The following is a 57,671-nucleotide window of genomic DNA, read 5'->3' as shown; positions in this document are numbered from 1 at the left end:
AAGAAATATTACAAGCTGCAAAAGAAAATTGTAACAGCTTTCCAAACATTTCATTCATCCACGGTGATGCACATAATATCCCATGTTCTAATGAAACATTCGACATAGTTATTTCACGCGCAGTTATTCATCATTTACAAGACATCCCTACATTTTTACGTGAAGCTTCTCGTATATTAAAGAAAAACGGTGTACTTATTTTACAAGATCGAACGATTGAAGATTGTACAATTCCAGGAAGTCCCGAACACATTCGTGGATATTTTTTCTCTCTATTTCCAAAACTCATTGAAATAGAGTCAAAAAGACGACCAAAAACCAACACGATACAGAAAGAATTACAACAACATTCTCTTCACGTACTTCCAACACAAACACAATGGGAAGTACGAAAAATACATGAATCTGTAGAAGCACTGCTACAAGATTTATCTCCTCGAACAGGTCGATCCATTCTATACGAGTTAACAGATGATGAACTTTCTCAACTTCTACAACATATCCAGACCGCATTACAAAACATCTCTCCTATTATTGAAAGAGATCGGTGGACAATTTGGAGCGCCATGAAATTGTAAGGAAGGAAGCCTCACAAAATAATGTGAGGCTCCCTTTCTTTCATAATCTAATTTTGCAACACTCTTGATATCCTCCACTTCTGGCCTGTGCACTTCCACACTTCGGACATACTAAATATCTAGACTGATTTGTCAACAAACTACCTTTTTGAAAGAGTAAAACTTCTGCTTGTTTAAATGAACGCGAATAATATAACCACATAAAACCAATTATAGCAATAATGCCAAATAATACTCCCATCGCAAGCATTTCAGTCACCTCTTTTGGTTTGTTCTTTCCAGCAAGTGGATTGTTGTATTATTCTCTGTAAATTCAAACAATACCTTCTTTACTCCTATAAATATCAACTTTCTCTATAAATTTTACAATTCTCCGCAAATTTTTACCCCCGTTTTACAATTCGTCATTCCCTTTACAACAACGAATATCCCTTTCAATATTTCCGTATATAAATATACCTTTCAAAAAATATATTGACTTTCAAAAAAAAAAATGCAACAATACTGTCAGAATACTTGAATAAAAATTCATTGACGAGAACGAGTACGTTATAGAACTGTTCCCCAGAGAGTTGGCGATTTGCTGAAAGCCAACGTTCAGTGCGTAACCGAAAATCATCTCCGAGAAGTAGAACCGAATGTTACAGTAAGTTCTTACCGGCTGTCCCCCGTTACAAGGAACACGTATCATGTTGTACGTTGCAAAGCCGTATACATATAGATTTATTTCTACATGTGTAAATTAGGGTGGTATCGCGGGTAAATATAACTCGTCCCTTTCTTTAGGGACGAGTTTTTTGTGTTCTTACAAATGCATTTAAAAAAGGAGGAAAAACAATGAACACTGTATCAAAAAAACATATTTTTTTCACGGGTCTTATGCTATTTTCTTTATTTTTTGGGGCAGGTAATTTAATTTTCCCTCCCATGCTTGGGCAAAACGCAGGCGAAAACTTTTGGCCTGCAATGATTGGATTTTTACTAACAGGAGTCGGTTTACCATTATTAACTGTTATCGCAATTTCTCTATCAGGAAATGGAATGCAGCAGCTTGCAAGTCATGTTCATCCATTATTCGGAATATTCTTTACGGTAGTTGTATACATTGCCATTGGTCCATCCATGGGCATCCCACGTGTTGCGAATGTCGCTTATGAAATGGGTGTTAGTTCTTTCTTACCAGAAACAATTCGCTCTAGCAGCCTAGCGCTATTTGTATATACAATCATATTCTTTGCTATCGTATTTTGGCTGAGTTTGAATCCATCTAAACTGGTTGATCGTATCGGAAATATATTAACACCTATTTTATTACTCTCTATTTTCTTATTGTTTGTTAAAAGTGTATTTACACCACTTGGGCAATCAGGACCAGCAATGCAAGAGTATCAAACTTCTCCAATCTTCAAAGGCTTCATGGAAGGATACTTAACGATGGATACCATTTCAGCGCTTGCATTCGGAATTATCGTTGTAAATGCAATTCGCTCTAAAGGTGTGAATGATCGTAAATCTATTGCCATCGCAACAGCAAAAGCAGGGCTTATTGCCGCTACTGGTCTCGTACTTGTATATGGTGCACTTGGCTGGCTCGGTACAACTAGTGTCTCCCTTGGATACGCACAGAATGGTGGACAGCTACTTACTGTTATCGTACAACAATTATTTGGCCCATACGGTTTGCTCCTATTATCTCTTATCGTTACACTTGCTTGTTTAACGACATGCGTTGGACTCGTATCTGCATGCAGCCAATATTTTTCAACATTATTGACTACATTTTCATACAAAACGTTCGCGAGTATCATTTGCGCATTAGGATTATTCGTTGCCAACTTAGGTTTAACAAAAATTATCGCAATCTCTGTTCCAATTCTACTTGTTGTATATCCAATTGCGATTGTACTCGTACTACTATCGTTACTTCATAAATACTTCGGTGGATATCGCTCTGTTTATGTAGGTGCTTTAATCGGAGCAGCAGTTGTGAGCGTATTTGATGGATTAAAACAAGGCGGTATTCCAGTCTCGTTTATCACGTCCAACTTTGAATTTATTCCTTTATATAACGAAGGAATAGGCTGGCTATTACCAGCATTAGCCGGAGCACTTATCGGATTTACTATCGCTAAACTAAGCGGTGCTAAAAAAGTTCCCTTAATAACCGAAGCAAAAGCATCCTAAAAAAACTCCCGAAAGGGAGTTTTTTTACATTTGATAAGCAGTATGATTAAAACTACTTATTTTATACGCTTTCGTATAATATTCAATATTCGTATCAACTGTTTCTACCTTAACAACATCATAGCAGTCTTCTTGCTTTACTAAAAATAAATAGTACTCTTCTGTCGCCTCAATAATTGCAATTTTATCTGTTTCAACATTATATTTTTCACAAAGCGCTTGTAATGCGTTCACATAATCCCCTAATTTTTTAGACTTATCCATTCCGAATATAGTTTGAACTAACATATACATTCTCCCCTTTGTATGTACTGTTAACAACTTAATGATAACGCTTACATTTATTGGCGTCAATAAAAAGATTTGATGCAAACTAATAATCAATGGGGATAGTCCCCCACTGATTAAAGTTTCACTTTATCATTTCGTCAATTGGTGTCTAAACGCATAAATAACCGCCTGAGTACGATCACTTACATTCAATTTATTTAATATATTACTCACATGTGTCTTTACCGTTTTCAGTGCAATAAATAACTCATCCGCAATCTCTTGATTACTTTTTCCCTCTGCAATTAATAACAAAATTTCAGACTCTCTTTCTGTTAACTCCTCATGCAAAGGTTGTTCTTTCTTCTGACGCATACGAGACATCATTTTACCAGTAACTTTTGGCTCTAATACCGTTTCTCCACCATAAGTAGCTCGTACAGCATCTGCAATATCACTTGCTCTTGATGTTTTTAATAAATAACTGGTCGCTCCAGCCTCAATAACCGGATACAATTTCTCATCATCTAAAAAGCTTGTTACAACTACAATTTTCGCTTCTGGCCATTCCTGAATAATAGCACGTGTTGCTTCAACCCCATCCATTTCATCCATCACGAGGTCCATTAAAATAATATCCGGTCTTAATTGCAGTGCTAATTCCGATCCTTTTCTTCCATTTTCAGCTTCCCCTACTACTTCAATATCTGGCTGTGTAGATAAATATGCCGATACACCCATACGAACCATTTCATGATCATCGACAAGCAATACTTTTATCATAATTCTCCCCCTCTCTCAATCATAATCGGTACTTTTACTTCTATTTGTGTACCTTTGGCCGGGAAACTAAGTACTTTTAGTGTCCCACCAATTTCATGAACGCGCTCTTGCATCGACCTTAAGCCATATGAACCAGCCTTATTAACGCCTACTTCAAACCCAACGCCGTCATCAATGATTTTTAAAATCGCATATTGATCAATTTTCCGAAGACGTACTTCTGTTTTCTTTGCCTTCGCATGTCGCAACGTGTTTGATAGCGCTTCTTGCACAATACGGAATAAATGATCTTCTACACCTTTTTTTAATTCTATTGGCTCAATAAGCCATTCAATTTTCATATGTTGTTTTCGCGATAATTCCGTTAATAATTCCTCTATACCCTCTGTTAGTTTCTTACCTTCTAACTGCACCGGGCGTAGATGAAGAAGCAATGCTCTCATTTCTGACTGTGCATTTACAACCATATTTTCAACAAGCTGCAACTGCTTTTTCGTCATTTCTGGAATTTCAGCTACTTGTTCATTAATAGCCGACATCATCATTGACATTGCAAAAAGCTGCTGACTTACAGAATCATGCAGCTCCCTCGCTAATCGATGCCTTTCCTGGGAAATCGCTTCTTGTCTCATCTCTTCATTCCAATGAGCTCGTTCATTCGTTACTTTTTGAAAGAGTCCAGCTTGCTCCTCTAATCGACGAGCAAGGCCAATTACTTTTCGTTCCACTTCATGAAATTCATCATCTGCAGTAAACGAAACATCGCTCGGAAAATTCCCTCGCTCTACCTCAAATAGAAAAGTATTTAATCCTTGTATACGCTGCTCTATATAGTAACCGATTGCATATCCTACAATTCCCCCGATAAGTAAACTTGTAGTCATAATAAACAAGCCAATTGGAACAGAAGCGATGGATTCCTTCCATAATAAATCATACACTTGTTGCTCACTTTTCCATACATATACAATGGTACAAATAAGTGCGATACTAACAGAGGACAACATAGAATAACGAATATACATCCACGAAATATTTTTTTGTTTTTTCATTATACTTTCCTCACTTCCGTATCGCCTACGACAAGCGAAGAAATAATTTTAATACGACGAGGAGCCTCTTTATACTGCTCTGTTCTAAATGTAACATTGCGGTTAAATCCTGTTTCTTCATGACCTGGCAGAAGCACACGTCCGACAATAACAGAATGATTTAAAGACAGTTCCATATCATATGGCACATATAAACGAATATTACCAACGACACCACGAATAACAATTACCGTCTCCCCTTCTGGGATCATAGCAGTTGTTAAATCTATTTCCACATCACAAGCACCATATTGAACATTAATATCCTCAAGTTCATAAATATGATCCATCATTCGTATATTCCCTACAAACATATTTTTTAAATACGGTTCTGTACGATATATTTGCTTCTCTTCGTCTATAATCCCTTTTTCTTTAATTTCAACCTTCATTGCTTTTTGCTGATGTCCTTGTTGAATCAGTTGATAACCAATTAAAGCTAAACAAGCAAATACGACAAGAACAAATGCTGCTGAAGAAAATAAGAAGAATAAAAATACAATACCACCAACAAATAAAAATACATTTCCCCGTACGTAACGATTCTTTTTACGATAATGCCTTCCAAACATAAGCATAATAAATGCAAAAATGAGACCACCTGGTTCAAAATGTCCAAGTATCATATCAAGAAAAAGACCGAATCCAAATATGATGAGGAGCATCCCCATTAATTGTGTTTTTGAAAAATGCTTCTTCATTTCAGCTCCCCCCCTTCTTTTCACATATACATAGAAGAAAAGGCATTGCTTTCCAACACCTTTTCTCCTATCACTATATCATAAGCCTGTTTTATAATATACTACAATTATTTTGATAACTCTTTCGTTAACGATACATCATTCTTTTCTTTCATGTCACGCTCAAGTTTTGCAATCTTCATATCAAATGTGTCTCGTTCGTGTTCTTCATTCATACGAATTTCTAAGTCGCGAATATGATCTTCTATTTCTTCAAAACGTAAGAACGGATTATTTTCATCCATTTTATGCATCGCAGTATTCATACGGCGATTTGCATGCGCCATATTTTCACGTGCCATTAATTCCATACGCTTTGCGTTCATTTCTTTTAATTTATTTTTCATTTCTGAAAGACGACGCTCTAACTCATCAATTTGCTCTACAACACCTGCATACATCTCTTCTAATCGAGTTACTTGCCCTTCATAATACGCTACTTCTTCTAATGCACGTTCATGCAATTGTAATTCGCCTGCTTCTTGAGCAATGATAGCTTGCTTTGATCTTTTATTAACGAAATAACGTGCTTGCTCAAGCTCACGAGCGAAATTAGATTTTAATGTTTTATGACGCTGAATTAACTTCTCAATTTTTGTTGTTTCACGCTCACTATCTCGTAAATATTGGTTTAACATAGCGATTGGATTTTTTCTTTCTTTCTCATCTAACACATTATGAAAATCTGCTAAAATTGCATCGCGTACACGTCCGAATAAAGATTGTTTCATTATAATCTTCCTCTCTTCTACTTTATAATTTGATTTTATTTTATATTAGTTTTTCATTAACTTGTTCCACTCATCTTCAAAGTTGCTATATGGTTTAGAACTTTCTGGAGTAGAATCAACAACTACATCTTTTTCTTTTTTCCATTCACGATATCCGTAGTATAAAACTACTAATGCTGCGATACCGATTAATGCTGGGGAGTGAGAAAGTGCAATGGATAAACCGATTAAACCAACAATCCCCCAGGCTAACTTTCCAAAAAATGATTTAGCTCGCACAAATGATTTATAGCTCCAGTACACAACTCCTGCTCCGATTGCGAATCCTACAATACCAGCAAGACTACCAAGAGCAATTAAAGCCAAAATACCGGCCGCGATAAACGCTAGAAATTGTTTCATCTTGTGCTTGCCTCCCTTCGATTTGATACTCTTATCTTAACTATTTTTTCATTTTTCCATAACGAGCTTAAGAACCGTTTTTGACTCAGACTTAAGACCGAGTCGTATTCAGCCCTTTACGCAAAAAAACGTGCAGAGTCTATTCTCTGCACGGTTTTAATTACTAACGTTCATATTAAATTAAGCTGTTTTATGATACTCTTTTTTCTCAGCTACTTTCGAAAATCTTGGAAACCCAATTAAAATAGAAACAATCCCACATACTCCAACTAAAATTGGATAAAATGCATATGGTAACAATTCGACCGGAGATAACGCTGCAAATCCTGCTGCCGTTAACATTTGACCACCGTACGGAATTAATCCTTGCACACAACATGAGAAGAGATCTAATACACTCGCTGATTTACGAGGGTCTATTTCATATTGATCTGCAATGTTCTTCGCGAGCGGTCCTGTAAAGATAATCGAAATCGTATTATTCGCTGTACACATATTCGTCATACTTACTAAACCAGCAATACCAAATTCCGCTCCTTTTTTCGAGCGAATATTACGTGTTAGTACATTCATTAAATATTGAATACCACCATTATATTGGATTAATTCAACCATACCGCCAATTAATATAGCAAGTAGTACTAGCTCCATCATACCGCCCATTCCAGTCGTTACACTTTTAAAGAAACTTTCTAACGTGTAACTTCCATCTATAAGACCGATAACACCAGATAATACAGTTCCACCAGTTAATACAATAAGTACATTCCAACCAAGTAGCGCTGTAATAAGTACTCCTGCATACGGCAAAATCTTTATCCAATCAAAGCTATGCGCTTTAATTGCTGTGTCACTTCCTGAAGTAACTATTACTAATAGTATAATTGTAATAATAGCCGCTGGTAATACAATTAAAAAGTTCGTTTTAAACTTATCTTTCATTTCCGTTCCTTGTGAACGAACAGCTGCAATTGTTGTATCTGAAATAAATGATAAATTATCACCAAACATCGCTCCGCCAACAACAGTAGCCATCGCAAGTGCAATTGAGATATCAGTTTGACCACTTACACCTACAGCAATAGGTGCTAATGCTGCAATTGTTCCCATTGAAGTTCCCATCGCTAATGAAATAAATGCACCAATAACAAAGATTCCAGCTACGATAAATCCTGGCGGCAAAATAGTTAACGCTAAATTAACAGTTGAGTCTACTCCACCCATTCCTTTAGCAGTTTCAGAAAATGCACCTGCAAGCACAAAAATTAATACCATAATCATAATATCCGGATTTCCTGCACCTTTAGCGAACCGCTCGACTTTCACATTAAAACTTTCTTTACGATTCATCACTAATGCGACTCCTACAGCAATTGAAATCGCTACAAGTATCGGCAATTTATAGAAATCACCTGTAATAATTCCAGAACCAATAAATAGCGCCAAAAATATCCCAAGTGGTAATAATGCTAAACCATTTCCTCTCGTTTCTTTCAAAGTACCATCTCTCCCTAGTTTCAACCTTTTTTCTACTGAATAACAAAAGACCTCTTCCGACGAGAAGAGGTCTTATACATCTATAAGAAACACTCTTCTCATCTTTCAAGCACACGCTTGCTGGATTTGGCACAGCACTCTGAAATCGAGTCCGCTGCCGAGGCATCGTAGGGCCAGTCCCTCCGCCTCTCTTTATAAGAAGGTTTCATATTTATTTTTTAATAATAATTTCTTCCCTAACTTTACTCGCTTACAAAACAAAAGTCAATTATTTTTTGTATAGTTTTTTTTGGTAATTATACAAAAATTTGAATACAACAATCATTTTAATTTTTCAATTTCTTCTTCCAATATTGAAATCCAATAAAATTCACTATTTTTTATTGTTGCTAATATCCATTTCGTCGTGTACCAAGCTACCTCATACTCTTCCTTCGTGACATCGCCACTTTTATAAGCGTCCTCTAGCTCCTCTTCATCTAATACATACACCTTACCGCTGGGTAATAATACTACATCTAAATATAAATCATCAAAATACGGTAAACCACGGTCATCTATTTCATATTCTTTCGTCACATCAATATAATATTGCACTAAATTGTGCCTATCATCTAACATAGCTGTAATCGCAAAGTTCTTTCCATTAATAAAATATTGAACCCACGTATACCCATTACCTGCAATACAAATTTCTTTACCATCATATTCTTTACAACTAGGCTCTCTCACTTTTTTTATATTCAGTATTCCGAGCATTCCCTCTTCTACTTGCTTAACCGTATAACCCTTTTCTATTAGTCTCTTCCACGAAGAACCATCACCATATTTACGTTTCATTACGTCTGCTCCTCTTCTATATACAGAAAAGCTCCCACATATTATGTGAGAGCTAGTTCCTATTATAATTAAGCCGCTTGACCTTTTTCAGAAATCTCTTTCAAATAAGCTTGTCCTTTTTCAGCGTCATATTGACCTTCCCACTTAGACATAACTACAGCTGCTAAAGAGTTCCCTACAACGTTAACTGCCGTACGAGCCATATCTAAAATACGGTCAATACCAGCAATAAATGCTAAACCTTCAGCTGGAATACCTACTGTACCAAGTGTTGCTAATAATACAACGAACGATACGCCCGGTACACCTGCGATACCTTTTGATGTAACCATTAATACAAGTAATAATGTAATTTGTTGTGTAATGGATAATTCAATACCGTACATTTGCGCTAAGAAAATTGCTGCAATTGCTTGATATAAAGTTGATCCATCTAAATTAAATGAATAACCTGTCGGAATAACGAAAGATGTAATTGCTTTCGGACAACCGAATTTCTCCATTTTCTCCATGATTTTTGGTAAAACTGTTTCTGAACTTGCTGTAGAATATGCTAAGATCAGCTCGTCTTTTAAAATCTTAAAGAATTGGAAAATGTTAATTCCAAATAGTTTCGCTGTAAGTCCTAGTACGACTACAACGAAGAAAATCATCGCACCATATACAACTATGACTAATTTCCCTAATGGAATTAATGAAGATAAACCAAACGTCGAAACTGTTACACCAATTAATGCGAATACACCAAACGGTGCAAATTTCATAACTTGGTTAGTCACGTAAAACATCGCATCTGCTACACCTTGGAAAAATTGAAGAACCGGTCTTCCTCTTTCACCAATCGCCGCAACTCCTAAACCAAATAGTACAGAGAAGAAGATAATCGCAAGCATATCGCCCTCAACCAATGATTTCATAATATTCGTTGGAACGATATTCACAAATGTATCTGCAAACGAATGACTTTGTACTTGAGCTGTTGTTTCTGCATATTTAGAAATATCAGTCTTTGTTAATTGATCCATATTCACGCCTTTTCCTGGTTGGAAAATATTCGCTACCAGTAGACCAACAACAATTGCAATTGTTGTAATGATTTCAAAATAAAGAATTGTTTTCCCGCCTAGTCGGCCTAGTTTTTTAACATCGCCAACACCAGCAACTCCAACAACAATACTTGCTACAACAATCGGTACAACGATCATTTTAATTAATCGGATAAAAATATCACCAATTGGTTTTAGGTACCCTACAACTGTGCTATCGCCATAAAAAATTGCCCCCACCGCAATACCTAGGGCAAGTCCTATTAATATTTGCCATGCAAGTCCTATTCTTTTCATATTTGTTGTAACCCCCTCTTCGATGTTTCACTCTATCTCTCATTCTATCTCTATAAAACTTGAAATTAAGAGTATTACATATTATTCGACAATTCACTACATTTTGTCCCTGTTAAAAATCATAAATCAAAAATTAAAATCTGACAACAAAATAAGTTTGCCCGAACGCAAATAATTTTCTTGACAAAAATAAATCCCATGTCAGAAAACCTAACATGAGAACGATTCCTCACTAGTGTTTTAGTGGGTTCGTAATTAACATTTCACTATATGAAACGACTTTGTTTTTCCTTTATTTCACATCAACGAAAAAAAATATATCTTTGTTACGTGTATAAAAAATGTAACCAATATGATAATTATGTTCGAAAAATGATAAATTCCGACAAAACTTAGCAAAATTATAAAATTTTCTTTACATTATGATTACAACGATAGACACCCTTCTTCTTATGATATATAACATTCATAGGGAAAGGAGCCAGACAACTATGAAAAAGAAATTTGCAGCGTTTAGTGTTTTAGCAGCAGGAACGATTTTTGCTTCCCCATTACTTTCACCCGTACACGCTGAAACGAATCAAGATAAATTATCTAATATTCAATCTGAATTAGAAGGCAAACAAAGTGACTTACAAAATAAATCAGCCCAGAAAGAACAAATAGAAAAAGAAATTCAAGAATTGCAGAAGAAAATCGATGAATTAACTACTTCTATTAATAAAAACGAATCTGAATTAAACGATACAAAAAAAGAAATTAGCAAAACACAACAAGTAATTACTGACAAAAAGAAACATATAGAACAATTACAAACAAACATAGATACACGTCAGGAAGTTATTAAACAACGACTACAATCTATGCAAGAAAAACCTCGCACAAATATCATTACAGAGGTATTAACAAATTCCACAAACATTGCTGATCTTGTTGATAATATGTACTCTGTAAGTTTAATTTTAAACAACGATACAGATATCGTAAAAAAACAAACATCTGATCAAAATGCTGTAACGACAGAAAAAGAGGCTGTTGAGAAAAAAGAACAACAACTGAAAGAATCTGAGCAAAAACTAGAACAAAAACAGCAAGAATTACAAAATAACCAACAACAGCAACAAACTCTTATTAACGATCTACATACGAAAGTAGCACAAGTAGATTCAGAGATTGAAGGATTAGAAGAATCCAAAGGCATTTTAGAAAATCAGCGTCAAGCTGTTCAAAAAGCAATTGAAGAAGAAAAACGTGCCGAAGAAGCTCGTAAAGCGGAGGAAGCTCGCAAGGCAGAAGAGGCTCGCAAACAAGCTACTAAATCTGCTCAAGCAACTCAAGCAACTCAAACAACTCAAGCAGCCCCAACACCACATGATACAAATATCGGTGGCTTTATTAAACCGGCAGCTGGATCAAAAACTTCCGGGTTCGGTGTACGCTCTATAGATAACCATAAAGGAATCGATATCGCCGCTTCGGGAACGGTTCCAATTATCGCTGCTGCAGATGGCGTTGTTATTCGCTCAGAATTATCATCTAGTTACGGAAACGTAGTGTACTTATCCCACCGTATAAATGGAAAAACATATACGACAGTATATGCTCATATGAATAGCCGCTCTGTATCGAATGGACAAACTGTAAAACAAGGCGATCAGCTTGGATTTATGGGGAATACCGGCCAATCATACGGACAACATTTACACTTCGAACTTCATCTTGGAGAATGGAATGTCGGCAAGACAAACGCAGTTGATCCATCTCCTTATATCGGATTATAAAAAACCTCGGTGCCTACCGAGGTTTTTTATTTACACTTCACACACTATAGGCATTCTACATAGACTATAACTAAATGCCTATAGTTTACGGGGTGATCAATATGAATACACAATTACAACAAGAAATAGAAGAAGCTAGAGAGACGTATATTGGCCGGATATTTACATTTGGCGGCTCAGTTTTATTTTTAATCGGTTCATTCCTCGCAGTCATCACAGCCCATAAAGCATATAATCGTTTATTACATTCAGCAACGTCAGCATAAAAAAAAGACGGGAGATCCCCGTCTTTTTTTATGCAAACATTTTAAATACGCCTATAGCATTTAAAAATACAATTATTACAGTTACCGGAATAACATAACGAAGCAAGAAGAACCAAATGTTAAATAACGTTTTCCCTTTCGTTTCTGTCACTTCTAATTCTTTCATCAATAACTCTTTACTCATTTTATTTGGTACAAATAACGAAATAGCTAGTACTCCTAGTGGTAGCAATACATTACTTACCGAGAAATCGACTAAATCAAAGAATGTTTTCCCGAATATTTTCACGTCACTCATAATCCCAAATGATAACGCTGATGGAATACCGACCGCAAAAATAAGAATACCAATTAATAATGATGCTGACGGACGCTTCTTCTCATTACCTTTCGCAACAGATGCTACTACAATTTCAAGCATTGAAATGGCAGAAGTTAAAGTCGCAAAGAAGAATAAAATTAAAAACATAATAAAGAAAAATTGTCCAAATGGTATTTTTGCAAATACTGCCGGAAGGACGATAAACAGTAGTCCCGGTCCTTCAGTCGGTTTAACTCCTAATGCAAAAATCGCTGGGAAGATTGCTAATCCTGCAAGTACTGTAACAAAAACAGTTAAACTTACAATCGATGTTGCTGATTTCGCTAAATGTTCTTCTTTCTTTAAATAAGAACTATACGTTACCATTACGGATGCACCTACTGTTAGAGAGAAGAAAGATTGTCCCATCGCATATAAAACCGTATCTGCTGTAAGTTTTGAAAAATCTGGTTTTAAGAAGAACTCTACTCCAGCCAAAGCACCATCGAGTGTTAACGCACGAACAATAATCGCAATAAACAAAATAAATAATAGCGGCATCATATACTTACTTGCCTTTTCTATACCTTTCTCTACACCTTTACTTACAACAAAAATCGTACAAAGCATAAAGATAAATTGTGCTCCAATCGCACTTAGCGGATTTGAAATCGTTTCACCGAACAATTGTCCATAATCAGCTACTCCATTCCAGAAACTTCCTGTCACACTATAATATAAATAAAGTAAAATCCATCCACCTACAACACTATAAAAAGATAGTACACTAAAACAAGTAACAACTCCCATACGACCAATCCAAGGATATAATTTGCTATTTGGTACGAGTACTTTATAAGCTGTAACCGCCTCTTTTTGCGTGCTACGTCCAATAACAAACTCCGCTATTAGAAGAGGCATACCTATAAATAAAGTTAATAGTAAAAATACAAGGAAGAATGCACCTCCTCCTCCATTACCTGCAACATACGGAAATTTCCATATTGCACCAAGACCTACTGCGGCTCCGGCTGCTGCGAGTACAAAGCCTATTTTCGACGTCCATTGCTGTGTTTCTTTCATCATAAACTCTCCTTTTCTGAATATTTAAATTTTTGTTAATTATACACTTTCATTTCATACTCGCACACCTCCTTTAGAAAATAAAAAAGTCCCCTACACGCAAATATGCATGTAGAGGACGATATATGTAATGTAAATACCGTGGTACCACCTCAATTGGATTGATAAATCCCACTTGTTCAAGTACAGGAATAATTCCGATACTCTATCCTTTTAACGGCGGAACCCGGGTTGCCTACTACAATGTTCAACATACCTCTCGCAAGCCCATTCTGTATATTTTATCGTACCGGGCTCACACCTACCCCCAGCTCTCTGACCGCGTCAAATATACGTACTCTTCTTGCTCATCGATTTCATCTATTGAAGTTAATTGTGATTATAAATTATATTTTCATATTTGTAAAGCGCAATTTACTTTTTATTATTTTAAAACTTTCCCTTCTAATTCTTGTAAAAAACTTTCTCTTTTCCCCTCTTTTTGCACATATACTGATTTCAACACTTCTTGGAGTAATATATTTCGTTCCCTCTTTTCTAACTGTAAATCTTTTAACTTCACCCTTACTTCATATAAAAAATCTAAATATGATTCATATGCCTCATCATATTTATTTGCAATCTCATCTCGAATTTTTTTTGCGAGCTTCGGGCTCGCCCCCCCAGTAGAAACTGCTATATTAAGCAAACCGCGATGAATCGCTGCTGGAAAGTGAACATTACCACTTTCCGGATTTGTAATAACATTTACTAATTGATTCTCTGTGGCATCTTCAGCAACTTGTTCATTTAATATTGAATCACTACTCGCTGCAACAACTAAAAAAGCACCTTTAATATCACTTTTTTCATATTCTCTTTGATACCAACGAATTTTCTTTTCTTCCACAAGTTTTACTAAATTCGCATCCAATTCTGGACTTATCACAACTATATCCGCACCTTGTTTGAGTAAAGGAATAATTTTAAACCCTGCAACTTTCCCCCCGCCAATAACAACAACGCGTTTCTCATTAACTCGCACTGTAAGTGGATACATACTGATCTCCTTTCAATAACTCCGTCGTTTTCTGAATTAACATATCTTGAAACGCTTCATTCTTCCCTAGATATGGACTTATTTTTATCTCTTCCAATTCATATTGGCGCACTTCTTTCTCAATATGTTTCATAAGTAAACCTGTAAATAGCAGATAAGGTAGCACAATGATGTTCTCCACTTTCCGTTCTACAACTTCCTTCAATTTCTTCTCAAATTTCGGCTCCGCAGCTGCTAAATAACAAACCTCAACTTTTTTAATTTTCTCCTCGGCTTGAAATAAAGAAGCGATCCACTTTACATCTTGTAATACTTCAGGATCACTACTTCCTCTTGCAACGAGCAGAAGGGTCACTTCTGCCTTATCTTCCTGTTCAATACCACTTCCGTTATATACTGATTTTATAAGTGTTTCTGATACACCAAACGGATTACCATAAGTCACTTTAATATTCGGATATTGATTCTTGAGCTTTACCAATTCAAATGGAATATCTTTCTTCACATGACCTGCCGCTAATAAGAAAACAGGAATAGCAATAACCTCCGTGGCCCCACGCTTCACACATGTACGAAAACCTTCTTCAATAGAAGGATTCGCTAACTCTAAAAAACAAACTTCTTGAATAGTCGCTTCTATACGGCTCATGCACGATGTAATAAATTGAATTGCTTCTTCTTTCGCTGTCTTCAAACGACTTCCATGACATATATATAAGACGGCTTTCATTTTACAACACTCCACTTACTTGATAAGCATTTTCTGTTTGTTTCTCAAACCAATGGATTTTTTCTCTAAAACGGACAACTTCTCCAATTACAATCATGCTCGGATTTTGAATTTGTTCTTTTTTCGCAACATCTACAATTGTCCCTAACGTCCCAACAACTGTGCGCTGCATAGACGTCGTTCCCTGTTCAATAATAGCAGCTGGCGTACTTTTATCTTTTCCATGCTTCAGAAGCTGCTCACATATGTAGGGTAAATTACTAACCCCCATATATACCGCTAAAGTCTCTACGCCTTTCGCTAAACTTTCCCATTTCACGTCTTCTTCAGCACCTTCTTTCCTATGCCCAGTCACAATAGCAAAACTTGCACTGGCATCACGATGTGTCACTGGAATACCAGCATAAGCAGGTGCAGCTATTCCAGACGAAATACCCGGGACGATCTCAAATGGTACACCTTGCTTCGCTAACGCTTCAGCTTCTTCCCCTCCTCTACCAAAGACAAATGGATCGCCGCCCTTAAGTCTTGTTACAATTTTTCCTTTTTTCGCATATTTAATAAGAAATGTATTAATTGTTTCTTGCTTCATCGTGTGATAATTTGGGAGTTTCCCGCAATAAATTAAATCCGCGTCAGGCTTTGCATATGAAAGCAACTCTTTATTCACGAGACGGTCGTATAAAATAACATCTGCCTTCTCAATACATTTCAATCCTTTAACAGTAATTAAATCTGGATCGCCAGGACCCGCTCCAACAATATAAACCTTCCCCATCATCTCTCCTCATTTCTACTATTAAAATGAAACTTCCATTCGTATATAAGAATGGAAGTTTTTATTTTTTCGTATTACTACTCTCTACTCATGAATAACAAATGCCGCACCTTTTCGAATCTTCTTTTTTTCAAACAAAGAAATCTCCTTTACCTCCGGCAACGGTAAAAAATGCTTTTCAAGCTCAATCTCTGCAAGCTTAAATGCCTGTTCTTCACTTTGAGCAACAACAACAATCGGAACAATATTATTCACTAATACAGCTTCAAATCGATATAAATCCATATTGCCCCCCTAAGACGCTATGACTTCTTCTAACACGTTATTTAACGCTATTTGTAATGTATCTACACCAACACGACCTACAAAATCATAAAATGTTTCGGCTGGTAATTTATTCTCTTTGAAATAACTTATAAATGATGCGAGTACATCAGGTAGATTCTCGCCATCTATTTTTCCTTTTAACTTTTGATTGTAGGCCCCGCCATCTAACAACGTTCCACCTACGTATATTTCAAACGCTTCAACAATTCCTTTTTCTTTCGTTTTCATTTTTACCCCTTGTAACCCAATGTCAGCAATTTGACGTTGACCACATGAATTCGGGCATCCTACCATATGAATTCGAACTGGAACATCGAGTGCAATTTGTGCATCTAAGTATTCTGCAATTTTTCGTAATCTTTCTTTCGTTTCTACTAGTGCAAGATTACAATATTCAATACCGGTACATGAAACCGCATGACCAATAAATGATTTCGGGCTTGCAGATATCGCTTCAAACAACGGTTCACTAAGTAATCCTGTTACATTTTCCGGCGGAACGTTCGGAATAATGAAATTTTGTGAATTACATGTACGAATTTGTCCGTTTCCATATTGCTTTGCAATTCTTGCAATCTCAAACATTTCTTCTGCATGTAAACGACCTACTGGTACATTAAAACCTACATATTTTAATCCCTCTTGTTTTTGGTCTTGAACACCATAAAAATAGCCTGCATTCCATCCTTTGAGTGCACTGTCTCCTTTACTTTGTAAAGGTCCTGTATACTCTATTAGTTTCTCTTTAAATTTCTCCGCTCCCCAGTCCGCAACAAGAAATTTCAAACGTGCTAAATGACGTTTCTCACGATATCCAAAATCACGGAATATAGTAGCAATCGCAATTGCCACCACCTTCACTTCTTCTGGTAAAACGAACACATCTAATTCATCAGCTAAATATGGACGGGCTGATAATCCTCCGCCTACTTTTATATGAAAACCAACTTTTTTCTCACCATCTATTTCTTTCGTAGCAGGTGTAAATGCAACACAGTTAATCTCTGCGTTTGCTGAGTTATAAATATTAGAGCTAATAGACATTTTAAATTTACGTGGCAAGTTAGAAAACTCTTCATTATGTTGGAAGTAGTCATATACCTCTTTCACAATATGTGTTGTATCAAATAGTTCATTTGCATCAATTCCAGCAAGTGGATTACCTGTAATATTTCGTGTTATATCACCGCAAGCCCCCGCTGAAGATAATCCAACTCTTGCTAATCTTTTAAAAATATCTGGAATTTGCTGGATTTCTAACCAATGAAACTGAATCGCCTGTCTCGTCGTAATATCTATTACATCGCGTCCATAATCTTCAGCGATAGAAGCAAGTACTTCTGCCTGCGCATTTGTAATAATCCCTGACGGAATATTTACCCGCATCATAAAATAGCCAGCTTCTTTTGGACGTTGTAAATACAATCCTGCCCATTTAAAGGCATCCCACTCTTCTTTCGGAATAGATTCGAATCCATTTTCCGCATAATAAGGAATATCATTAAAAATTTCTAATCCATCTTTTTCTAATTTATTTTTCTCCGTCTGATTTAATTTTTCATTGTTAGCCCATACTTTTTCATAACTCATTTTTAAATCCCCCTATATAAAGTGAAACTTTAATCAATCGGGTATTTACGGGCAGCCCGACTCCCACCTAACTTCCTTGCCCCAGCCGAATTTTGATGTGGAAGTTTTACTTCCCGGCAAATAGCGGGATAAAACTACGCTCTTGTAAGTACTTCACGATTTGTTCTGCACATTCTTCTATAGAATATTTGTGCGTTTCTACAATTAATTCCGCTTGCTCTGGCTCTTCATAAGGCGAATCAATACCTGTGAAATCCTTAATATCGCCTTTTCTTGCCTTTTTATAAAGTCCTTTCGGATCACGTTTCTCACACTCTTCAATCGGGCACTTCACAAAAATTTCAACAAATTCATCTGCCGCTAATAAATCTCTTACTTGTTTGCGGTCTACTCGAAATGGTGAAATAAACGCTGTAAGAACAACAGTACCTTGATCTACAAATAGCTTCGCCACTTCGCCAATACGTCTTATATTTTCCATACGATCACTTTCAGAAAATCCTAAGTCTTTATTTAAGCCATGGCGAATGTTATCTCCATCGAGCACATAATTTCCAATATTCTTTTCAAACAGTTTACGAGCGACCGCATTCGCTACTGTAGATTTACCCGAAGCTGATAAACCAGTAAACCAAATTACAAAACTGTGATGTCCATTCTTCAATCTTCTCTCATCTTTTGAAACCGAAGCTGTATGCCAAGTAATATTCGTATCCATCTCGTTCTCTCCCTATTCTGTTACTACTTCTTTTTGCAAACCTTTAATTAGCACTTCCACTACTTCTTTACGACTAAATGTACTTGGCGGAATTTCACCGTTTCTTAATAGTTCTCTTACTTTCGTACCCGATAAAATAACATGATCTTCTTTTCCATGCGGACATGTTTTCGTTGAAGCCATCGCTTCACATTTCGTGCAGTAAAAACTATGTTCAAAGAATAGTGGTGTAATTCCTAATTCTTCTATCGTAAAATTCGTAAAGATTTCCTGTGCTTCATACGTTCCGTAATAGTCTCCTACCCCGGCATGATCACGTCCCACAATAAAGTGGGTACATCCAAAATTCTTTCTTACTAACGCATGAAATATCGCTTCCCTTGGTCCTGCGTAACGCATTGCTGCAGGAAATACACTTAAAAAGACACGCTTTTTCGGATAATAGTTTTGAAGGAGTACTTCATAGCTTTCCATTCTTACATCAGCAGGAATATCATCCGATTTCGTTTCCCCCACGAGCGGATTTAAAAAGAGACCATCTACAATTTCAAGAGCAGATTTTTGAATATACTCATGGGCACGATGTACCGGGTTTCTCGTTTGAAATCCGACTACTGTTTTCCACCCACGTTTTTTAAATTCTTCTCTCGTTTCAATTGGGTCTAAATGATAAGAAGGAAATTGATTATTTTCAAAGCGTTTTGTTAGAATAATAGTTCCTCCAACGTAAACATTTGGTCGTTCATATAATTTTTTCACTCCTGGATGAGCCTCATCCGTTGTTTTATATACAAGTAACGCTTCTTTTTCTTTATCTGGTACAAAAATATCTTCTATTTGAATAACACCGTATATATTTCCATCGTTGACAAGCTTTACTTCCTCTCCAGCTTTCAAACTTTCTGCGACTTCTTCCGTTACCGGTAATGTAATCGGTATACTCCACACACTACCATTTGCTAAACGAAGCGTTTCTACGACTGAATCATAATCTTCCTTCCCTAAAAAACCAATAAGCGGGCTATATCCACCTGTCGCCAATAGTTCTAAATCACTTAAAGCAATATTGTCTAATTTAATTTCTTTTTCAATTTGTGATACGTCATATGTCTTATCTATACGGTTTACTAATTCATTTACTGTACTCATTTTCTATATCCCCTCTTAGCTTTATTTCAAGATTCATCTTATTGGTAATGAAGACCACATTCAGTTTTCACTTTCCCAGCCCATCTACCATCTCTTGAATCATTACCTTCTCCTACAGGTAATGTACATTTCTCACACCCAATACTTGGATATCCAATATCATGCAACGGGTTATATGGCAAACTATGTTTGTATACATATCGCCAAACTTCTTTCCACGTCCAATGAATGAGTGGACAAACTTTAATAGATTGAAAACGATGATCTTGATTTATAAACTTTGTATGCTTACGTGTTTCTGATTGTTCCCTTCTCAAGCCTGATATCCACGCTTTTTCCGCCGCTAATGATTTTTCTAACGGCAAAATTTTTCTAATTTTACAACACAGATTTGGATTGCTCTCCCATAGTTTTTCACCATGCAACTTCGCCTGTTCATCAAGTGTAAGCTCTGGCTGTTTTTCTATAATATTCAATGAAGGAAATCGTTCCCGCACTTTTTGAATTAATTCATACGTTTCATGAAAATGAACATTTGTATCCAAAAATACAACTTTAGCAGATGGATTTACTTGGTTTATAAGGTGCAGTAATACCATACCTTCCACCCCAAAGCTACATGCGTAGACGATCTCATCTTTATACTCTTTATAAGCCCAACTTAATACAGATAGCGCGCCTTTCGTTTCATCTTCTTCCGCAAATGAAACAACATTTTCTTCCCACGTTTCATACGTCAACATGTTTTTTCCCCCTGTAAAAGCAAAAAGACGGTTTTAACCTAATGAAATAGGTTAAAACCGCCTCTAGTTTTTCTAGTCAGCGCTTTTTACTTTAAACGTACTTTTTCACTTTTCTCTAACTGAATGACTTTTCCATCTTGCACAACAATTGTAATTGAACCATATTTCATATCAGCAAGCATCGCTTCAATCTTCTCGGATACTTCATCAAAATGTTCCCGTACACTCACGCGAACAGCCCCCCTTTTTATTCATAAAAAAAATCTTTCCCATTTCGAAAAGACTGTTCGGTAATATATTTTACCTTATCTTTCAAAATGGATTCCATTTTGCTGGATTTAGCACCTTGCTTTCTATAAGCAGGTTGCCGAGCTTCTTCGGGCCAGTTCCCTCCGCTTCTCTTGATAAGCTTTGTATTTGTATTTTATCACAATTCTGATTTTTTTCAATCCTAGTTTTCCGATATATTTTAATTATTTTATTTTACAAGGAAGGAATTGCCCTTCCGAACAATTCCTTTTCCTTACTTAAACAAGCTCTTTGATACGTATGCGATCGTTCCCAATAATATTTTCATATGTTTCACGCTCTACAACAATTTGTGATGTTCCCCCTTTTACAAAGACGACGGCTGGTCTCCGAATCCGATTATAATTATTCGCCATCGAGTATCCATATGCCCCTGTACAAGAAATTGCTAGTAAATCGGAAGAAGCAACTTTCGGTAAATGAATATCCCAAATCAGCATATCTCCACTCTCACAGCATTTCCCAGCAATCGAAACAAGTTCCTCATTCTCATCATTCCCTCGATTCGCTCGATTCGCTAACATCGCTTCGTAACGAGCACTATATAAAGCGGGTCTTAAATTATCTGTCATTCCACCATCGACTGATACATATTTCCGAATACCAGGAATATCTTTCACAGATCCAACTGTATAAATTGTCGTTCCAGCATCACCTACAATGCTACGGCCTGGTTCAACCCATATTTCTGGCAATGGATATTCACATACTGTAAATTGTTCCCTCACTGCACTTGTTACAGCTCGCACATATGTCTCAAGAGTTAATGGTGTATCCGATTCTGTGTATCGTATTCCAAATCCCCCGCCTACATTTAACACTTTTACTACATAGTTTGTTTGCTCTCTCACTTCTTCTAAAAATTGGCGAAGAACTTCAATTGCTCGAACAAAACCAGCTGTTTCAAATATTTGCGATCCGATATGTGAATGTATCCCTAACACATTATAATTGGATTTTTGTAATGCAAATTCAATTGCCTGCATCGCTTGACCGTTTGAAACGCCAAATCCAAATTTCGAATCATCTTGACCTGTTGTAATATATTCATGTGTGTGCGCCTCTACTCCAGGCGTTACACGAATTAATATGTTCACAAATTTTCCATGTTGCATCGCTAAATCGTGTAAAACTTCTAATTCAAAGAAATTATCTACGACAAAACAACCGATATCCGCCTGAAGAGCCATCACTATCTCGTCTTCTGTTTTATTATTTCCATGAAAATGAATACGTGATGCTGGAAATCCCGCTTGGAGCGCAGTATACAATTCTCCTCCAGAGACAACGTCTAATGACATATTTTCTTCACGAGCTACTCGGCACATCTCCATGCACAAGAACGCCTTGCTTGCATATGCTACTTGATAAGAGAAACCACTTTCTTTAAAAGCACGATGAAACGCGCGGCACTTTCCTCGAATAGACTCTTCATCGTATACATAAAGTGGTGTTCCGTATTGTTTTGCTAGCTGCGTCGTATCGCACCCTCCAATTTCTAAGTGTCCTTGCCCATTAATTCGGCTTGTGCCGTGTAAATACATTTAAATTCCTCCCTTATTTCCTCTAAAACTCATAACCCCAATCTTCTATTCATTGCAGCACGCTTTTAGATAGACAAAAAACGCGCGGAACAATGTTCACACGCGTTTCTTATTAGGAAAAATATATATTGAAAAAATAAACGAGTTGTTATCTCCTCAAAATAAGAAACCGCATCAACATCTCCAAATAGCTCTCCATAAAATAAATCTTATGACAGTACTACATTTATTCAATGCAGTCCCAATATATGAATAAGGTGGTCATTCTTATATTTCGGCAATAGTCCCTTTCAACCTATGATCACAGATTCCACTAAATCTCCCATAGCTTACTCTTTCCTATTGCGGCCTCTACCTTTGAGAGTAGATGAGGTAAGTCTATTTAATTTTCAAACATCTAATTGTTGCTATTAACAATACCAAAGGACCATTTTATTTGTCAAACAATTTTTTATATTGTTTTTTTACAGTTTAATTCCGTGTTATCTGGTAAGCGCTTTACTAATATCTTTGTTACTTCCCATTCGCCTTCTTCATTATTAAACGTAATTGTTACTTTTTCAAATGGTGGTACATTTTTCCCACCAACCCGTTCATACTTCGTCACTTCAATAACCGCTTGAAATAAATATGTACCACTATACACTTTTTTTAAACTAATAATTTTAGGACATTGATAAGGTTTCAAACTTCCATACTGTTTTTCAATTGCTTTATTTATTTTCGGAAATAAAACAGAATAAAGGGCATCTTCCATAAGAGGTGCATCATATTGCGCTACTGAAACACTCGGTGAAGTAAAAAATATAATACTACTGCATGCTATAAAATATAATAATTTTCGCATTATAACCTCCGTATTATCACGCGATTCTTTCTGCGTACGATAATTATCATACATAGAAATTCTATTTTATTGTCTCCCACAGCTCTTTTTCTACTCGATTATTATAAAAATGCCCACAACTCTCTTTTATTTTCGTATAATGATACTCATAGTATAATAATCATAATAACAAAAGACTGTTCGTATATATAAAATGAGTACTATTCAAACTGGCTCAGAAGAACTGTCATGCTTTTTAAGAGAGGAGTATATTATGCTACAACATCTGTTTCCAAAACTGCGATTTGCACTCGTTGCAGTCGTTTTATTATGGATTAAAACATATATTGTGTACAAGCTAGCGTTTGATATAAAAATTGATAATTTCTTTGAAGAATTTATGCTTTTTATTAATCCACTAGCTGCGTTACTTTTATTTTTCGGCTTAGCTTTACTAGCATCTAAGCACCGAAACCGAATTATAATTGGAACCAGTTTTATACTGTCATTTATTTTATTTGGCAATGCAATGTTTTATGGGTTTTATAACGATTTCGTTACTTTCCCAGTTTTATTTCAAACAAACAATATGGCTGATTTAGGGACAAGTATAAAAGAACTCTTTACGTACAAAACATTACTTTTATTTGCAGATGCAATTATTTTAATGTTTATTTCGCGTAAATTCCCATCATTTGGTGATAAAACACCACTTTCCCGCTCAGAGAAGCGAACTTTCTTTAGCGGTGTAACAGCTTTATTAGCACTACAAATTGTTGTATCCGTTATTTATAAACCACAAATGTTCTCACGCTCATTTGATCGTCAAACTGTCGTGAAAAATTTAGGTTTATACACATATCATCTATTTGATATTACGCTTCAATCCAAATCTTCAGCTGAGCGTGTATTTGCAAGTGGCGATGGGTTTTCTGAAATTAAAAACTATACAGACTCAAAAGATAAGCAGGTTGATAAAAACTTATTTGGAGCTGCAAAAGGTAAAAATGTAATTTTAATTTCAATGGAATCTACACAAAGCTTTGTTATTAATAAAAAAATAAATGGAAAAGAAATTACACCATTTTTAAATGAATTTATTAAGGATAGTTTCTATTTCGATAACTTCTATCATCAAACTGGACAAGGTAAAACTTCTGATGCTGAATTTATCGTTGAAAACTCACTTTATCCGCTAGATCGTGGTTCTGTATTCTTTACTCATGCAACAAATGAATACACAGCTACACCAGAACAATTAAAAAAATACGGATATTCTTCTGCCGTCTTCCATTCAAACGATAAAACGTTTTGGAATCGGGATATAATGTATCCTGCGCTTGGATATGATCGCTACTTTAATTTAAATGATTATGCAGGAACGGAACAAATGTCTGTCGGGTGGGGATTAAAAGATAAAGAGTTCTTTGAACAATCTATTCCAAAGTTAAAATCTTTACCGCAACCGTTCTATACAAAATTTATTACATTAACAAATCATTTTCCGTTTCTTCTAAATCCGGAAGATCAATATGTTGATGAATTCAACTCGGAAAGTGGTGTTGTAAACCGCTACTTCCCAACTGTTCGTTACACAGATGAAGCTCTTAAATTATTTATTAAACAATTAAAAGAAGAAGGACTGTATGATAATACCGTTATTGTCATTTATGGTGATCATTACGGTATTTCTGAAAACCATAACGCAGCTATGGCCCAGTTCCTAGGAAAAGATACTATTACACCATTCGATTCTATGCAATTACAACGCGTACCTCTCATTATTCATGTGCCTGGTCAAGAAGGAAAAGTCATTTCTAAAGTATCCGGTCAAATTGATATTAAGCCAACGCTCCTTCATTTACTTGGTATTAAGACAAATAAATCAGTTGAATTTGGAACTGACTTATTTATTAAAGAAGAAGATCCGCTTATGGTAATGCGTGATGGTAGCTTTGTTTCTGACGAATATGTTTATACAAAAAATATGTGCTACAAAAGAAGTACGGGTGAAGAAGCTGATATGACGCTATGTCAGCCGTACATTGAAAAAGCAAAAACAGAATTAAAATTCTCCGACAAATTAATTTATGGAGATTTATTACGTTTCGATCCTAACAATCAATATAAAACCGGAACGATGACAACGAAATTTGAATAAAAAGAGGAAGCAACTTTATGCAAGTTGCTTCCTCTTTTTATTTCCACTTATTTTTCAAACCATCCTTCTATGAAATCTTTCACAAATTGGTAATTTCTTTCGTATGAGGAATAAATTTATGGTATGATAAAATAAGTAAACTTTCATACACTAATTAAGAATTCATTACAGAAAGCAAGGGATCAGATTTTGTATAGAGCAGCTATTCCAAACTTATTTACGCTCGGAAATTTATATAGCGGATTTTTATCAATCGGCTATGCATCTTTAGGATATTATAAATCAGCTGCTATTTTAGTACTTATCGGGATGATGTTAGATAGTCTTGATGGTCGTGTTGCTCGTTTATTACGTGTTGATTCACAAATGGGAAAAGAGCTCGACTCGCTTGCAGATGTCGTAACATTTGGTGCAGCACCTGCTGTTTTAATGTATTACACATCTTTCTCAAACTACGGAATCATCGGACTATACATAGCGGGATTATTCCCTCTTTTCGGAGCATATCGTTTAGCACGATTTAATGTAACACCATCTTCTACTTCAATGAAATATTTCACTGGGGTACCGATTACAGCAGCGGGAGGGCTTGTTGCTTTCTTAACATTATTTTCACATACCATTCCAAAAATCGTTCTTATTACAGTATTTGTAACGTTCGCATTTTTAATGGTGAGCCGCATTCGTATCCCAAGTTTAAAAGATGTACCAATTCCACGATATAGCATCATTATTACACTATTTTTAGTGGGAATCATTATCACAATGTATCAAACAGGATTTGGCAATTTTTCTGTTTTCTTATTCATTGCTATTCCACTATATATTTTGTACATGCTATCTCAATTCATTAGACAAAGACCTTCTAAAAAAGCAAATAAAGAAAAATAAGAAAACCTTCCGAGTCCGGAAGGTTTCTTTTTATTTTGTAACTAATACTTTTTGATTTACAGGTGTTACTGGCTCTTCGCCGTTTAATACAGCTAAAATATTTCTGACAGCCATTTCAGCCATCGCATCACGAGTTTCAAATGTTGCATTTCCTACATGAGGAGCAAGTACTACATTCTTTAATCCTTTTAGCTCTTCTGTAATTTTCGGTTCAAATTCAAATACGTCAAGAGCTGCTCCTTCAATTTCATTCGTTTTTAATGCATGAGCTAATGCCGCTTCATTCATAATTGGTCCACGTGAAGCATTTACAATATACGCTGTTTTCTTCATCATTTTAAACTGCTCTTCATCAATCATATGGTGGAATTTCGGATTATACGCACAGTTAATTGTAATAAAGTCTGCTGTTTGTAATAATTCTTCCAACGTCACATATGTTGCTTCCAGTTCACTTTCAGCTTCAGGCTTACGATTTGGTCCTGTATATAAAACATTCATTCCAAATGCTTTCGCACGTTTTGCAACTGCCTTCCCGATTTCTCCAAGACCAATAATTCCAATTGTTTTACCGTGGACTTCTCGGCCTAAGAAAAATAACGGTGCCCATCCGTTAAATCCAGTCGTACGACATAACGTATCCCCTTCAGGAATTCTACGTGCCGCTGCTAAAAGAAGTGCAAATGTTAATTCTGCAGTCGCTTCCGTTGATACTTTCGGTGTATTCGATACTACAATTCCTTTATCGCCCGCATACGTGTAATCAATATTGTCGTAACCAGCACCATAGTTTGCAACAATCTTTAAATGAGGTGCTGCATCAATAACTTCTTTTGGCACCTTTGTCGAAAGTAAACTTAACAATGCATCTTTATCTTTTACACGCTCTGTTAATTCATCTATAGAAATTAACTCCTCTTTATCGTACATTTCCACATCATGATCTTTTAATAGTTCTAATCCAATTTCCGGAATTTTTCCCGCTACTAATATTTTTGCCACTACTAACACCTCTTCTATAGAAAATAAGATATCTCTTATATTTCATTGTAAGAAATCCACATATAAAAACCAAGGAATTTGATTATAGTTTTGAAAATCGACACTTTTCCATGAAAAAAGAGGAGATGCAACTCTCCCCTCTTCTTACGCTTTTTCTTGCGATTCTTTTCCGAGCTTCACATCAATCGTTCCTTCTGCAACCGTATCACTAATTTGCTCCTCAATAACTGATTGAGATGCAGCATTCGTTTCAGAAGTATAAGCTTGTTGCTCTACCCCTTGTACATTTTGTTTATTTTGTTGTTTCGCCATTTCTTACCCTCCTTTTCATTCTTTCTTATTTTGAACAAAAAGGACGGTTTTCATCAAAAAATCGCGTTTCATTTTGAAATTGTTACTTCTTCTTCAAGCAGTCTCATTACTCTTACTCGTTTCTTAAATGTTGCGATTTGAGTAATACCGTGAGCTCGTAATGTTTGTACATTTTCGTGTACATAGTTCCCTAAATCATTTGGATAATGGGCATCCGAAGAAACCGTAATTGGAACACCATATTTAGCTAATACTTGTAAATATAATGGACTTGGGCACATTTCACGAACAGGATAACGATAGTACAATCCTGCATTTATTTCTGTTGCCGTATTCGTTTCTACTAATGCACAGGCAATCTCCTTATAATAAGAAAGCTGTTCATTCTCATCCAATCGATAATTAAATACCTTTATGTTATCAAGATGAGCGATAATATCAAATAACTTGGAACGAACCGCACTCTCAACCGTTTTAAAAAACGTATCGTATAATGCGCGTAGGTCATGTTCCTCAAAATATTCTTTCGTATCTGGATTATCAAATCCCCAGCCATTTAAAAAATGAACGGAACCAATTATATAATCAAATTCGCCTAGTGCTAATAATTTTTTCAACTCTTCTTCACAACCAAGAAAATAATCCGCTTCAATTCCAAGTTTAAGTGTGACACCTCTTTTACTCCATCGTTCTTTCGCCTCTTCAATTGCCTTTGTAAAATCATATAGTGAAGTTACCCTTACTTGGTCTAGCCATTCCTTTTGTATACGACCAAGCTTAGAATCACTAATATCTACATATTTTTCATAATATCCTTTCGCCTCATGAAAACGGTATAGATGATCAACAATTCCCACTTCTTTTATTCCTTTTCGCACAGCTTCTTCTAAATAGAGATCCATCCATTCTGTTGTAAATGGCCCTTCCTTCACACGCTTATGCAAACGTTCTTGTGTTTTCATAAGCCAATCAATAGAATGCCTTTCTTGAAGCGGCTCATAACATTCCAGTGCTTCATTTATTTTAGCAAGCCATCCTATTGAATACGGTCCTTCTTCTAAGTGAAGATGGTAATCCACTTTCATATACATTCCCCCTTATAATGTATCTATTTCCCTTCTATCCCCAACTCTCGAAATCTTTCCATTTCGTTCCTTCACCTCTCGCATGACCTCTTCCAATGCAATATTTTTTTCAGCTAATAAAACGAAACAGTGATAAAATACATCAACCATTTCTTTCACTATTTCTTCTCTATCATTGTTTTTACATGCGATAATTAATTCGGAACATTCCTCACCAATTTTCTTTAAAATTTTATCCTCTCCTTTTGAAAATAAATAATTTGTATATGATTCAGGAAGTGGGCTTTCCTTTCGTTCTTCAATTGTTTTATACAGCAACTTAAAGGCATTTTCCATATGTATCCCCCTATATAATTTGATAGTGAAAACATGTCTTCTTCCCAGTATGACAAGCAGGTCCTACTTGTTTCACATTCACAACAATTGAATCTTGATCACAATCTAAGTATAGAGATTGCACATATTGAACATTTCCTGATGTTTCTCCCTTATTCCATAACGATTGCCTCGAACGAGAATAAAACCATGTTCGTTTCGTCTCTAACGTTTTTTCATATGCTTCTTCATTCATATAAGCTAGCATTAAAACTTCTTTCGTATCTTCTTCGATGACAATTGCCGGTATTAATCCTTTCGAAAAATTAGGTTTCATAATCGCACCTCAACATTTGCATCTCTTAATTTTCGCTTTACACTCTGCACTGTCGCCTCACCATAATGAAATATGGATGCCGCTAACGCTGCATCAACTGTTGTCTTTTGAAAAACTTCTATAATGTGATCCGTATGACCACAGCCCCCTGATGCGATGACTGGAACGGAAACACTGTTTGAAACTTCTTCTGTTAAACGAAGGTCATATCCGTTTTTCGTTCCATCTGCATCCATACTCGTTAACAAAATTTCGCCTGCCCCGAGCTTAACAACACACTTCGCCCATTCTATTGCATCCATTCCTGTGTCAACTCTTCCGCCATTGACGTATACATTCCATTTATCTTCTGCTACTTTTTTAGCGTCGATTGCTACAACAATACATTGTGATCCAAAGTGTTCTGCCCCTTCATTGATTAACTTCGGATTTCGCACTGCCGCTGAGTTTATTGAAACTTTGTCTGCTCCAGCTCTTAGTAAATTGTACATATCTTTCACACTTGAAATCCCCCCGCCAACCGTAAGAGGTATAAATACTTTTGCAGCTGTTTTTTCTACAACATCTATAATCGTTTTTCTTCCTTCATGGGTCGCCGTAATATCTAAAAATACGATTTCATCTGCCCCTGCCTCGTTATATACTTCAGCTATTTCAACCGGATCACCGACATCTTGTAACCCTATAAAATTTACACCCTTTACGACTCTCCCTTCTTTCACATCTAGACATGGAATAATTCGTTTCGCTAACATAACTTCGTTACCTGTAACACTTCTTCTAAATCAATCGTTTTCTCGTAAAGCGCCTTTCCAATTATGACACCATATATATTCATATCATTTAATCTTTTCACATCTTGAATAGATGCCACTCCTCCTGAGGCAATGATACGAATGCCCACACTTTTTTGAAGTAACGCTAATTGTTCAAAATTTGGCCCGGCAAGCGTCCCATCTTTCGAAATATCTGTAAATACAATCGTTTGAACACCTAAACTTTCCATTTGTTTCGCTAAACTAATATAAGAAATTTCAGACAGATCAAGCCAACCTCTCGTTGCTACGAAACCATTTTTCGCATCAATTCCAACAATAATTTTCTCTTTATATAGGCGAACCGCTTCCTCTAAAAATGACTTATCATAAAGAGCCGCTGTTCCTAAAATCACTTTTTCTACACCTACTGACAATAACTTTTCCACCATTACAAGTGAACGAACCCCTCCTCCAACTTGCACAGGAATACGTACCGCCTTGCAAATTTTTTCAATGACGGGCAAATTTAACGACTCGCCAGCAATTGCACCGTCTAAATCAACAATGTGTAGTATTTCCGCTCCAAACTTTTCAAATATGATTGCCTGTGCTACCGGATCTTCATTCATAACCGTTTCTTTACTAAATTCTCCTTGATAAAGTCTAACGCATCGCCCTTCTTTTAAATCGATAGCTGGGAAGATCTCCATACTTCTACCACCCCTTTAAAATTTTTTAATATTTGCATGCCAATTGCGCCACTTTTTTCAGGATGAAATTGTGCACCAAATACATTTCCTTTCGCTACAAATCCTGGCACTTGCATTCCATAATCACTTACTCCGCATACAATTTCCTCTGGACAATCCGCATAATAAGAATGAACATAATATACGAAAGAACCATTCTCTAATCCATTCCAAAGTGGAAATTCTCTTTCCTTCCTTAATTCATTCCATCCCATATGAGGAATTTTATACGAAACCTTTAACTTACGAATTTCTCCCGGCAGTAAACCTAATCCGTTACAATCTTTTAGTTCCTCACTTCGTTCAAACAAAAGCTGCATACCTAAACATATACCAAGGAACGGTTTTCCTATATCACCAATTTCTTTTAGTACACACACTAAATCCCTTTCTTCTAATACGTCCATCGCTTTCGGAAATGCACCTACTCCCGGTAAGATTACGCCATCACTTCTCAATATCTCTTCTTTATCACTCGTTACAATGTGCTCTGCCCCAATATATTTTAATGCTTGCTCTACACTGCGAATATTCCCCATTCCATAATCTATAATAGCAATCAATTACAACATCCCTTTCGTTGAATTTACACCTGTAATATTGGCATTTTTTTCGACTGCTTCTCTAAGCGCCCTACCAAAAGCTTTAAATAACGCTTCAATTTTGTGATGTGTATTACTTCCGTATAGAATGCGTGCATGTAACGTAATATTGGCAGCATGGGCAACTGCTCTAAAAAACTCTTCCGTTAATTCTGTATCAAAATCTCCGAGCTTTGGATTTTCCAGTTCTCCTTGAAATACACAATATGAGCGTCCACTTATATCAATTGCGATAAACCCTAAAGATTCATCCATCGGTACATACGCTGAGCCGTAACGGTTAATCCCCTCTTTATTTTGCAATGCTTCTTTCAAGCAATTTCCGAGTACAATTCCAACATCTTCAACAGTGTGATGTGCATCGACAAACACATCACCTTCCGCCTCAACTTGCAATCCAAATCTTCCATGTCTAGCAAATAAAGTTAGCATATGATCGAAGAAACCAACCCCCGTTCGAATAGATACATTCGTACTTTCATCAAGCTGCAAACTTAATTTAATTTTTGTTTCTGTCGTCTCACGTACTTGGCTGGACTGACGCATTATTTTTCCTCCTCAAACCTCATTTGGATTGCTCTTGCATGTGCATGTAACCCTTCTTTATTGGCAAGCTCTACAATATGATGCTGTACACTTTTTAAAGCTTCCTCCGTATAAGAAATAAAACTTGATTTTTTCACGAAATCATCAACTGATAACGGAGAAAAAAATCTCGCTGTTCCGCTTGTCGGTAATACGTGATTCGGTCCTGCCAAATAATCCCCGAGCGGTTCAGGTGCATATGGTCCAAGGAAAATAGATCCTGCATGTTTCACATAATCTAGAGCATTCATCGGTTCTTTTATATGTAACTCTAAATGTTCTGGAGCAATTTCATTTGATAATTGGAATGCCTCCTCTAAAGAAGGAACTATAAAGATAGCTCCATTTCTATTTATCGATTCACGTGCGATTTCACTTCTTGGTAACGTTTCTAACTGTTTTTCTATCTCTTTTTCTACTTCTTTAGCTAGTTTCATATTCGTTGTAATACAAATCGCCGTTGCTCTCTCGTCATGCTCTGCTTGCGATAATAAATCCGCTGCGATATATTTTGCATTACCTGTTTCATCAGCGACAACTACAATTTCTGATGGACCAGCAATCATATCGATGTTTACAATGCCGTATACTTCTCGCTTCGCTAGAGCGACATACAAATTTCCCGGTCCAACTATTTTATCCACTTTCGGAATCGATTCCGTCCCATATGCTAAAGCAGCAATTCCTTGAGCTCCACCTAGTGTATAAATTTCATCTACCCCCGCAAGATTTGCAGCAACTAATATATGCGGATCAATTCCTCCTTTCCTCGGTGGTGTTACCATGACAATATTTTTCACACCCGCAAGTTTCGCTGGTAATACATTCATTAATACTGAAGAAGGATACGAGGCTGTCCCGCCCGGTACATATACACCTACATTTTCTAACGGCCGAATGAGCTGCCCTCTAATTATGCCTTTACTTTCACAATCGAATATCGATTGTCTCTTTTGCTTTTCGTGATACGAGACAATATTTTTCTTTGCCTCTTTTAACGCTTCTAAAAATGAATTCTCTACAAACATACTTGCTTGCTGTATTTCTTCTTCTCTTATACGAAAATCTTTCATCTCTACATCATCAAACTTTTTTGTATAGAAAGATAAAGCCTCATCTTTACCCTCCCTTACATTTCGAATGATTTCTCTTACACTTCTTTGAACAGTTTCTTCTATTATATTAGCGTTTTCTCTTAGCACTTTTATTTTAGATAATGCCTCCTTAAAGTCTTCATAAATGATTTCCATTTTAAGTCCTCCTATTTCCCTGATAAGATTTCTTGCTCCACCATATTTATAATACTGAATATTTCGTCTTTTTTAGTTTTTAAGGCCGCCTTATTTACAATCATCCGAGCCGATATAGAGTGCATTTCCTCAAATACAATGAGTCCATTCTCTTGTAATGTTTTTCCTGTTTCAACAATATCTACAATCGCATCTGCCAATCCGAGAAGAGGCGCGATTTCTACAGAACCTTCTATTTTAATAATTTCTACATCCTCTCCCTTATCATGAAAATAAGTAGAAGTAATATGTGGGTATTTCGTAGCAATTCTTTTCTTCCGATAACTCTTCGGATTATACGTAGGAATAGAAGCGACACAAAACTTACAAATCCCCACTCCTAAATCCAGCATTTCATAAATATCTTTCTCGTTTTCCATTAAAATATCTTTTCCAACGATCCCAATATCAGCTACCCCATGTTCTACATAAGTAGCAACATCTACCGCTTTTACTAAAATAAATGAAACATTTGTGTTTTTACTTTGAAATACAAGCTTCCGGCCTTTATTTTTAAGCTCAGAACAATCAATTCCAATCTGCTCAAAAAGTGGAATTACATGTTTTTCTAATCTTCCTTTCGTTAACGCAATTTGAATGTTACGCATGAAGTCTCTCCTTCTTTCTGGACTACCCATTTCTCATTCCATACATATTCCACTAAGTATTCATTCTTTGCCTCAACGACTGTTCCTACTTTATTTTTTCTTGCAAATTGAAAGGTATCACTTAAATTAGAGAATAAAGATAGCCAGGCATTCTTCCCGTCCTTTCGAAGTAAATTTCGTAATCTTTCTGCTTCTGCTAATCTATTTAACTCATAATGAATCACAACATCAATTTGATTTCGTTCATATGGTTGTTGCTGCTCTTGCAGCGCCTTCACAATTTGATTTACTTGTACCGCGAGTCCAACAGCCGGCAGCATTTCTCCAAAATTTCCGATTAACTCGTCATATCTTCCGCCACTAACGATTTCTTCCCCAATTTCATATATATATCCTTTGAAAATAACACCCGTATAGTAATCTAAGTGTTGAATCATGCCCAAATCAATTGATATGTAGGAGCCATATCCTAACGTTTCAATTGTTTCATACATTTCTTTTACTCTTGCAATTGCCATTTTCATTTCATTACTTGAAGCGAGTTTTTCTGCTTCCTCAATAACTTCTAAATTCCCAAATAGCCTTGGCAATTTCTCAAGTAATCTTACTGTCTCATCACATCGATCTAATTTCCTTTCTCCAATGAAATTTGAGAGGGCGGCATAATTTTTACTTTCTATATACGTTCTAAGTACCCTTTCTTCTTCATCATGGATGGAGAGTTTTTTTACAATACATTTATATAACTGTACTTGCCCAATCTCAATTGTAAAAGATTGCACCTTCAACTTTTTAAGTGCTTGAATGACGCTTATTACGCATTCAATTTCAGCTCTTACATTATCAATCCCGATAATTTCAATACCACTTTGGACGATTTCATTATATTTGCCCGAATGAGACTCATTCGCTCGAAATACATTCCCGCTATACGTCACTTTAAGTGACGTATCCCATCTCTGTGTTCCAATAACTCTCGCCAAAGGAATTGTCATATCTGGACGCAAGACGATAATCCGTCCCTTTTCATCAAAAAATTTATACATCTTCTCTTCATCTATCGGTCTATTTTGAAAGGCAAAAACATCATAAAATTCAATTGTAGGTGTCCTTATTTCCTCATAACCTCGCTCTAAAAAAGTACGTCTTAATTTTTGCTCCACTTCTTCAATTAACGTACATTCTTCGAATAAATAGTCTCTCGTTCCATTTGGATTTGCTCGTTTCCATTTTGTCATCTAAATTCTCACACCTTTCCCTTTCTAATGTATGCCTATTTCATTCACCTAAACCGAAAATAAAAAGAGCCTTGTAGACAAAATACCTACAAGGCTCTTTAGTAGAGTGTAGGTACAACGGGAATAACCCTTGTGCCTACACGTTTTCACGCTAGGTTCAAGGGTTTCATGTATGATGATGTAGTTGTGTAAGCATTTTAATAGATTGTATTGTATTCATAATACTTACTCCCTTTCTCCTCTGATTTTCACATAGTATATAACAGTTAATTTTGAATGTAAATACATTTTTAATATTCCGTCATTTTTTTTAATGTAAAGCCACTTTTCTTTCATACGCTTTTATTTCTTGTTCATATTGCATTGTAATACTAATTTCATCTAAGCCATTTAATAACTTCTCTTTCCACATTTTCTCGATTGTAAAATGGAACCTGTGCGTATTCGTTGTAATTACTTCATTTTCTAAATCTACTTTGATTTGTTCTCTCGCATCTGTTTTAGCAAGTTGTTCACGCATATCTTTATCCATTACAATCGGTAACATACCATTCTTCATACAATTCATATAAAAGATATCGGCAAATCCACCAGCAACAATAACGCGGAAACCATAATCAGCAAGTGCCCACGGAGCATGTTCTCTTGAAGAACCGCAGCCAAAATTATCACCTGTAATCAATATACTGGATCCTTTTCTTTCTTGTGCATTAAGCGGAAAGTCAGGGTTTTCTTGGCGATTATTATCATATCGCCACTCATCAAATAAAAACTTTCCAAACCCAGTTCTTTCAATTCTCTTTAAATATTGCTTCGGAATAATTTGATCTGTATCAATGTTATCGTTCATCAGTACTGCGGCAGTACCTTTATGAATACGAAATGGCTCCATCATAACTCTCCTTTCTAATATCAACAAAATGACCATGTAACGCAGCCGCTGCCGCCATTGCCGGGCTAACTAAATGCGTTCGTGCTCCTTTTCCTTGTCTTCCTTCAAAATTACGATTTGACGTAGATGCACAATGTTCTCCTTCCGGTACTTGATCGGGATTCATGCCTAGACACATTGAACATCCAGGCTCTCTCCATTCAAATCCAGCTTCTTCAAATATACGATGTAACCCTTTACTCATCGCTTCTTCTCTTACCCTTTGAGATCCAGGTACAACAAGTGCTCGCACACCTTCTTTTACTTTCTTACCTTTCACGACAGATGCAGCAATTTCTAAGTCAGAAAGCCTGGAATTTGTACAAGATCCAATGAAAACATGTTGAACTGGAATGTCATACGTACTTTGTCCGGGACTCAATCCCATATAAGAAAATGCTCTTTCGTCATTTACATCATGCTTTTCTGGCAATTTCTCATCAATCCGAACACCCATACTCGGATTTGTTCCCCACGTAACGTACGGCGCTAAATCCGTAACATCTATCAAAATATGTAAATCGTAAACTGCATCTAAATCTGTATAAAGTTCCGACCATTTTTTCTTAATAGATTCATAGTCTTTCGGTGCATATTTACGCCCTTTTACGTAAACAAACGTTTTTTCATCTGGTGCAATAATGCCAGCCTTCGCTCCCCCTTCAATTGCCATATTGCAAAGCGTCATCCGCTCTTCCATATCCATAGCATGAATGGCCTCTCCGTAAAATTCCATTACGTAACCTGTTCCAACTGCTACTCCGTACTTTGAAAGGAGGTGCAAAATAATATCTTTAGCATAAACACCTTGCGGTAACTTTCCTTTTAACTCAATGCCCATCGCTTTCGGCTTTCGCTGCCATAACGTTTGTGTTGCCAATACATGTTCCACTTCACTCGTACCAATACCAAACGCTAGTGCGCCAAAAGCACCGTGTGTTGCTGTATGACTATCACCACAAACAATCGTTTTTCCCGGCTGCGTGAGTCCAAGTTCTGGTCCTATAACATGAACGATCCCTTGCTCTTCATCTCCAATATCCGCTAAAGGTACCTGAAATTGTTTACAATTTTCCCGAAGTGTATCTAGTTGCTGCTTCGCAATGCGATCGGTAATATTCCAAACATCTTTCGTCGGAATATTATGATCCATCGTTGCGAATGTTAAATCTGGTCTACGGACCGTTCGATTTGTAAGCCGCAAGCCTTCAAAGGCTTGCGGTGACGTTACTTCGTGAACAAGATGAAGATCGATATATAATAAATCCAATCCATTTTCGTTTGTCGTAACTATATGTCTTTCCCAAAGTTTATCTAGCAACCTTTTCCCCATTATCTTCCTCTCCCCACTAACGCTTGCTCTTCCATTTCTTGCATAACTGCCTTCGTAAATGAAGTTGTCGTTTCAGTCCCCCCGATATCTGCTGTACATTTCCCTGATGTAAGGACTGCAGATATTGCTTCTTCAATTGCACACCCTTCTCTCGTTAATCCGAACGATTGCCCAAGCATCATGGCAACAGAGCGCATCATGGCAATTGGATTCGCCTTATTTTTCCCGGCAATATCCGGTGCTGATCCGTGAATAGGCTCGTATAATGAAGGTCCCTTTTCCGCGTGACTTGCTGATGGAAGCATCCCTAATGATCCAGCTAATACAGAAGCCTCGTCACTCAAAATATCTCCAAATAAATTTTCCGTTACAATTACATCAAACCGTCCTGGATTTCGAATTAATTCCATCGCAGCGGCATCTACTAAAATATGTTCTAGTTCAACGTCTGGATAACGAAGTGCTACTTCTTCTGTCACAGTTCGCCATAGTTTACTAGACTCTAAAACATTCGCCTTATCAATCGATGTTACTTTCTTCTTCCGCTTGCTCGCTAATTGAAAAGCATACGAAACGATACGTTCAATTTCATGACGATGATACGTAAGTGTATCGGTTGCTACTTCGTCCGTTCGTTCTTTCGGATAAGAAAAATAAATTCCGCCTGTTAATTCACGAACGACAACGAAATCAATTTCATCAGCCTTTTTTAATGGCGATAAATGTGCCGTTGCGCTTTCTACCGTTACAGGACGAACATTCGCAAATACACCGAGTCCTTTTCTTAATGCTAATAATCCTTTCTCCGGCCTTTCTTTTGCACTATCCCACCGTGGTCCACCAACTGCTCCTAGTAAAACTGCATCACTTGCTAAACAGGCGGCAAGTGTTCGCTGTGGTAATGGTTGCCCATTTAAATCAATAGCACTCCCACCAAAGTACTCATCTTGCAAATGAAAATGATGTCCATATAGCCTTTCTACCATATACAATACTTCCTTCGCACTTTCCATAACTTCCGGGCCAACACCATCACCAGCTAAACAAACGATACGTTTTTCCAATTTCAACACTCCTTTTAACTGAATTTTCAGAACTTTAATTTGATAGGTGAGGAAAGCACCTCTCACCTATCAACCACTTATTTCACAAGCTGGATAAAAGATTTTAATTTCCCCGCTGCATGGACATAAGCTCTCGCCGACGCTTCCAATACGTCTTGCGCGACTCCAAAACCTGATACTTGGTGACTACCTTCTTTTAATTCAACATGAACATGAGCAAGTGCATCTTGACCTTGTGTAATAGATTGTATGCGATAATCTGCTAATTCACATTCTAAGCCTAAAATTCTTTGGATTGCATTATAAATCGCTTCAATACTACCTGAGCCAGTAGCTGCATCTTCGTATACATTTCCTTCTTCATCTTTTAATACAACTGTCGCGCACTGTGTACTATTTGATACGAAATGTACTTGCAGTTGCGTAATGGTATATTGCTGAGCAGCAAATGCTGCTTCACCAAGCATAAGTGCACGTAAATCTTCCTCAGTAATTTCCTTTTTACGATCAGCCAATTTTTTAAATGCTTTGAATGCCACATCTCGCTCTTCATTTGTAAATTCATAACCAAGCTCTTTCATTTTTTCCGTAAACGCATGACGGCCAGAATGTTTCCCAAGTACAAATAGGTTTTGAGATTCACCTATAAGCGCTGGTTCAATAATTTCATAAGTTGTTACTTCTTTTAGAACCCCATCTTGGTGGATGCCTGATTCATGAGCGAATGCATTCGCTCCAACGATTGCTTTATTTTTCGGTACAACCATACCCGTTAACCTGCTTACTAATGTACTCGTCGCCTTAATCTCTTTTAGCGTCATCGAAGGTTCCGATTTATATAAATCTTTTCTAATATGAAGAGCAACCGCAACTTCTTCTAAGGCCGCATTCCCTGCTCTTTCCCCAATGCCATTAATCGTTCCTTCTACTTGCAGCGCTCCGCCTTCGACCGCAGCTAACGAATTTGCTACTGCCATACCAAGATCATCGTGACAATGACAAGAAAAAATCGCTTTTTCATATGATGGAACGGATTCTTGTAAGTATTTAAAAAGAGAATAATATTCTTCCGGATTCGTATATCCAACTGTATCTGGAATATTAATTACATTCGCTCCTGCACGAATTGCAACTTCTACTGCTTCAGCTAAAAAATCTCTTGAAGTTCTTGTCGCATCTTCTGCTGAAAATTGCACTGTCGGAAATAAAGATTTTCCAAGTGTAACCGAGCGATAAATACTATCTAACACATCTTCTTTCGACATACAGAGCTTATATTTCATATGAATGTCACTCGTAGCTAAAAATACATGTAAACGAGGAGATACAGCACCTTTCACAGCTTCATATGCTCTTCGAATGTCACTTTCTTTCGCTCTAGCTAAACTCATAACCGTAGCATTTTGAATTGTATTCGCGATACGTTTTACCGATTGGAAGTCACCTTCAGAAGCTGCCGCGAATCCAGCTTCCATTACATGAACACCAAGCCTCTCTAATTGCCTGGCAATTTGTAATTTCTCTCGTTCATTTAAATTCACTCCTGGTGATTGTTCGCCATCACGAAGCGTTGTATCCATGAACAAAATCTGCTTCATATTATTTAACCCCTACCTTTACTCGCGGCTGTACGAAAGGCATCATTTCACGTAATTTACGTCCAACTACTTCGATTTCATGTTCATTCTCTTTCTCATTTGTCGCGTGGAAATTTGGTCTTCCTGCTTTATGCTCTGCAATCCAGCCTCTTGCAAATGTACCATCTTGTATTTCTGCTAGTACCGCTCCCATCGCTTTCTTCGTATCTTCAGTAACAACGCGTGGTCCTGATACGAAGTCGCCCCACTGCGCTGTATCTGAAACTGAATATCTCATATTTTCAAGTCCGCCTTCATACATAAGGTCAACGATTAGTTTTAGCTCATGTAAACATTCAAAATATGCAAGTTCAGGCTGGTATCCGGCATCAACTAACGTTTCAAATCCAGCTTTTACTAGCGCAGTTACTCCGCCGCAAAGTACAGCTTGCTCTCCAAATAAATCTGTTTCTGTTTCTTCTTTAAACGTCGTTTCTAATACACCAGCTCTCGTCGCTCCAATTCCATCAGCATAAGAAAGTGCCTTTTCAGTCGCAACTCCTGTCGCATCTTGATATACTGCAAATAATGCAGGAACAGCTCCGCCTTCAGCAAACGTACGGCGTACAAGATGCCCTGGACCTTTAGGCGCTACTAGAAATACATCTACATTCGCTGGTGGTTTCACTTGATCAAAGTGAACATTAAATCCGTGTGCAAAAACGAGAGAATTTCCTGCCTGTAAATTTGGTGCAATTTCCGCTTCATATACTTCTGGCTGCAGTTCATCTGGTAGTAAAATCATTACTAAATCAGCCTGCTCTGCTGCTTCTGCTACTGTATATACAGAAAATCCATCTTCTTTCGCTTTATCCCAAGACTTCCCTTTTCTTAAACCTACTACTACATCAAATCCGTTATCACGTAAGTTTTGCGCATGCGCATGACCTTGCGAGCCATATCCGATGATTGCTACTTTCTTTTCTTTTAATACATTTACCGTTACATCTTTCTCATAATAAACTTTTGCCATTTTCATTTCCCCCTATTTTTAAATGATTATTGAATTAACATAACTTGCTTATCTTGCTTTTTCATACTACGCGTAAATGCAGTTACACCTGTTCTAGCAATTTCTTTCAAACCGTATGGACGAAGTAATTCAATTAGCGCTTCTACTTTATCTTGCGTACCAGTTACTTGCACAACTATGGAATCCTTCCCAACATCTATTACAGCGGCTCGAAACGGTTCAATTAAACTATATAATTCTGCTCTTGCTACTGATGTTGCGACCTTAATAAGTGCAAGTTCTCTTGCGATCATCGCTTCTTCTGTAATATCCGATACTTTCAGAACATCAATTTGCTTATGAAGTTGTTTAATTAACTGCTCAACTTGCTGTTCATTTTCAACGTGTACAACAATCGTCATCCGTGATATGTCCGATGATTCTGTATGACCTACTGAAATACTTTCAATATTAAAATGTCTTCGTGTCATAACACCTGTAATTCGGTTTAACACACCACTTTGATTTCGAACTGTCGCTGTAACAATTCTCTTCACCTTTTTTCCACTCCCTCCATTTGGTGAACACCTTTCCCTGGCGCAACCATCGGCATTACCTTTTCTGATTGAAGTACACGGCAATCAATTACGACCGGTTCTTGTAATTCAATCGCATGCTGTATTTGCTTCTTTGCAAGAAGTGGATCATCTATGCGAACTCCTTTTATGCCATACGCATTCGCAAGAGCGACGAAATCTGGTTGACACGACAGTAAAGAGTGTGAGTATCTTTGATTATAAAATTCATCTTGCCATTGCCTTACCATTCCTAAAGCTTCATTATTTAAAATAAATACTTTAACTGGTAAATCGTGTTCTTTTAATACACTTAACTCTTGTAGAGTCATTTGAAACCCAGCGTCACCAACAATTGCAATAACTAGTTCTTCAGGCTTTGCAATTTGCGCACCGATTGCTGCTGGAAATCCGAATCCCATCGTTCCTAATCCGCCAGAAGTTACCCATTTATCTGGATTTTTCAGCGGATAATATTGCGCTGCCCACATTTGATGTTGCCCAACATCTGTTGTTACAATAGCTTCTCCTTTCGTAAGTTCATATAACATATCAATTGCGTATTGAGGCTTAATACTTTCCGAATTCCGTTTATAAGATAGTGGATATTTTTCTTTTCTACTCTTTAACAAGGAGAGCCACTTACGATGATTTCCTTTCCTTCCTTCCGGTTGAAGTAATACTTCCAACGCTTGCTTGGCACTTGCAACAATAGGAATTTCAGTCGGCACATTTTTTCCGATTTCTGCTGGATCAATATCGATATGCGCAACAGTCGCCTCTTTAGCAAAATAAGCTAAATTTCCAGTAAGCCGGTCATCGAATCTTGCACCTATATTAATAAGTAAGTCGCATTCATATAACGCCATATTGGCTGTGTATGAACCATGCATTCCTCCCATTCCTAGAAAAAGTTCATCATCTGGCGGAAATCCTCCAAGACCAAGTAATGTATGCACAACGGGAATTTCATATTTACGAGCAAAACTCGTTAACTCTTTTGATGCTTTCGCATGCAATACACCTGCTCCAGCTAAAATTAACGGCTTACTTGCAGCACTAATTGCTTGTAATAATTTGTTTATTTGGAGTAGATTCGGTTCATAATTCGGGTTGTATCCTGGTAAATCCATTTGTACGTCATTACATCGTTCCCCTTGCTCTACCACCATATCTTTCGGAAGATCAATAACGACTGGGCCTGGTCTTCCTGTTCTAGCAATATGAAATGCTTCTTTAATAATTCGAGGTAAATCTGAAGCTTTTCGCACTTGATAGTTATGTTTTGTCACCGGCATCGTAAGCCCCATAATATCCGCTTCCTGGAAAGCATCACTTCCGATTAACGTTGTTGCTACTTGCCCTGTAAATACAACAAGTGGTAACGAATCAATCATGGCATCTGCAAGACCCGTAATAACATTTGTAGCACCTGGTCCACTCGTTGCAATGACAACCCCTGGATGACCAGTAATTCTGGCATACCCTTCAGCGGCGTGAATAGCACCTTGCTCATGCCTTGTTAAAATATGCGGAATTTCACAGTCATAGAGTGCATCATAAAGAGGTAAAACAGCACCACCAGGATAACCGAAAATCACTTCTACTTCTTCCTTTTCTAGCGCTTCTAACAATAGCTGTGCACCAGTTGCCAGTTTCTCTTCCGTTTTTGAAGACATTGTTCTTATAAGCCCCCTTTTTGAAAACTTTTATCAATAAAAAAAATCCTACGTCCACACTCCAGCTATGTGCTGAAGGGACGAAAGATTTCGCGGTACCACCCTTCTTTGCAAGAATACTCTTGCCTCAGTGACCCATAAATGAGTCTAGCTAATAACGGAGCTACCGTCTAAGCCTAGACAAATGCTTCAGCTTAGCACTCAAGGGCGATGTTCGTCGACGTGAACCATCGGTTTTCAGCAACCACCGACTCTCTGTGAGGCTTCACAATCAACTACTCCTCCCTCTCAACGCTTTCTTATGTTATAAAAAGTTGTTATCCAACTTTATTTTCTTCGTAAATCTTCTCTCCATCTTCTATAACTAACTTTCGGAATTCTTCTAATAAACGATTCGTATGTGGACCTGTTTGCCCTAAACCAATCGTTCTACCATCTACTGTCGTAACAGCAATTACTTCAGCAGCCGTTCCTGTTAAAAATACTTCATCAGCTACATATACATCATGTCTTGTAAATAACTCTTCTCTAACGTCATATCCAAGTTTTTCACCAATTTCTAAAATAGCGTTTCGTGTAATACCTTCTAACGCTCCAGCAGAACTTGGTGGTGTAATTAATTTATTTCCTTTTACAATAAACACGTTATCTCCTGAGCCTTCAGCTACGTATCCTTGATCATTTAACATAAGTGCTTCTTGTACTCCAGCTAATTTCGCTTCAATACGAACTAAAATATTGTTTAAGTAATTTAATGATTTTACTTGAGGCGACAAAACATCTGGACGGTTTCGGCGCGTTGCAACTGTTACAACTGGAATCCCTTTTTCATAATATTCTTGTGGGAATAAAGATAGTTGTTCTGCAATTACAACTACATTCGGTTTCTTACAAGAATCAGGATCTAATCCAAGATTTCCTGCACCTCTCGATACAACAAGGCGAATGTATCCATTAGATAATTTATTTTGTCGAATCGTCTCAACAACAATATTCGTTACTTCATCTAAAGAATATGGAATCTCTAACATGATGGATTTTGCTGATTCATATAACCGGACAAGATGCTCTCTCAAACGGAAAACATTACCGCTATAAACTCTAATTCCTTCAAATACTCCATCTCCATATAAATAACCATGATCATATACTGAAACTTTTGCTTCGTCTTTTGGAACAAATTCTCCATTTAAGAAAATCCATTGCTCATTCACTGGAAAGCGCCTCCTATGTTCTATGAATTTTTTATTGTTTCCTAGTTTACTCTCCTTTCTAAATAAATCAAGTGAATTTTTAGAAAATTTATAATTTTTAATCGTACGTACATCTTTGATTATATTGATTTAACAGCATTGTTAACGTTTACAAAAAGTCAAAAATTTTTTTTCGCCAAATTCCACTAAAAAAAATATTTGTTTAAAAGAAGGATTTTTATCAATTGATACGAATCTATTGTATTCAATAAACGGACGTCCGTTTTTATAAATTCGGGAAAATACAACGACTTTTGCTGAAAAAGGGGGAAAATAATAAAAATAACGCTGTCTAAAAATAACATTCATATTTTCCATCTCGCAATCATAATCCTATTTTTAAAAAACAATTTGTCAAAATGAAGGAGGAAATCAATATGGCGTGTGTACAAATTAAAGGAACGAGACAAGAGGTAGTAGAAATGTTGCAATTATTTGATTTAATGGATACGAAAGGTTTTTGTAAATTCGATAATTATGTAGAGGTAGAACCAAATACAAAAGAACATAACAACTTTATCGCTTCAATTGATATTCATTCTAATACTACTGCCGCCCAAGATTCACTAAACGATCAATTCGTTAGTCAAATGCTTACTGGCGTATATAACGATTAAATAAAGATTTGCTTCCTACCTTCTTTTCATAAATATATGCTATAGATTTGAGCATACTAGCAATTAGATGGTAGGAGGTGAAAATTATGGCTAGAATTGGTGTTGAAAACTCTTTAACAGATGTTCAACAAGCTCTTCAACAACAAGGGCATGAGGTTGTTACAATTAACTCAGAACATGACGCACAAGGATGCGATTGTTGCGTTGTAACTGGTCAAGATTCTAATACGATGGGTATCGCAGATACATCAATAAAAGGATCAGTAATTAACGCTCACGGTTTAACAACCGATGAAATCTGTCAGCAAGTTGAAAGCCGTATTTAAATTTTCACAATACAAAAAGAAAGAAGGCCCCTTTTCACAAGGAGCCTTCTTTTTTATATTCACCTAACGGGAAAGTAACATATACTGGATGAAAGCCCTACCTCTCTCTCATCATTACGGTTCCACTGACCGCTCCTTGATTCACTAGTATACATATATAGCTTACAAATACAATTTATAGGGTTTGTTCACAAAAGTTGTTGATAAAATTACCCGATCTTTCGCAAACTTTTCGTATTGCATTCATAAGGAATATTTACTTTACACTAGCTGTAACCGAGACACGAACTAAAATTTTAACACCAATACAATAACTTGTCAACGTTTTTAAGAAATTAAAAACAGACAGTAACGGTTTGTCTGTTTTAGAATGGAGCTTTTTCTTTTATTACATATACAACAAAGCCGCTTACTAACATACATAAGCCAACTACTAAGTTTTTGATATTAATCATAAATTCCTCTCCCTTATTTCACTCATCATCTATATTTACATTTCATTTATTCCGATCATCCTAAAGCGCACTTTTTCTAATATATCATAATTCCTAAAAAATGCAAGTTCACTTTCGGCGACCATTCACAAATTTATCTACAGTGCTTGGTACAGTATTTAAAGCCTTTTCAATTAAATGTGTACTACTGTTGAGATGCAATACTTGCACCCCATTAGAACCCACTACTAAAAAAGCCACTGGACTAATGGAAACCCCAGCCCCACTTCCGCCTCCAAATGGATGCCCTTGCTTGTTCTCTTTATGCTGATTTTGCCCACCGTTATGTTTTTCAGTAATGAAATCCCCTTTAAAATCACTTCCACCAGCTCCAAAACCAAAAGCCACTTGAGATACTGTTAATACTACATTTCCGTCAGCTGTTGAAACCGGACTCCCAACAATCGTATTTACATCTACCATCTCTTTTAAATTTGTCATTGCCGTTTTCATTAAATTTTCAATTGGATGTTCCATTATGTATTGCACCCTTTCCTCATTATTCTTTTTTATACTTTCCAAAATAGAGGAAGTCATACTAACTTTTCCTATTTCAAGAAAACATTTTCCTCCTTTTAAAGGGATATTACTCCCTGTACATGCTCCGATATAGTGAAATGTTTACACGCAGATCGACTCCCACAACCCACAAATAGCAGGATAAAAAAGAAAAAGAGATACATACTACTATTGAACCTTGTTATGAAAGGAGTCATGACTTTGACTGAGAAATTTGATGATTATAAAAGAAGAGATAGAATAGATAGTGATTATAGTGACTATAAAGAAGAGTACGCCGCTGAGGTTGCACCACAGCGCATTGATTATGATTACGATGATAAAGACGATAAAGATGTTGTAAGGTCATCTGCCGCTGGATCAACTGCTGGTTTTATCGCTCTTGCCCTATCTATCTTATCGCTATTCACCTTCCCAACATTATTTGGTCTTGTTTCTGTTTTACTCGGTATTTACGCTTATAATCGCGGAGCTACTGTAACTGGTGGAATCGCTGCAGTTGTTGGCGGAATTGCTGCACTTATCGCAATTTTATTCCGAGTAGCACTTATTGGTTTATTGTTCTCTCTGTTTTAAAAAAGAAAAAGGTATCTCGCTTAATGCGGGATACCTTATCCTGTAAACACATCTTCTGATGGATATTTTATTTTTTGTTTTGCTGGTCGCGCCAAAGAAAACACAAGTGTTAATGGTCCAATTAACCCACAAAACATAACAAACATAATCATACATTTTCCAAACGCCGATAGCTTTGCAGTAATTCCCATCGTCAATCCGACTGTGCCAAACGCTGATATTGTCTCAAATAATAATTGAATAAAACTGAAGTTTTCTGTAAGCATTAATATAAATACCGCTGCCAAAATAAGTATTTGACTGGCGACAGCAATCGCTAAAGCCCTCGTTACTGTCGATATTTTAATTGTACGCTGAAATAAAACAATTTCTTCCTTTTTTCTAAAGAAAGAAAGGACAGCTATAATTAAGATAACAAACGTTGTTAATTTAATCCCTCCACCTGTTGATACACTTCCTGCACCAATAAACATTAAAATCATCGTAAATAATATAGATGATTCTTCCATACCTCCATAGTCAACCGTATTAAATCCTGCTGTCCGTGGGGTAATACCTTGAAAGAAGGAAGCCCATAATTTTTCATTTAAAGATAAATTCCCTAACGTCTTCACATTATTATATTCCAATACAAAAATCACAATCATTGCTATAACATTTAGCGCTACTGTTCCAATAATCATTATTTTCGAGTGAAGTGATAATTTTCGAAAACTACGACTATACCATATATCAATTAATACAGTAAAACCGAGTCCACCTATTACAATTAAAGAGCAAATCCCAATATTAATAATAGGATCTCCTACATATCTTGTTAAATTATCTGGCCATAAAGCAAATCCTGCATTATTATAAGATGCAATTACATGAAAAATACTATAGTATAAACCTTTTCCAAAACCGAACTCTGGAATAAAACGAAACGATAAAAAGATAACTCCAATAAGCTCAATACAAATCGAAAATATAAAAACACGCTTTACTAATTTTACAAGACCACCTATATTTGTTTGATTAAATGCCTCTCCAATTAATAAACGATGGCGTAATCCGATTTTTTTACCTAATACCCAAACAATTAAAATGGCAATTGTCATCAGGCCTAGTCCACCTGTTTGAATTAAAAACATAATAACAATTTCGCCAAACATCGTAAACGTACTTGCTGTATCCACTACTCCCAAACCCGTTACGGTCGCTGCTGACGTTGCTGTAAAGAAAGCGTCTACCCAACTAATATGTACTTTCGTTGCGAATGGTAACTTTAATAACAAACCACCAACCACGATTAAGCAGAAAAAACCTAATGCTAATATTTGTGGTGGGTTTAATTGTATAAGACGGTTATACAGCCCTTGTTTTTTTGTTACTCCCATATCACTAACTCCCTTATTAAAGTGAAGCTTTCCCCTCATAAATAAAAAGTTTTTTAAAAGCCCTTAAATAATTGGGACAAACCTTATATTCTTATAACCTAGTTGAGCATAATCCTTTTTTTCATAGATTACAACTTTTATTTATATTCAGACTCCTTTTCGTTTTATGTCGGAAAACTATATATATCCTAGCTCATTATTCCTAGCAATAACAATTTCATATGTACTATTTTTCAAATCCGCATATCTTTCACTCTACGTTCACAGAGAAGTCACATCTACCTTTTATAGTATATGTATCGAAGCTGTTCCTCCCTAATTTACAAGACATTCCCCAGTGTCTTTGAATAGCTTCCATCCCTAATTAAATTGACATAAATTGTCCCCTTCCCTTGACCATCTTATATGTGATGGTCTTATTTTTTTGTCTTTCTATCTTTTATTTAAAACTCCCTCTCTCTTTCACTCTATGTTCACAGAGAGGTCACACCTATCTTTTATAGTATATGTATCGAAGTTGTTCCTCCCTAATTTATAAGACATTCCCCAGTGTCTTTGAACAGCTTCCATCCCTAATTAAATTGACATAAATTGTCCCCTTCCCTTGACCATCCTATGTGATGGTCTATTTTATTTTCCAAACACAAAATCAGTCTATCTACATTCAAATAAAAACAAAAAATTCAGAAAATATTGTAAAATCAGGTATTTTTTCGGTATAATTACTTTAGGAAGGAGTTTCACAAAAACAAAAGAGGTGATTTTATTGAAACAAACAAAAGCAATCTTAATCGCATTATTTCTAGGTCTAGTTGTTGGACTCACTCTAAATCTAGCTGCTCCATCTATCTTTGAGCCACTAAATCAATATGTGTTCAACCCAATCGGTCAATTGTTTATTCGATTTATTAAAATGCTAGTTGTTCCTGTTGTGTTCATTTCTATCGTACTTGGTGCTGCCGGACTCGGAGATCCGAAACAACTTGGAAGAATCGGTTTAAAATCAATTTCATTCTTTCTCGTAACAACAGCGGTTGCCATCTCTATTGCGGTTACATTTGCACTTATTATAAAACCAGGAGCTGGCGGTAATTTTAAAACAGAAGGCCTTAAGTATGAAGGTGCAAAAACTGAAACATCTTTCGTCGACACATTGCTAAATATCGTACCAGATAACCCAGCAAAAGCGATGACTGATGGAAATATGTTACAAATCATTGCTTTTGCTGTATTGATTGGACTCGGTATAGCTATTTTAGGAAAACGAGTTCAAGGTATCCATTCATTACTTGAACAGGGCAACGAATTAATGATGTATCTCGTTAATCTCGTTATGAAATTAGCTCCAATTGGGACATTCGGCTTGCTCGCTTCATCCGTTGGTAAAATGGGTCTTGCAGGCGTCGCTGCGATGTTCAAGTATATGATTGTCGTTATGTTAGTACTCATTATTCACGGGGTCTTTGTATATGGCGGCTTATTAAAGGTATTAGCAAAAGAAAGTATTGTTCGTTTCTTTAAACATTTCGGACCAGTAATGGCAATTGGATTTAGTACATCTAGCTCTAATGCATCTCTTCCATTTGCAATGAAAACAGCACAAGATAAGCTTGGAGTTCCAAAAGCGATAAGCTCATTTGTACAACCACTAGGAGCAACTATTAATATGGATGGTACTGCCATCATGCAAGGGGTCGCCACTGTATTTATCGCTCAAGTATACGGAGTGGAACTTACATTACCGCAATTAGCTATGGTCGTATTAACTGCTGTACTAGCTAGTATTGGTACTGCTGGTGTACCAGGTGTTGGACTTGTAATGCTGACGATGGTTTTAAATCAAGTAAATCTACCAGTAGAAGGTATTGCTTTAATTATCGGTATTGACCGTATTCTAGATATGTCTAGAACAGCTGTAAACATTTCTGGTGATGCAATTTGCGCAATGATTGTCGCAAAATCAGAAGAAAAACATAATACTGATCAGTCGGCAGCATCTTAAATCAAAAAAGGAGTGAAATCAGTCACTCCTTTAAATAATGGTAAGCCTTGTCAAAAGTGCGGCAACTACAAATTTAGAAATGCAAGAAGTTACAAAATATTACTCTATGAGCTCCTATGAAGTTTCTCAAAAAGAATCATTTAATCTTAATCAAGGGGAAGTACTTACAGTCTTTGTACAAAATTCCGGGTTCCCCATTTCTTATACAGTCTTTGATGCAGATAATCAAGTAATTGGCACATACAATGCTAATTCATCATATGGTCGCATATTCAAAGCACAAAAAGACGGTAATATTTCTGTTCAATTTCAAGCAGGAGTAAATTCTTCTTACATGAAGAAAATAAATTTCACAGCTAAATTTTCAGTCTCTAAACTTAACCCACAATAAAAAATTTAACGATTCTATTTAACAACATATTAAAAAGGTATATCCCTTCAATGGGATATACCTTTACTTTAGTGGATTTTATATTGACCAGATAACTGCTCTTGTGCCATACGCACTAAGCATTTTGTAATTTCTCCACCTACTGAACCATTTGCTCGTGATGTTGAATCTGGTCCAAGTGTAACGCCAAACTCCTGAGCAATTTCATACTTCATTTGCTCAATTGCACTTGCTGCCGCTGCTACCAAAATCTCGTTTGAATTATTATTTTCTCGAATTTGCATTTCTAACACACCTCCATTTAATTGGTAATATCATGATCTATTTCCAATTAAACATGCAAAATTTATATATATTTAAGTAAGCTTCTGATTTACATTAATAAATTCCAATTAATTAAAAATCTTTTTCAAATGAATCAATTTAATCCTTATTGATTTTATTGAATTTTAAACTCTCCAATTAATTCTTGTAACTCTTGTGATAGCCAACTTAATGATGTTGCTAGTTCTGCAATATCTTGTACATACATTTCTTGCTCTTTCATACTAGTCTCTACATTACTACTGCTATCCACATATGTATTGGAAATATGTGATAATTCATTTACAATCTGAACTATGGTTTGACTATTTTTAAAAATATCACTTGAATTACTCGAAGTCGCTTTAATTTGATTTGTAACAGCTTGTGCAGATTCTGAAATTTTTTCGAAGAATGCACCACTACTTTGAACAAGTGTTATTCCTGATTCAACTTCTTTTGAACTCTTTTGCATTGAAACAACAGCTTCTTCTGCTTCAGCTTGTGTTTCACCAATTAATTTAGCTATATCCTTTGCAGATGCCTCGGTTTTTTCCGCTAATTTACGTACCTCATCCGCAACAACTGAAAATCCTTTCCCTGTCCCTCCAGCACGTGAGGCTTCAATAGAAGCATTTAAGGCTAATAAGTTCGTTTGATTTGAAATGGTTGTAATTACAGTCAGAATCTCACTGATTTCCTTAGATCGCGTTTCTAATGAATAAATAATAGAAGATAAATCTTGAACTGTATCTCGGATTATTTTCATTTGATTAACAATTTGTTTAATCAAATCATTTCCTTCTACAGAATGCTGTTCCATGCCTTCCGAAGCGGTTGCAACTTGTTTTGCAGCTCCTGTAATTTCTTCCATCTTACTTTCCATTTCTTGAACAATCACTAAACATTGCTGCACTACATGTTCTTGAGATTGTGCTCCTAATTTTAATCCTGCCATAGAACTTGCAATCTCTTGAATGGCCATACTATTTTCTTCTGTACTTGCCGACAACTCGTGCGAGGATGTCGAAACCTGTTCAGCAGTCTGTCTTACTTTATCAATAATCCCATTAAATTTTTCAATAGTGTTATTAAAGTATGTATTAGTTATACCTATATCATCTGATCTTTCATTTAATTTAATACTTAAATCACCTTCACCAACTTTACGTAAACCTTCTTGTAAATCCTTCAAAGGCGATAGAGAATTTCTTGCGATAAAAATTTGAATCGTAGTTGCGATTGTTAATGAAATTATAATAAAGAGTAAACCTTGTACTATAAACTTTTTCTTTGTAATAGGAATAATAGAAGCATCCAAATCTGCTGCAACAATTGCAATTATATTTTTATTTTCATCTGTAATTGGCTCTAAAATTGTTACCCAGAACCCTAGTTCATCTTCATACACTTCTGTCATTTGTGCCTGTTTCGTTTTCATTACTTTATCGTATGTTTTCATCCAATGAGTAGGCTGCTCATAATAGTCACCTGGTTTTACAGAAACTACATTCGCTAATTCTGTATTCAAACCTACTACTTGTAATTCAACTTTTTCATTAAGCTTAGCCCCTGTAACATATGTTTGACCAACACTTTTCAAACCTTTTGTAGATTTATCTAATTGCTCTGTCAGTTTTTCTTTCTTCACTCTTTGTGCTGTAGGGTCTTTTGCTATCTCTCTTACAAATTCAACATCTAATTGATTTAATACTGCATCACCTGTTTCAAAAGACTGCCTCTCAAATATAGACATCATACTATTTTGAAACATATTAAAACTTAACGCTCCCATACTTCCAACAAGTGTCAAAATCAATAATACAGTTAGTAATACATTTTTTTGAAGCAACGATAGCTTATGCCAATATTTTTTCATTAACATCACCTTTCTTAATTTCTGGAATAAAAGCCAAAGCAAGTAGTAATACCTTTTAAAAAAACTTTTTTCCTTTTATCTTGATAGTTTCACTATATTCATAGCAATATTTAAGGACTCCGAACGTTTATGTACGTATAACCAAAAATATGCAATTGTCATAAGCATTAAAATGCAGCTAATATTTAGCACTCCCTTATATAATAATATTTAAGATATGATAGCCATCACACCTATAAATAATAATGCTAAAATTTTCATATTTCCCCTCCTAAATACAATAACACTTTATAGAATTTAATATTAAGCGGTACAATATTTTTGTAATTATTGAATATTCAACTTATATTGTTTAGTCATTTCACTTCTTTATCATTGCAAATCTTTCATTTTTGAGTATATAGGAGAAAATAAGTACAATCTACTTCTATTTAACAGCTCTAATTCTTTTACTCCACCACAATTTTAAACTTCATACCGTCAGTTAGTGCCCCTAACTCCCCCCCTACAACCGCTCCTCGGTTATCAGAGAGCTATATATTGAACACTCGCACCCTTTATATGCCAAGCTGTTTCTGAAAATCTATCCGATAGAAGATATAAAGCCTTTGATGCTCCATTTTTTCCACTTCTACTTATATTTTCTAAATCGATGATATCAAGGGTGTCGCCTACAAGAACCGCTATAATAATTAATAGACTACAAAGCATGCTTTTTAATTTCATATTTATTACCTTAAAAATTTCACATTAGATTCGTTACAGTTCCTTTAGTGAAGACTCTCTTTTTGTATTATTGTTAATTTTGAACAAAAACGAGAATTATCAAGACCCTTGTCTTTAAATATATTTACCTTTCACAAAAACCGGACGGTTCGGTCTAATTTATTATTCTATAACAACTATCCTTATTTTTCTATAACTTTTTAATATCTAATTGTACAAATTTGATTCTGCGATTGTCTTAATATCGTATGAAGAGCACAATAATTATTTTCTTATTGCGAAATATTTGTATCTTACAAAAAATGCAATTGTGCATACTCCCGAAAACTACACGTACCTTAATATCCATTAAACGACTACAAATACCTAGACAAAATTAAGACTTCCTTATTATAGCTTTAATTTTACTTTTGTAGTAAGTTCATCTCTCTTACTCTCTTCTTTAGATTTCACACCTTTTTCTTCGAATTTTTACTATTTAACATAAAAAGCCACTATAAAGCTAAAAGGGTATGAATTCAAATTACTATTGAATTCATACCCTTTTTTAATAAATAAACTATTTTGTTATATTAATTAAAACGTTTTGAAAGTACTATTTCTAATTCTCGTCTTTCAGAAACTTTTTTTAAATCTATAAATAAGCAATAATGCTCCTGACAGAATACATAAAATCGCTCCAAACATTGGCTCTTTTTTAGCACCTGTTTTTGGTAACATAGGCTTTTCTTTTTTCAGAGATTCATCTTTTAATGGTTCCTTTGGATTAACTGAATCTTTTTGATTCATTGGAATATTCGGCTCTTCTACCTTTTCATATACGTAAATGACCTCCATTAATCCTTCTACATACTTACCTTCGGCATTTTTCGGTTTTTCGACTAACTTATAACCTGGAATTTCTTTATTTTCTGTTGTATAGTCTTTTCCTACCTTATCTGTCGTCATATTACGTTGTGCGATTTCTTTTCCGTCTTTATCAACGTACTTCGTTATTACACTACCTTCTACCTCTGGTTTTGATTCTTCTATCTTTTCATATACATAGATTACTTCTTGCGTTCCCTCTACATACTTACCTTCGGCATTTTTCGGTTTTTCGACTAACTTATAACCTGGAATTTCTTTTGACTCCGTTTTGTAGTCTTTTCCTACTTGATCCGTTGTACTTGTTCCCGGAACTAACTCGTTTCCTTCTTTATCTACGTACTTCGTTACTACATTTCCTTCTACTTTTTCATAAACATAGATTACTTCCGTCGTTCCTTCTTCATACTTTCCTTCGGCATTTTTCGGTTTTTCGACTAACTTATAGCCCGGAATTTCTTTTGGCTCCGTTTTGTAGTCTTTTCNNCCTACTTGATCCGTTGTACTTGTTCCTGAAACTAACTCGTTTCCTTCTTTATCTACGTACTTCGTTACTACATTTCCTTCTTTTTTCGGTTCTACTTCAATTGATACTTTAGGCTTATGAGGATTCTCTGGATCATTTGGATCCAACACAATTGCCATGTTTTCAATTGTTCCGGCTTCCTCTTTTATTACTTTTGCTGTAAAAGTTACTTTTACTTCCCCTACGCCTCTAATATGTGGCACTAATACTTTTAAACTATTTCCTTTTACTTCAGCTTCTACCTTCTTGCCATCCAACAAAATACTTGATGCATCTAATTCTAAGCCTTCTGGCAATGTATCTTCTATCACAACATCTTTTGCAGTTGTTTTTTCTAATACATTCTTCGCAGTAATTGTATATGTTACACTGTCTCCTACCTTTACTAGATTTTTATCTACTAGTTTTTCAGCCTCAATCTTACCTGGTATACAGTTTATTGCGTTCGGATTAGGTGCTACTTTTATAATTGGAATTTCAAACTTCTTATCACTGGAAATGAGGTATCCTCCAATGACATCAGATCCATTCACATCAGGCTTTATTTCTTTACCCTTATAAATAAGAGTGTACTCACCCTCTGGTTGTCTCTCTAAATCCCAAATCAACTGATTATTTTTTATAACCGGATTTGTGCTAAAACCATTTGGTCCTTCAACACGAACATCCTTAACATTTAAATCACTTTTAAAATCTAACACCATTCTATCTTTTTCATTTTTTGCTACCATGCCTACTGTCTGAATTAGGGTTTCGGAAAATTCTGCAATGTTATTTGATAGAACAAACCAATCTGGCTGTGATGCCATACCTTGAAGTGCTTTTCGTGATGCCGGTCCGACTTCACTTTCGTACTTATCATGGTAATTACCTGGAGCTGATAAAGTCTCTTTGTTTTCCCAAAAGGCAGTTATTAATTTATAGCCTTTACCTTTTATTTCATTTGCTATGTTAGTAACTTCATTCATTGCGCCTTTGTAATCTTGTTGATATTCCCCAGACCAAGCTTTTCCTGTCCAATCACTTACTTTATTAGATGTTTTATGAATGTATCCATCTAATTGGACATTTGCAACTCCATCAGTAACAAGTAAAAAAATTGTTTCACGATTCGGGTCATTTGCTCCCTTTTCCTGTTCATATTGTTGCAATGCAAATTGAAGACCACTTGCCGTTGGCGTACCACTAAAAGGCGTAATTTTATCAATTCCTTGCTTTGCTGATTCTAAACCACTATTCAAACCAGAGTGTAAATTTATTTTCACCCCAGAACCGTTATTATTTAGGATACTACCATTCATTGCTTTATATCCTTTATAATCTTGGTAGCTAGTAACCAGTACCCGATCATATTTAGGATCTAACTGTCCCACAGTGTGTTTTAATGCATTTTTAACACTACCTATAGAATCTTTAAAACTTCCACTCGCATCTTGCACAATTACAAAATCTATTTTCTTTTTATGCAATGGCCATTGAAACTTTAAGTGTCCTTCATGCTCTCTGTAACACATATTCTCTGTTTCATTTGTTTTTAGTGTATGGTCTATTCCCTCTACTGATTCAGCAAACACATTGAATCCAGGAAACGCCAACTGAATAAACAAACAAAGTGTCATAAATATTGATAGATTTTTTTTCATACCCTACTCCTTTATTGTTGTATATTCTAATGTTAGAATTTAATATTAGTAATCCTATTAGAATATCAAACCAAAAATATCGTCCTTTATTAACAGGTGCTGCTCCTTTCTAATCTCTCATAACCAAACCGGTCGGTCTGGTTCGTTTCTTATCATATAATAATTCCCTCTGTTTCTAAATACTTTTTTATTAATTTATAAAAGTAATGCAATATTGGTGAAAATACGTAACGTTAAAAGTAGATATTAACACCCGATGTAAAAACAAATATACTAACAATCGTGTGATATGAACCATAAGTTTGCCGGAACGGCAAGCTTATGGTTCTTTTTATTTGCGGCAAACTTATACTTCTAATATGCACACAACAAAAAAGATAGCTCAATAGGCCATCATTAGTAGGTTAGTCGGGTAAGCGGGGGG

60 protein-coding genes, 1 pseudogene, 3 riboswitches and 3 other annotated features (1 of these 67 running past the window's edge) are annotated in these 57,671 nt (G+C 36.1%); of the genes and pseudogenes, 11 read left to right on the top strand and 50 right to left on the bottom strand.

The annotated features are described in order from the left end of the window. Positions 1-578, top strand: partial view of a class I SAM-dependent methyltransferase gene (locus tag COK05_RS13870; RefSeq protein ID WP_098613030.1) — the 3' portion only. Its footprint begins 199 nt before the window's first position; only the last 578 of its 777 coding nucleotides appear in the window; the start codon falls outside the window, past its left edge; the stop codon is at positions 576-578. Positions 579-618: 40 nt separating this feature from the next. Here COK05_RS13870 and COK05_RS13865 read toward each other — a convergent pair whose 3' ends face one another. After that, a complete protein-coding gene (locus COK05_RS13865; protein ID WP_000880630.1) occupies positions 619-828 on the bottom strand; it encodes a hypothetical protein in 210 nt (69 codons plus the stop codon). A 272-nt stretch (positions 829-1,100) separates the two neighbouring features. Continuing rightward, positions 1,101-1,359: a binding site (T-box leader), on the top strand. Between the two features lie 56 nt (positions 1,360-1,415). Between COK05_RS13865 and brnQ3 the strand changes: the two genes are divergently transcribed. Continuing rightward, on the top strand, positions 1,416-2,762 hold the full coding sequence (gene brnQ3 / locus COK05_RS13860) for a branched-chain amino acid transport system II carrier protein BrnQ3 (protein ID WP_098613029.1): 1,347 nt from the start codon (positions 1,416-1,418) through the stop codon (positions 2,760-2,762). 24 nt (positions 2,763-2,786) lie between these two features. On the opposite strand, the gene COK05_RS13855 is transcribed toward brnQ3, so the two are convergent. The 9 genes from COK05_RS13855 to gltP form a co-directional block, all read right to left on the bottom strand. Next, positions 2,787-3,125, bottom strand: coding sequence for a DUF3922 domain-containing protein (locus COK05_RS13855; protein ID WP_141539091.1), 339 nt, complete (start codon positions 3,123-3,125; stop codon positions 2,787-2,789). 57 nt (positions 3,126-3,182) lie between these two features. After that, positions 3,183-3,815, bottom strand: a complete 633-nt coding sequence (locus tag COK05_RS13850) for a response regulator (RefSeq protein WP_098613027.1) — start codon at positions 3,813-3,815, stop codon at positions 3,183-3,185. Next, a complete protein-coding gene (locus COK05_RS13845; protein ID WP_098613026.1) occupies positions 3,812-4,867 on the bottom strand; it encodes a sensor histidine kinase in 1,056 nt (351 codons plus the stop codon). The genes COK05_RS13850 and COK05_RS13845 overlap by 4 nt, the downstream gene beginning before the upstream one ends. Continuing rightward, positions 4,867-5,607 (bottom strand): cell wall-active antibiotics response protein LiaF, encoded by a 741-nt coding sequence (gene liaF / locus COK05_RS13840; protein WP_098613025.1) that lies wholly within the window; start codon positions 5,605-5,607, stop codon positions 4,867-4,869. Before liaF ends, COK05_RS13845 begins: the two co-directional genes overlap by 1 nt. A 107-nt stretch (positions 5,608-5,714) precedes the next feature. Further along, positions 5,715-6,377 carry a PspA/IM30 family protein gene (locus COK05_RS13835; protein ID WP_098613024.1) on the bottom strand — a complete coding sequence of 221 codons (663 nt, stop codon included), beginning with the start codon at positions 6,375-6,377 and terminating at the stop codon, positions 5,715-5,717. Between the two features lie 45 nt (positions 6,378-6,422). Further along, positions 6,423-6,779 carry a lmo0954 family membrane protein gene (locus tag COK05_RS13830; RefSeq protein WP_098613023.1) on the bottom strand — a complete coding sequence of 119 codons (357 nt, stop codon included), beginning with the start codon at positions 6,777-6,779 and terminating at the stop codon, positions 6,423-6,425. A 180-nt stretch (positions 6,780-6,959) separates the two neighbouring features. Next, entirely contained in the window at positions 6,960-8,276 is a 1,317-nt protein-coding gene (locus tag COK05_RS13825; RefSeq protein ID WP_098613022.1) for a Na+/H+ antiporter NhaC family protein, read from the bottom strand. Positions 8,277-8,371: 95 nt separating this feature from the next. Next, positions 8,372-8,477, bottom strand: a riboswitch (SAM riboswitch). 120 nt (positions 8,478-8,597) lie between these two features. Further along, positions 8,598-9,116 carry a DUF402 domain-containing protein gene (locus COK05_RS13820; RefSeq protein ID WP_098613021.1) on the bottom strand — a complete coding sequence of 173 codons (519 nt, stop codon included), beginning with the start codon at positions 9,114-9,116 and terminating at the stop codon, positions 8,598-8,600. Between the two features lie 68 nt (positions 9,117-9,184). Then, positions 9,185-10,459 (bottom strand): glutamate/aspartate:proton symporter GltP, encoded by a 1,275-nt coding sequence (gltP, locus tag COK05_RS13815; RefSeq protein ID WP_060489545.1) that lies wholly within the window; start codon positions 10,457-10,459, stop codon positions 9,185-9,187. 491 nt (positions 10,460-10,950) lie between these two features. Between gltP and COK05_RS13810 the strand changes: the two genes are divergently transcribed. Together COK05_RS13810 and COK05_RS31325 are read left to right on the top strand one after the other, a co-directional pair. After that, on the top strand, positions 10,951-12,240 hold the full coding sequence (locus tag COK05_RS13810) for a murein hydrolase activator EnvC family protein (RefSeq protein ID WP_098613020.1): 1,290 nt from the start codon (positions 10,951-10,953) through the stop codon (positions 12,238-12,240). 101 nt (positions 12,241-12,341) lie between these two features. Next, a complete protein-coding gene (locus tag COK05_RS31325; protein WP_176539439.1) occupies positions 12,342-12,506 on the top strand; it encodes a hypothetical protein in 165 nt (54 codons plus the stop codon). Positions 12,507-12,534: 28 nt separating this feature from the next. On the opposite strand, the gene COK05_RS13805 is transcribed toward COK05_RS31325, so the two are convergent. The 12 genes from COK05_RS13805 to COK05_RS13745 form a co-directional block, all read right to left on the bottom strand. Next, positions 12,535-13,890 (bottom strand): sodium-dependent transporter, encoded by a 1,356-nt coding sequence (locus COK05_RS13805; protein WP_141539089.1) that lies wholly within the window; start codon positions 13,888-13,890, stop codon positions 12,535-12,537. A 111-nt stretch (positions 13,891-14,001) separates the two neighbouring features. Continuing rightward, positions 14,002-14,250 (bottom strand) — a binding site (T-box leader). Between the two features lie 64 nt (positions 14,251-14,314). Continuing rightward, positions 14,315-14,929 carry an NAD(P)-binding protein gene (locus COK05_RS13795; protein WP_098613018.1) on the bottom strand — a complete coding sequence of 205 codons (615 nt, stop codon included), beginning with the start codon at positions 14,927-14,929 and terminating at the stop codon, positions 14,315-14,317. Then, the gene (locus COK05_RS13790; protein WP_098613017.1) at positions 14,904-15,659 is read right to left on the bottom strand and encodes a sirohydrochlorin chelatase; all 756 of its coding nucleotides are present in this window, start codon (positions 15,657-15,659) and stop codon (positions 14,904-14,906) included. The genes COK05_RS13795 and COK05_RS13790 overlap by 26 nt, the downstream gene beginning before the upstream one ends. A gap of 1 nt (position 15,660) precedes the next feature. Further along, a complete protein-coding gene (gene cobA / locus COK05_RS13785) occupies positions 15,661-16,437 on the bottom strand; it encodes a uroporphyrinogen-III C-methyltransferase (protein ID WP_098613016.1) in 777 nt (258 codons plus the stop codon). Between the two features lie 84 nt (positions 16,438-16,521). Beyond that, positions 16,522-16,722 carry a DUF3906 family protein gene (locus tag COK05_RS13780; RefSeq protein ID WP_098613015.1) on the bottom strand — a complete coding sequence of 67 codons (201 nt, stop codon included), beginning with the start codon at positions 16,720-16,722 and terminating at the stop codon, positions 16,522-16,524. 9 nt (positions 16,723-16,731) lie between these two features. Continuing rightward, entirely contained in the window at positions 16,732-18,354 is a 1,623-nt protein-coding gene (locus tag COK05_RS13775; RefSeq protein ID WP_098613014.1) for a nitrite/sulfite reductase, read from the bottom strand. Between the two features lie 106 nt (positions 18,355-18,460). Then, positions 18,461-19,072 carry an adenylyl-sulfate kinase gene (gene cysC, locus COK05_RS13770; RefSeq protein ID WP_098613013.1) on the bottom strand — a complete coding sequence of 204 codons (612 nt, stop codon included), beginning with the start codon at positions 19,070-19,072 and terminating at the stop codon, positions 18,461-18,463. Positions 19,073-19,084: 12 nt separating this feature from the next. Next, positions 19,085-20,221 (bottom strand): sulfate adenylyltransferase, encoded by a 1,137-nt coding sequence (gene sat / locus COK05_RS13765; protein WP_098613012.1) that lies wholly within the window; start codon positions 20,219-20,221, stop codon positions 19,085-19,087. Between the two features lie 38 nt (positions 20,222-20,259). Further along, entirely contained in the window at positions 20,260-20,964 is a 705-nt protein-coding gene (locus COK05_RS13760; RefSeq protein WP_098613011.1) for a phosphoadenylyl-sulfate reductase, read from the bottom strand. An 86-nt stretch (positions 20,965-21,050) separates the two neighbouring features. Further along, entirely contained in the window at positions 21,051-21,194 is a 144-nt protein-coding gene (locus tag COK05_RS13755; protein WP_000116158.1) for a YezD family protein, read from the bottom strand. A gap of 72 nt (positions 21,195-21,266) precedes the next feature. Next, positions 21,267-21,375, bottom strand: a riboswitch (SAM riboswitch). A gap of 116 nt (positions 21,376-21,491) precedes the next feature. Further along, positions 21,492-22,817 carry a diaminopimelate decarboxylase gene (gene lysA / locus COK05_RS13750; protein ID WP_098613010.1) on the bottom strand — a complete coding sequence of 442 codons (1,326 nt, stop codon included), beginning with the start codon at positions 22,815-22,817 and terminating at the stop codon, positions 21,492-21,494. A gap of 180 nt (positions 22,818-22,997) precedes the next feature. After that, a riboswitch (Lysine riboswitch) is annotated at positions 22,998-23,179 on the bottom strand. A gap of 89 nt (positions 23,180-23,268) precedes the next feature. Continuing rightward, positions 23,269-23,664, bottom strand: a complete 396-nt coding sequence (locus tag COK05_RS13745; RefSeq protein ID WP_176539438.1) for a DUF3888 domain-containing protein — start codon at positions 23,662-23,664, stop codon at positions 23,269-23,271. Between the two features lie 253 nt (positions 23,665-23,917). Between COK05_RS13745 and COK05_RS13740 the strand changes: the two genes are divergently transcribed. Both COK05_RS13740 and pssA read left to right on the top strand, forming a co-directional pair. Then, entirely contained in the window at positions 23,918-25,804 is a 1,887-nt protein-coding gene (locus COK05_RS13740) for an LTA synthase family protein (RefSeq protein ID WP_098613008.1), read from the top strand. Positions 25,805-25,993: 189 nt separating this feature from the next. Continuing rightward, a complete protein-coding gene (pssA, locus tag COK05_RS13735) occupies positions 25,994-26,695 on the top strand; it encodes a CDP-diacylglycerol--serine O-phosphatidyltransferase (protein ID WP_000285417.1) in 702 nt (233 codons plus the stop codon). Between the two features lie 30 nt (positions 26,696-26,725). Here the strand turns inward: pssA and COK05_RS13730 are convergent, their stop codons facing one another. The 21 genes from COK05_RS13730 to COK05_RS32080 all read right to left on the bottom strand — a co-directional run bounded on the left by COK05_RS13730 (position 26,726) and on the right by COK05_RS32080 (position 45,317). Then, positions 26,726-27,697: an NAD(P)-dependent oxidoreductase gene (locus COK05_RS13730; RefSeq protein WP_098613007.1), complete on the bottom strand. Its 972-nt coding sequence runs from the start codon at positions 27,695-27,697 to the stop codon at positions 26,726-26,728. A gap of 144 nt (positions 27,698-27,841) precedes the next feature. After that, positions 27,842-28,009 carry a YozQ family protein gene (locus COK05_RS13725; protein WP_098613006.1) on the bottom strand — a complete coding sequence of 56 codons (168 nt, stop codon included), beginning with the start codon at positions 28,007-28,009 and terminating at the stop codon, positions 27,842-27,844. 68 nt (positions 28,010-28,077) lie between these two features. Further along, a complete protein-coding gene (locus tag COK05_RS13720; protein ID WP_098613005.1) occupies positions 28,078-29,094 on the bottom strand; it encodes a histidinol phosphate phosphatase domain-containing protein in 1,017 nt (338 codons plus the stop codon). Between the two features lie 12 nt (positions 29,095-29,106). Continuing rightward, entirely contained in the window at positions 29,107-29,430 is a 324-nt protein-coding gene (gene hisE / locus COK05_RS13715) for a phosphoribosyl-ATP diphosphatase (RefSeq protein ID WP_098613004.1), read from the bottom strand. Between the two features lie 10 nt (positions 29,431-29,440). Continuing rightward, positions 29,441-29,746, bottom strand: coding sequence for a phosphoribosyl-AMP cyclohydrolase (hisI, locus tag COK05_RS13710; protein ID WP_098613003.1), 306 nt, complete (start codon positions 29,744-29,746; stop codon positions 29,441-29,443). After that, a complete protein-coding gene (gene hisF / locus COK05_RS13705; protein WP_098613002.1) occupies positions 29,743-30,501 on the bottom strand; it encodes an imidazole glycerol phosphate synthase subunit HisF in 759 nt (252 codons plus the stop codon). Before hisF ends, hisI begins: the two co-directional genes overlap by 4 nt. Beyond that, positions 30,495-31,214, bottom strand: a complete 720-nt coding sequence (hisA, locus tag COK05_RS13700; RefSeq protein ID WP_098613001.1) for a 1-(5-phosphoribosyl)-5-[(5-phosphoribosylamino)methylideneamino]imidazole-4-carboxamide isomerase — start codon at positions 31,212-31,214, stop codon at positions 30,495-30,497. Before hisA ends, hisF begins: the two co-directional genes overlap by 7 nt. Continuing rightward, complete coding sequence (gene hisH / locus COK05_RS13695; RefSeq protein ID WP_098613000.1) at positions 31,187-31,816, bottom strand: imidazole glycerol phosphate synthase subunit HisH; 630 nt, start codon at positions 31,814-31,816, stop codon at positions 31,187-31,189. The genes hisA and hisH overlap by 28 nt, the downstream gene beginning before the upstream one ends. Next, positions 31,817-32,401 (bottom strand): imidazoleglycerol-phosphate dehydratase HisB, encoded by a 585-nt coding sequence (hisB, locus tag COK05_RS13690; RefSeq protein WP_098612999.1) that lies wholly within the window; start codon positions 32,399-32,401, stop codon positions 31,817-31,819. Then, positions 32,401-33,690, bottom strand: a complete 1,290-nt coding sequence (gene hisD, locus COK05_RS13685; protein WP_098612998.1) for a histidinol dehydrogenase — start codon at positions 33,688-33,690, stop codon at positions 32,401-32,403. Before hisD ends, hisB begins: the two co-directional genes overlap by 1 nt. An 11-nt stretch (positions 33,691-33,701) precedes the next feature. Further along, entirely contained in the window at positions 33,702-34,337 is a 636-nt protein-coding gene (gene hisG / locus COK05_RS13680; RefSeq protein WP_098612997.1) for an ATP phosphoribosyltransferase, read from the bottom strand. Then, positions 34,313-35,575, bottom strand: a complete 1,263-nt coding sequence (locus COK05_RS13675; RefSeq protein ID WP_098612996.1) for an ATP phosphoribosyltransferase regulatory subunit — start codon at positions 35,573-35,575, stop codon at positions 34,313-34,315. Before COK05_RS13675 ends, hisG begins: the two co-directional genes overlap by 25 nt. Positions 35,576-35,885: 310 nt before the next feature. After that, a complete protein-coding gene (gene leuD, locus COK05_RS13670) occupies positions 35,886-36,467 on the bottom strand; it encodes a 3-isopropylmalate dehydratase small subunit (protein ID WP_098612995.1) in 582 nt (193 codons plus the stop codon). Next, positions 36,445-37,839 carry a 3-isopropylmalate dehydratase large subunit gene (gene leuC, locus COK05_RS13665; RefSeq protein ID WP_098612994.1) on the bottom strand — a complete coding sequence of 465 codons (1,395 nt, stop codon included), beginning with the start codon at positions 37,837-37,839 and terminating at the stop codon, positions 36,445-36,447. The genes leuD and leuC overlap by 23 nt, the downstream gene beginning before the upstream one ends. Beyond that, positions 37,839-38,903 carry a 3-isopropylmalate dehydrogenase gene (leuB, locus tag COK05_RS13660; RefSeq protein ID WP_098612993.1) on the bottom strand — a complete coding sequence of 355 codons (1,065 nt, stop codon included), beginning with the start codon at positions 38,901-38,903 and terminating at the stop codon, positions 37,839-37,841. The genes leuC and leuB overlap by 1 nt, the downstream gene beginning before the upstream one ends. A 77-nt stretch (positions 38,904-38,980) precedes the next feature. Then, the gene (gene leuA / locus COK05_RS13655; RefSeq protein ID WP_098612992.1) at positions 38,981-40,501 is read right to left on the bottom strand and encodes a 2-isopropylmalate synthase; all 1,521 of its coding nucleotides are present in this window, start codon (positions 40,499-40,501) and stop codon (positions 38,981-38,983) included. Position 40,502: 1 nt separating this feature from the next. After that, positions 40,503-41,513, bottom strand: coding sequence for a ketol-acid reductoisomerase (gene ilvC, locus COK05_RS13650; RefSeq protein ID WP_098612991.1), 1,011 nt, complete (start codon positions 41,511-41,513; stop codon positions 40,503-40,505). A 26-nt stretch (positions 41,514-41,539) separates the two neighbouring features. Further along, on the bottom strand, positions 41,540-42,049 hold the full coding sequence (gene ilvN, locus COK05_RS13645; RefSeq protein ID WP_000822946.1) for an acetolactate synthase small subunit: 510 nt from the start codon (positions 42,047-42,049) through the stop codon (positions 41,540-41,542). Next, the gene (gene ilvB, locus COK05_RS13640; RefSeq protein WP_098612990.1) at positions 42,046-43,746 is read right to left on the bottom strand and encodes an acetolactate synthase large subunit; all 1,701 of its coding nucleotides are present in this window, start codon (positions 43,744-43,746) and stop codon (positions 42,046-42,048) included. The genes ilvN and ilvB overlap by 4 nt, the downstream gene beginning before the upstream one ends. Positions 43,747-43,819: 73 nt before the next feature. After that, positions 43,820-44,047: a binding site (T-box leader), on the bottom strand. Between the two features lie 16 nt (positions 44,048-44,063). Continuing rightward, on the bottom strand, positions 44,064-44,960 hold the full coding sequence (gene ilvE, locus COK05_RS13635) for a branched-chain-amino-acid transaminase (RefSeq protein WP_001005497.1): 897 nt from the start codon (positions 44,958-44,960) through the stop codon (positions 44,064-44,066). Between the two features lie 141 nt (positions 44,961-45,101). Further along, the gene (locus tag COK05_RS32080; RefSeq protein WP_098612989.1) at positions 45,102-45,317 is read right to left on the bottom strand and encodes a hypothetical protein; all 216 of its coding nucleotides are present in this window, start codon (positions 45,315-45,317) and stop codon (positions 45,102-45,104) included. Positions 45,318-45,376: 59 nt separating this feature from the next. Here COK05_RS32080 and COK05_RS13625 point away from each other — a divergent pair, with 59 nt between their 5' ends. Together COK05_RS13625 and COK05_RS13620 are read left to right on the top strand one after the other, a co-directional pair. Further along, positions 45,377-45,616, top strand: a complete 240-nt coding sequence (locus COK05_RS13625; protein WP_098612988.1) for a DUF3911 family protein — start codon at positions 45,377-45,379, stop codon at positions 45,614-45,616. A gap of 86 nt (positions 45,617-45,702) precedes the next feature. After that, the gene (locus COK05_RS13620; RefSeq protein WP_141539087.1) at positions 45,703-45,942 is read left to right on the top strand and encodes a YkuS family protein; all 240 of its coding nucleotides are present in this window, start codon (positions 45,703-45,705) and stop codon (positions 45,940-45,942) included. Positions 45,943-46,307: 365 nt separating this feature from the next. On the opposite strand, the gene COK05_RS13610 is transcribed toward COK05_RS13620, so the two are convergent. Both COK05_RS13610 and ytfJ read right to left on the bottom strand, forming a co-directional pair. Next, entirely contained in the window at positions 46,308-46,397 is a 90-nt protein-coding gene (locus tag COK05_RS13610; protein WP_000608225.1) for a hypothetical protein, read from the bottom strand. A gap of 108 nt (positions 46,398-46,505) precedes the next feature. Then, positions 46,506-46,973 (bottom strand): GerW family sporulation protein, encoded by a 468-nt coding sequence (ytfJ, locus tag COK05_RS13605; RefSeq protein ID WP_098612985.1) that lies wholly within the window; start codon positions 46,971-46,973, stop codon positions 46,506-46,508. Positions 46,974-47,156: 183 nt separating this feature from the next. Between ytfJ and COK05_RS13600 the strand changes: the two genes are divergently transcribed. Next, a complete protein-coding gene (locus COK05_RS13600; protein ID WP_176539437.1) occupies positions 47,157-47,531 on the top strand; it encodes an imidazole glycerol phosphate synthase in 375 nt (124 codons plus the stop codon). Between the two features lie 35 nt (positions 47,532-47,566). On the opposite strand, the gene COK05_RS13595 is transcribed toward COK05_RS13600, so the two are convergent. Further along, positions 47,567-48,910: a TrkH family potassium uptake protein gene (locus COK05_RS13595; RefSeq protein ID WP_098612983.1), complete on the bottom strand. Its 1,344-nt coding sequence runs from the start codon at positions 48,908-48,910 to the stop codon at positions 47,567-47,569. A 766-nt stretch (positions 48,911-49,676) separates the two neighbouring features. Here COK05_RS13595 and COK05_RS13590 point away from each other — a divergent pair. Then, positions 49,677-50,912 (top strand): dicarboxylate/amino acid:cation symporter, encoded by a 1,236-nt coding sequence (locus COK05_RS13590; RefSeq protein WP_098612982.1) that lies wholly within the window; start codon positions 49,677-49,679, stop codon positions 50,910-50,912. A gap of 37 nt (positions 50,913-50,949) precedes the next feature. After that, complete coding sequence (locus COK05_RS13585) at positions 50,950-51,303, top strand: hypothetical protein (protein WP_098612981.1); 354 nt, start codon at positions 50,950-50,952, stop codon at positions 51,301-51,303. Between the two features lie 68 nt (positions 51,304-51,371). Here COK05_RS13585 and COK05_RS13580 read toward each other — a convergent pair whose 3' ends face one another. The 4 genes and pseudogenes from COK05_RS13580 to COK05_RS31320 all read right to left on the bottom strand — a co-directional run bounded on the left by COK05_RS13580 (position 51,372) and on the right by COK05_RS31320 (position 57,118). After that, positions 51,372-51,587, bottom strand: a complete 216-nt coding sequence (locus COK05_RS13580) for an alpha/beta-type small acid-soluble spore protein (protein ID WP_098612980.1) — start codon at positions 51,585-51,587, stop codon at positions 51,372-51,374. Positions 51,588-51,742: 155 nt separating this feature from the next. Continuing rightward, entirely contained in the window at positions 51,743-52,564 is an 822-nt protein-coding gene (locus tag COK05_RS32185; RefSeq protein WP_440898753.1) for a methyl-accepting chemotaxis protein, read from the bottom strand. A 132-nt stretch (positions 52,565-52,696) separates the two neighbouring features. Continuing rightward, positions 52,697-53,026: pseudogene (locus tag COK05_RS32180) on the bottom strand (HAMP domain-containing protein); the annotation flags it as partial. A 1,800-nt stretch (positions 53,027-54,826) separates the two neighbouring features. Next, the gene (locus COK05_RS31320; RefSeq protein ID WP_440898752.1) at positions 54,827-57,118 is read right to left on the bottom strand and encodes a MucBP domain-containing protein; all 2,292 of its coding nucleotides are present in this window, start codon (positions 57,116-57,118) and stop codon (positions 54,827-54,829) included. Between the last annotated feature and the right edge of the window lie 553 nt (positions 57,119-57,671).

This window comes from Bacillus cereus (genome assembly GCF_002567495.1).
GTDB classification, from domain to species: Bacteria; Bacillota; Bacilli; order Bacillales; family Bacillaceae_G; genus Bacillus_A; species Bacillus_A cereus_AQ.
This window is presented reverse-complemented; position numbering and strand designations above follow the sequence as displayed.

What these genes read in the sequence shown, in the direction of transcription:
- COK05_RS13775 (WP_098613014.1), bottom strand. Translation starts at nt 18,354, where the DNA reads ATGAGTTATGAAAAAGTATGGGCTAACAATGAAAAATTAAATCAGACG.
- COK05_RS13790 (WP_098613017.1), bottom strand. Translation starts at nt 15,659, where the DNA reads ATGAAAGCCGTCTTATATATATGTCATGGAAGTCGTTTGAAGACAGCG.
- COK05_RS32185 (WP_440898753.1), bottom strand. Translation starts at nt 52,564, where the DNA reads ATGGCAGGATTAAAATTAGGAGCACAATCTCAAGAACATGTAGTGCAG.
- leuA (WP_098612992.1), bottom strand. Translation starts at nt 40,501, where the DNA reads ATGAAGCAGATTTTGTTCATGGATACAACGCTTCGTGATGGCGAACAA.
- COK05_RS13675 (WP_098612996.1), bottom strand. Translation starts at nt 35,575, where the DNA reads ATGACAAAATGGAAACGAGCAAATCCAAATGGAACGAGAGACTATTTA.
- brnQ3 (WP_098613029.1), top strand. Translation starts at nt 1,416, where the DNA reads ATGAACACTGTATCAAAAAAACATATTTTTTTCACGGGTCTTATGCTA.
- ilvC (WP_098612991.1), bottom strand. Translation starts at nt 41,513, where the DNA reads ATGGCAAAAGTTTATTATGAGAAAGATGTAACGGTAAATGTATTAAAA.
- COK05_RS13610 (WP_000608225.1), bottom strand. Translation starts at nt 46,397, where the DNA reads ATGATTAATATCAAAAACTTAGTAGTTGGCTTATGTATGTTAGTAAGC.
- COK05_RS13865 (WP_000880630.1), bottom strand. Translation starts at nt 828, where the DNA reads ATGCTTGCGATGGGAGTATTATTTGGCATTATTGCTATAATTGGTTTT.
- COK05_RS13810 (WP_098613020.1), top strand. Translation starts at nt 10,951, where the DNA reads ATGAAAAAGAAATTTGCAGCGTTTAGTGTTTTAGCAGCAGGAACGATT.
- COK05_RS13795 (WP_098613018.1), bottom strand. Translation starts at nt 14,929, where the DNA reads ATGTATCCACTTACAGTGCGAGTTAATGAGAAACGCGTTGTTGTTATT.
- cysC (WP_098613013.1), bottom strand. Translation starts at nt 19,072, where the DNA reads ATGGATACGAATATTACTTGGCATACAGCTTCGGTTTCAAAAGATGAG.
- COK05_RS13830 (WP_098613023.1), bottom strand. Translation starts at nt 6,779, where the DNA reads ATGAAACAATTTCTAGCGTTTATCGCGGCCGGTATTTTGGCTTTAATT.
- COK05_RS13845 (WP_098613026.1), bottom strand. Translation starts at nt 4,867, where the DNA reads ATGAAAAAACAAAAAAATATTTCGTGGATGTATATTCGTTATTCTATG.
- sat (WP_098613012.1), bottom strand. Translation starts at nt 20,221, where the DNA reads ATGAGTACAGTAAATGAATTAGTAAACCGTATAGATAAGACATATGAC.
- COK05_RS13760 (WP_098613011.1), bottom strand. Translation starts at nt 20,964, where the DNA reads ATGTTGACGTATGAAACGTGGGAAGAAAATGTTGTTTCATTTGCGGAA.
- COK05_RS13585 (WP_098612981.1), top strand. Translation starts at nt 50,950, where the DNA reads ATGGTAAGCCTTGTCAAAAGTGCGGCAACTACAAATTTAGAAATGCAA.
- hisI (WP_098613003.1), bottom strand. Translation starts at nt 29,746, where the DNA reads ATGAAACCTAATTTTTCGAAAGGATTAATACCGGCAATTGTCATCGAA.
- COK05_RS13835 (WP_098613024.1), bottom strand. Translation starts at nt 6,377, where the DNA reads ATGAAACAATCTTTATTCGGACGTGTACGCGATGCAATTTTAGCAGAT.
- COK05_RS13580 (WP_098612980.1), bottom strand. Translation starts at nt 51,587, where the DNA reads ATGCAAATTCGAGAAAATAATAATTCAAACGAGATTTTGGTAGCAGCG.
- ilvB (WP_098612990.1), bottom strand. Translation starts at nt 43,746, where the DNA reads ATGTCTTCAAAAACGGAAGAGAAACTGGCAACTGGTGCACAGCTATTG.
- hisD (WP_098612998.1), bottom strand. Translation starts at nt 33,690, where the DNA reads ATGGAAATCATTTATGAAGACTTTAAGGAGGCATTATCTAAAATAAAA.
- hisG (WP_098612997.1), bottom strand. Translation starts at nt 34,337, where the DNA reads ATGCGTAACATTCAAATTGCGTTAACGAAAGGAAGATTAGAAAAACAT.
- leuC (WP_098612994.1), bottom strand. Translation starts at nt 37,839, where the DNA reads ATGGGGAAAAGGTTGCTAGATAAACTTTGGGAAAGACATATAGTTACG.
- gltP (WP_060489545.1), bottom strand. Translation starts at nt 10,459, where the DNA reads ATGAAAAGAATAGGACTTGCATGGCAAATATTAATAGGACTTGCCCTA.
- hisA (WP_098613001.1), bottom strand. Translation starts at nt 31,214, where the DNA reads ATGGAGATCTTCCCAGCTATCGATTTAAAAGAAGGGCGATGCGTTAGA.
- COK05_RS13625 (WP_098612988.1), top strand. Translation starts at nt 45,377, where the DNA reads ATGGCGTGTGTACAAATTAAAGGAACGAGACAAGAGGTAGTAGAAATG.
- cobA (WP_098613016.1), bottom strand. Translation starts at nt 16,437, where the DNA reads ATGGGGAAGGTTTATATTGTTGGAGCGGGTCCTGGCGATCCAGATTTA.
- COK05_RS13725 (WP_098613006.1), bottom strand. Translation starts at nt 28,009, where the DNA reads ATGGCGAAACAACAAAATAAACAAAATGTACAAGGGGTAGAGCAACAA.
- ytfJ (WP_098612985.1), bottom strand. Translation starts at nt 46,973, where the DNA reads ATGACTTCCTCTATTTTGGAAAGTATAAAAAAGAATAATGAGGAAAGG.
- hisB (WP_098612999.1), bottom strand. Translation starts at nt 32,401, where the DNA reads ATGCGTCAGTCCAGCCAAGTACGTGAGACGACAGAAACAAAAATTAAA.
- COK05_RS13820 (WP_098613021.1), bottom strand. Translation starts at nt 9,116, where the DNA reads ATGAAACGTAAATATGGTGATGGTTCTTCGTGGAAGAGACTAATAGAA.
- COK05_RS13805 (WP_141539089.1), bottom strand. Translation starts at nt 13,890, where the DNA reads ATGAAAGAAACACAGCAATGGACGTCGAAAATAGGCTTTGTACTCGCA.
- leuD (WP_098612995.1), bottom strand. Translation starts at nt 36,467, where the DNA reads ATGGAGCCATTTCGTATTCATAAAGGTACTGCCGCAGTACTGATGAAC.
- hisF (WP_098613002.1), bottom strand. Translation starts at nt 30,501, where the DNA reads ATGTTAGCGAAACGAATTATTCCATGTCTAGATGTGAAAGAAGGGAGA.
- COK05_RS31325 (WP_176539439.1), top strand. Translation starts at nt 12,342, where the DNA reads ATGAATACACAATTACAACAAGAAATAGAAGAAGCTAGAGAGACGTAT.
- COK05_RS13620 (WP_141539087.1), top strand. Translation starts at nt 45,703, where the DNA reads ATGGCTAGAATTGGTGTTGAAAACTCTTTAACAGATGTTCAACAAGCT.
- COK05_RS13720 (WP_098613005.1), bottom strand. Translation starts at nt 29,094, where the DNA reads ATGAAAGTGGATTACCATCTTCACTTAGAAGAAGGACCGTATTCAATA.
- COK05_RS13745 (WP_176539438.1), bottom strand. Translation starts at nt 23,664, where the DNA reads ATGCGAAAATTATTATATTTTATAGCATGCAGTAGTATTATATTTTTT.
- COK05_RS13780 (WP_098613015.1), bottom strand. Translation starts at nt 16,722, where the DNA reads ATGGATTTATATCGATTTGAAGCTGTATTAGTGAATAATATTGTTCCG.
- liaF (WP_098613025.1), bottom strand. Translation starts at nt 5,607, where the DNA reads ATGAAGAAGCATTTTTCAAAAACACAATTAATGGGGATGCTCCTCATC.
- COK05_RS13850 (WP_098613027.1), bottom strand. Translation starts at nt 3,815, where the DNA reads ATGATAAAAGTATTGCTTGTCGATGATCATGAAATGGTTCGTATGGGT.
- hisE (WP_098613004.1), bottom strand. Translation starts at nt 29,430, where the DNA reads ATGGAAAATGCCTTTAAGTTGCTGTATAAAACAATTGAAGAACGAAAG.
- lysA (WP_098613010.1), bottom strand. Translation starts at nt 22,817, where the DNA reads ATGTATTTACACGGCACAAGCCGAATTAATGGGCAAGGACACTTAGAA.
- COK05_RS13740 (WP_098613008.1), top strand. Translation starts at nt 23,918, where the DNA reads ATGCTACAACATCTGTTTCCAAAACTGCGATTTGCACTCGTTGCAGTC.
- COK05_RS32080 (WP_098612989.1), bottom strand. Translation starts at nt 45,317, where the DNA reads ATGGAAAATATGAATGTTATTTTTAGACAGCGTTATTTTTATTATTTT.
- COK05_RS13595 (WP_098612983.1), bottom strand. Translation starts at nt 48,910, where the DNA reads ATGGGAGTAACAAAAAAACAAGGGCTGTATAACCGTCTTATACAATTA.